This is a genomic window from Leptothrix sp. (in: b-proteobacteria), assembly GCF_965250675.1.
Classification (GTDB): Bacteria; Pseudomonadota; Gammaproteobacteria; order Burkholderiales; family Burkholderiaceae_C; genus Sphaerotilus.
Genome location: NZ_CBDFPH010000001.1, coordinates 1 through 56006 on the forward strand (window position 1 = coordinate 1; position 56006 = coordinate 56006).

At 68.0% G+C, this 56006-nt stretch carries 52 protein-coding genes and 2 tRNA genes (1 of these 54 running past the window's edge); 16 read left to right on the top strand and 38 right to left on the bottom strand.

The window, feature by feature from the left end:
• The coding region (selD, locus tag AC5IG3_RS00005; RefSeq protein ID WP_491896775.1) for a selenide, water dikinase SelD at nucleotides 1-539 on the top strand (539 nt) is incomplete at its 5' end.
• 83 nt (nucleotides 540-622) lie between these two features.
• Nucleotides 623-1717 carry a GGDEF domain-containing protein gene (locus AC5IG3_RS00010; protein ID WP_491896776.1) on the top strand — a complete coding sequence of 365 codons (1095 nt, stop codon included), beginning with the start codon at nucleotides 623-625 and terminating at the stop codon, nucleotides 1715-1717.
• 4 nt (nucleotides 1718-1721) lie between these two features.
• Here AC5IG3_RS00010 and AC5IG3_RS00015 read toward each other — a convergent pair whose 3' ends face one another.
• The 8 genes from AC5IG3_RS00015 to gabT all read right to left on the bottom strand — a co-directional run bounded on the left by AC5IG3_RS00015 (nucleotide 1722) and on the right by gabT (nucleotide 12610).
• Nucleotides 1722-4262, bottom strand: coding sequence for an EAL domain-containing protein (locus tag AC5IG3_RS00015; RefSeq protein ID WP_491896777.1), 2541 nt, complete (start codon nucleotides 4260-4262; stop codon nucleotides 1722-1724).
• 111 nt (nucleotides 4263-4373) lie between these two features.
• On the bottom strand, nucleotides 4374-5852 hold the full coding sequence (locus tag AC5IG3_RS00020; RefSeq protein WP_491896778.1) for an NAD-dependent succinate-semialdehyde dehydrogenase: 1479 nt from the start codon (nucleotides 5850-5852) through the stop codon (nucleotides 4374-4376).
• A gap of 33 nt (nucleotides 5853-5885) precedes the next feature.
• Nucleotides 5886-6854, bottom strand: a complete 969-nt coding sequence (speB, locus tag AC5IG3_RS00025; RefSeq protein WP_491896779.1) for an agmatinase — start codon at nucleotides 6852-6854, stop codon at nucleotides 5886-5888.
• Nucleotides 6855-6873: 19 nt separating this feature from the next.
• Nucleotides 6874-7683 (bottom strand): ABC transporter permease, encoded by an 810-nt coding sequence (locus tag AC5IG3_RS00030; protein WP_491905009.1) that lies wholly within the window; start codon nucleotides 7681-7683, stop codon nucleotides 6874-6876.
• A gap of 24 nt (nucleotides 7684-7707) precedes the next feature.
• Nucleotides 7708-8964 carry an ABC transporter permease gene (locus tag AC5IG3_RS00035; RefSeq protein WP_491896780.1) on the bottom strand — a complete coding sequence of 419 codons (1257 nt, stop codon included), beginning with the start codon at nucleotides 8962-8964 and terminating at the stop codon, nucleotides 7708-7710.
• A gap of 51 nt (nucleotides 8965-9015) precedes the next feature.
• Nucleotides 9016-10041, bottom strand: a complete 1026-nt coding sequence (locus AC5IG3_RS00040) for an ABC transporter substrate-binding protein (protein ID WP_491896781.1) — start codon at nucleotides 10039-10041, stop codon at nucleotides 9016-9018.
• A gap of 62 nt (nucleotides 10042-10103) precedes the next feature.
• Entirely contained in the window at nucleotides 10104-11174 is a 1071-nt protein-coding gene (locus AC5IG3_RS00045; RefSeq protein WP_491905010.1) for an ABC transporter ATP-binding protein, read from the bottom strand.
• Nucleotides 11175-11296: 122 nt separating this feature from the next.
• On the bottom strand, nucleotides 11297-12610 hold the full coding sequence (gene gabT, locus AC5IG3_RS00050; protein ID WP_491896782.1) for a 4-aminobutyrate--2-oxoglutarate transaminase: 1314 nt from the start codon (nucleotides 12608-12610) through the stop codon (nucleotides 11297-11299).
• 171 nt (nucleotides 12611-12781) lie between these two features.
• Here gabT and AC5IG3_RS00055 point away from each other — a divergent pair, with 171 nt between their 5' ends.
• From AC5IG3_RS00055 to AC5IG3_RS00065, 3 genes are all read left to right on the top strand, one after another.
• Nucleotides 12782-14224 carry an aminotransferase-like domain-containing protein gene (locus tag AC5IG3_RS00055; RefSeq protein WP_491896783.1) on the top strand — a complete coding sequence of 481 codons (1443 nt, stop codon included), beginning with the start codon at nucleotides 12782-12784 and terminating at the stop codon, nucleotides 14222-14224.
• 38 nt (nucleotides 14225-14262) lie between these two features.
• Nucleotides 14263-15342: a Stealth CR1 domain-containing protein gene (locus AC5IG3_RS00060; RefSeq protein ID WP_491896784.1), complete on the top strand. Its 1080-nt coding sequence runs from the start codon at nucleotides 14263-14265 to the stop codon at nucleotides 15340-15342.
• A 62-nt stretch (nucleotides 15343-15404) separates the two neighbouring features.
• Entirely contained in the window at nucleotides 15405-16505 is a 1101-nt protein-coding gene (locus tag AC5IG3_RS00065; protein ID WP_491896785.1) for a porin, read from the top strand.
• A gap of 65 nt (nucleotides 16506-16570) precedes the next feature.
• Here AC5IG3_RS00065 and AC5IG3_RS00070 read toward each other — a convergent pair.
• The 12 genes from AC5IG3_RS00070 to galE all read right to left on the bottom strand — a co-directional run bounded on the left by AC5IG3_RS00070 (nucleotide 16571) and on the right by galE (nucleotide 28003).
• Nucleotides 16571-16646: transfer RNA gene (locus tag AC5IG3_RS00070), tRNA-Gly, on the bottom strand.
• Between the two features lie 5 nt (nucleotides 16647-16651).
• Nucleotides 16652-16727: transfer RNA gene (locus AC5IG3_RS00075), tRNA-Phe, on the bottom strand.
• A 54-nt stretch (nucleotides 16728-16781) separates the two neighbouring features.
• Complete coding sequence (locus AC5IG3_RS00080; protein ID WP_491896786.1) at nucleotides 16782-17495, bottom strand: response regulator; 714 nt, start codon at nucleotides 17493-17495, stop codon at nucleotides 16782-16784.
• Between the two features lie 7 nt (nucleotides 17496-17502).
• The gene (locus AC5IG3_RS00085; protein WP_491896787.1) at nucleotides 17503-19827 is read right to left on the bottom strand and encodes a sensor histidine kinase; all 2325 of its coding nucleotides are present in this window, start codon (nucleotides 19825-19827) and stop codon (nucleotides 17503-17505) included.
• A gap of 13 nt (nucleotides 19828-19840) precedes the next feature.
• Nucleotides 19841-20365: a DUF4390 domain-containing protein gene (locus AC5IG3_RS00090; RefSeq protein ID WP_491896788.1), complete on the bottom strand. Its 525-nt coding sequence runs from the start codon at nucleotides 20363-20365 to the stop codon at nucleotides 19841-19843.
• Between the two features lie 108 nt (nucleotides 20366-20473).
• Entirely contained in the window at nucleotides 20474-21859 is a 1386-nt protein-coding gene (gene rsmB, locus AC5IG3_RS00095; protein ID WP_491896789.1) for a 16S rRNA (cytosine(967)-C(5))-methyltransferase RsmB, read from the bottom strand.
• A 10-nt stretch (nucleotides 21860-21869) separates the two neighbouring features.
• Nucleotides 21870-22715 (bottom strand): hypothetical protein, encoded by an 846-nt coding sequence (locus AC5IG3_RS00100; protein WP_491896790.1) that lies wholly within the window; start codon nucleotides 22713-22715, stop codon nucleotides 21870-21872.
• Between the two features lie 61 nt (nucleotides 22716-22776).
• The gene (locus AC5IG3_RS00105; protein ID WP_491896791.1) at nucleotides 22777-23382 is read right to left on the bottom strand and encodes a LemA family protein; all 606 of its coding nucleotides are present in this window, start codon (nucleotides 23380-23382) and stop codon (nucleotides 22777-22779) included.
• A gap of 1 nt (nucleotide 23383) precedes the next feature.
• Nucleotides 23384-24127 carry a 7-cyano-7-deazaguanine synthase QueC gene (gene queC / locus AC5IG3_RS00110; RefSeq protein WP_491896792.1) on the bottom strand — a complete coding sequence of 248 codons (744 nt, stop codon included), beginning with the start codon at nucleotides 24125-24127 and terminating at the stop codon, nucleotides 23384-23386.
• A gap of 59 nt (nucleotides 24128-24186) precedes the next feature.
• Nucleotides 24187-25467 (bottom strand): glutamate-5-semialdehyde dehydrogenase, encoded by a 1281-nt coding sequence (locus AC5IG3_RS00115; RefSeq protein ID WP_491896793.1) that lies wholly within the window; start codon nucleotides 25465-25467, stop codon nucleotides 24187-24189.
• Between the two features lie 110 nt (nucleotides 25468-25577).
• Complete coding sequence (locus AC5IG3_RS00120; RefSeq protein ID WP_491896794.1) at nucleotides 25578-26735, bottom strand: hypothetical protein; 1158 nt, start codon at nucleotides 26733-26735, stop codon at nucleotides 25578-25580.
• Between the two features lie 242 nt (nucleotides 26736-26977).
• On the bottom strand, nucleotides 26978-28003 hold the full coding sequence (gene galE, locus AC5IG3_RS00125; protein WP_491896795.1) for a UDP-glucose 4-epimerase GalE: 1026 nt from the start codon (nucleotides 28001-28003) through the stop codon (nucleotides 26978-26980).
• 126 nt (nucleotides 28004-28129) lie between these two features.
• On the opposite strand from galE, the gene AC5IG3_RS00130 reads away from it, so the two are divergent.
• From AC5IG3_RS00130 to clsB, 8 genes are all read left to right on the top strand, one after another.
• Nucleotides 28130-28648, top strand: coding sequence for a hypothetical protein (locus AC5IG3_RS00130; protein WP_491896796.1), 519 nt, complete (start codon nucleotides 28130-28132; stop codon nucleotides 28646-28648).
• A gap of 31 nt (nucleotides 28649-28679) precedes the next feature.
• Nucleotides 28680-30239 carry a ubiquinone biosynthesis regulatory protein kinase UbiB gene (ubiB, locus tag AC5IG3_RS00135; RefSeq protein WP_491896797.1) on the top strand — a complete coding sequence of 520 codons (1560 nt, stop codon included), beginning with the start codon at nucleotides 28680-28682 and terminating at the stop codon, nucleotides 30237-30239.
• 70 nt (nucleotides 30240-30309) lie between these two features.
• Nucleotides 30310-30642, top strand: a complete 333-nt coding sequence (locus tag AC5IG3_RS00140) for an FmdB family zinc ribbon protein (RefSeq protein WP_491896798.1) — start codon at nucleotides 30310-30312, stop codon at nucleotides 30640-30642.
• 11 nt (nucleotides 30643-30653) lie between these two features.
• Nucleotides 30654-31295 (top strand): DUF502 domain-containing protein, encoded by a 642-nt coding sequence (locus AC5IG3_RS00145; protein ID WP_491896799.1) that lies wholly within the window; start codon nucleotides 30654-30656, stop codon nucleotides 31293-31295.
• 39 nt (nucleotides 31296-31334) lie between these two features.
• Nucleotides 31335-33131 carry an aspartate--tRNA ligase gene (gene aspS, locus AC5IG3_RS00150; protein ID WP_491896800.1) on the top strand — a complete coding sequence of 599 codons (1797 nt, stop codon included), beginning with the start codon at nucleotides 31335-31337 and terminating at the stop codon, nucleotides 33129-33131.
• Nucleotides 33132-33215: 84 nt separating this feature from the next.
• Complete coding sequence (gene nudB, locus AC5IG3_RS00155; RefSeq protein ID WP_491896801.1) at nucleotides 33216-33683, top strand: dihydroneopterin triphosphate diphosphatase; 468 nt, start codon at nucleotides 33216-33218, stop codon at nucleotides 33681-33683.
• A 56-nt stretch (nucleotides 33684-33739) separates the two neighbouring features.
• A complete protein-coding gene (locus AC5IG3_RS00160) occupies nucleotides 33740-34525 on the top strand; it encodes an endonuclease/exonuclease/phosphatase family protein (RefSeq protein ID WP_491905011.1) in 786 nt (261 codons plus the stop codon).
• Complete coding sequence (clsB, locus tag AC5IG3_RS00165) at nucleotides 34525-35832, top strand: cardiolipin synthase ClsB (protein WP_491896802.1); 1308 nt, start codon at nucleotides 34525-34527, stop codon at nucleotides 35830-35832. The genes AC5IG3_RS00160 and clsB overlap by 1 nt, the downstream gene beginning before the upstream one ends.
• A 35-nt stretch (nucleotides 35833-35867) precedes the next feature.
• Here the strand turns inward: clsB and htpX are convergent, their stop codons facing one another.
• The 8 genes from htpX to AC5IG3_RS00205 form a co-directional block, all read right to left on the bottom strand.
• Nucleotides 35868-36743, bottom strand: a complete 876-nt coding sequence (gene htpX / locus AC5IG3_RS00170; protein WP_491896803.1) for a protease HtpX — start codon at nucleotides 36741-36743, stop codon at nucleotides 35868-35870.
• Nucleotides 36744-36810: 67 nt separating this feature from the next.
• Nucleotides 36811-37845 carry a dihydroorotase gene (gene pyrC, locus AC5IG3_RS00175; RefSeq protein ID WP_491896804.1) on the bottom strand — a complete coding sequence of 345 codons (1035 nt, stop codon included), beginning with the start codon at nucleotides 37843-37845 and terminating at the stop codon, nucleotides 36811-36813.
• A gap of 30 nt (nucleotides 37846-37875) precedes the next feature.
• Complete coding sequence (locus AC5IG3_RS00180) at nucleotides 37876-38610, bottom strand: amino acid ABC transporter ATP-binding protein (RefSeq protein WP_491896805.1); 735 nt, start codon at nucleotides 38608-38610, stop codon at nucleotides 37876-37878.
• 12 nt (nucleotides 38611-38622) lie between these two features.
• Complete coding sequence (locus tag AC5IG3_RS00185) at nucleotides 38623-39288, bottom strand: amino acid ABC transporter permease (protein ID WP_491905012.1); 666 nt, start codon at nucleotides 39286-39288, stop codon at nucleotides 38623-38625.
• Nucleotides 39289-39290: 2 nt separating this feature from the next.
• Complete coding sequence (locus AC5IG3_RS00190) at nucleotides 39291-40034, bottom strand: amino acid ABC transporter permease (RefSeq protein WP_491896806.1); 744 nt, start codon at nucleotides 40032-40034, stop codon at nucleotides 39291-39293.
• 15 nt (nucleotides 40035-40049) lie between these two features.
• Nucleotides 40050-40955: an amino acid ABC transporter substrate-binding protein gene (locus tag AC5IG3_RS00195; protein ID WP_491896807.1), complete on the bottom strand. Its 906-nt coding sequence runs from the start codon at nucleotides 40953-40955 to the stop codon at nucleotides 40050-40052.
• Between the two features lie 190 nt (nucleotides 40956-41145).
• Entirely contained in the window at nucleotides 41146-42096 is a 951-nt protein-coding gene (locus tag AC5IG3_RS00200) for a LysR substrate-binding domain-containing protein (RefSeq protein WP_491896808.1), read from the bottom strand.
• A gap of 30 nt (nucleotides 42097-42126) precedes the next feature.
• Nucleotides 42127-43944 (bottom strand): ABCB family ABC transporter ATP-binding protein/permease, encoded by a 1818-nt coding sequence (locus AC5IG3_RS00205; RefSeq protein ID WP_491896809.1) that lies wholly within the window; start codon nucleotides 43942-43944, stop codon nucleotides 42127-42129.
• A 63-nt stretch (nucleotides 43945-44007) separates the two neighbouring features.
• On the opposite strand from AC5IG3_RS00205, the gene AC5IG3_RS00210 reads away from it, so the two are divergent.
• Complete coding sequence (locus AC5IG3_RS00210; RefSeq protein WP_491905013.1) at nucleotides 44008-44457, top strand: acyl-CoA thioesterase; 450 nt, start codon at nucleotides 44008-44010, stop codon at nucleotides 44455-44457.
• A gap of 5 nt (nucleotides 44458-44462) precedes the next feature.
• On the opposite strand, the gene AC5IG3_RS00215 is transcribed toward AC5IG3_RS00210, so the two are convergent.
• The 7 genes from AC5IG3_RS00215 to AC5IG3_RS00245 form a co-directional block, all read right to left on the bottom strand.
• Nucleotides 44463-45362 (bottom strand): SGNH/GDSL hydrolase family protein, encoded by a 900-nt coding sequence (locus AC5IG3_RS00215; protein WP_491896810.1) that lies wholly within the window; start codon nucleotides 45360-45362, stop codon nucleotides 44463-44465.
• Between the two features lie 23 nt (nucleotides 45363-45385).
• The gene (locus tag AC5IG3_RS00220; protein WP_491896811.1) at nucleotides 45386-46150 is read right to left on the bottom strand and encodes an enoyl-CoA hydratase; all 765 of its coding nucleotides are present in this window, start codon (nucleotides 46148-46150) and stop codon (nucleotides 45386-45388) included.
• Between the two features lie 111 nt (nucleotides 46151-46261).
• A complete protein-coding gene (locus AC5IG3_RS00225; RefSeq protein WP_491896812.1) occupies nucleotides 46262-47461 on the bottom strand; it encodes an acetyl-CoA C-acyltransferase in 1200 nt (399 codons plus the stop codon).
• A 14-nt stretch (nucleotides 47462-47475) separates the two neighbouring features.
• Nucleotides 47476-49869, bottom strand: a complete 2394-nt coding sequence (locus AC5IG3_RS00230) for a 3-hydroxyacyl-CoA dehydrogenase/enoyl-CoA hydratase family protein (protein WP_491896813.1) — start codon at nucleotides 49867-49869, stop codon at nucleotides 47476-47478.
• A 29-nt stretch (nucleotides 49870-49898) separates the two neighbouring features.
• On the bottom strand, nucleotides 49899-50339 hold the full coding sequence (locus AC5IG3_RS00235; protein WP_491896814.1) for a DUF2147 domain-containing protein: 441 nt from the start codon (nucleotides 50337-50339) through the stop codon (nucleotides 49899-49901).
• A 22-nt stretch (nucleotides 50340-50361) separates the two neighbouring features.
• Complete coding sequence (locus tag AC5IG3_RS00240) at nucleotides 50362-52164, bottom strand: acyl-CoA dehydrogenase C-terminal domain-containing protein (RefSeq protein WP_491896815.1); 1803 nt, start codon at nucleotides 52162-52164, stop codon at nucleotides 50362-50364.
• A gap of 71 nt (nucleotides 52165-52235) precedes the next feature.
• Complete coding sequence (locus AC5IG3_RS00245; RefSeq protein ID WP_491896816.1) at nucleotides 52236-52892, bottom strand: TetR/AcrR family transcriptional regulator; 657 nt, start codon at nucleotides 52890-52892, stop codon at nucleotides 52236-52238.
• A gap of 198 nt (nucleotides 52893-53090) precedes the next feature.
• On the opposite strand from AC5IG3_RS00245, the gene AC5IG3_RS00250 reads away from it, so the two are divergent.
• Both AC5IG3_RS00250 and AC5IG3_RS00255 read left to right on the top strand, forming a co-directional pair.
• Nucleotides 53091-53648, top strand: a complete 558-nt coding sequence (locus AC5IG3_RS00250) for an HNH endonuclease (protein WP_491896817.1) — start codon at nucleotides 53091-53093, stop codon at nucleotides 53646-53648.
• 33 nt (nucleotides 53649-53681) lie between these two features.
• Nucleotides 53682-54179, top strand: coding sequence for an outer membrane lipoprotein (locus AC5IG3_RS00255; protein WP_491896818.1), 498 nt, complete (start codon nucleotides 53682-53684; stop codon nucleotides 54177-54179).
• A 27-nt stretch (nucleotides 54180-54206) separates the two neighbouring features.
• Here the strand turns inward: AC5IG3_RS00255 and AC5IG3_RS00260 are convergent, their stop codons facing one another.
• The 3 genes in view from AC5IG3_RS00260 to AC5IG3_RS00270 are tightly spaced (at most 49 nt apart) and all read right to left on the bottom strand, a layout consistent with a single transcriptional unit that may run on beyond the window.
• Nucleotides 54207-54446 (bottom strand): hypothetical protein, encoded by a 240-nt coding sequence (locus AC5IG3_RS00260; protein ID WP_491896819.1) that lies wholly within the window; start codon nucleotides 54444-54446, stop codon nucleotides 54207-54209.
• A gap of 49 nt (nucleotides 54447-54495) precedes the next feature.
• A complete protein-coding gene (locus AC5IG3_RS00265; protein WP_491896820.1) occupies nucleotides 54496-54966 on the bottom strand; it encodes a cyanophycin metabolism-associated DUF1854 family protein in 471 nt (156 codons plus the stop codon).
• 21 nt (nucleotides 54967-54987) lie between these two features.
• Nucleotides 54988-56006: the end of a cyanophycin metabolism-associated ABC transporter gene (locus AC5IG3_RS00270; RefSeq protein WP_491896821.1), read on the bottom strand. The gene runs 1282 nt beyond the window's last position; 1019 of the gene's 2301 nt are visible here — the last part of the coding sequence; its start codon lies off the right edge, out of view — the gene reads right to left on this strand; the stop codon is at nucleotides 54988-54990.

Below are 56006 nucleotides of genomic sequence, written 5' to 3' on the forward strand. Positions count from 1 at the left end.
TGCTGGTGCTGGGCAAGCCGGTGGGCGTGGGCGTGATGTCGGCGGCGCTCAAGAAAGAGCAGCTCGGCGAGGCCGGCTACGCGCAGATGATCGCCAACACCACCCAGCTCAACACCCCCGGCCCGGACCTGGCCGCGCTGCCGGGCGTGCATGCCTTGACCGATGTCACCGGCTTCGGCCTGGCCGGCCATGCGCTGGAGCTGGCGCGCGGTGCCGGCTGCCAGGTGCGCATCGACTGGGCCGACGTGCCGCTGCTGACCGGCGTGCGCGAGCTGGCGCTGCAGGGCTACATCACCGGCGCGTCGGGCCGCAACTGGGCGGGCTATGGCGCTGACATCGCGCTGCCGGCCGGCTTTGCCGAGGTCGACCGCGCGCTGCTGACCGATCCGCAGACCAGCGGCGGCCTGCTGGTGTCGTGCACGCCGGACGCGGTCGACGCGGTGCTGGCGGTCTTCCGCGCGCATGGCTTTGCGGCGGCGGCGCCCATCGGTGCCGTCGTGGAAAGCGTGCCGGGCGCAGCGCGGCTGCGCGTGGCGTGACGGCTTGCCGCTGCGGCGGCATTCGGGGCGCCTGAGGCTGCTGCCGGGATCAACCCGGCGCGGTTTCTGCCGATAGGAGCAGGATGAACCGCCTTGTCTCCCGTCGACCCCCCGAGATGCCCCCGGACGCCACCGCTGCCGCCTGGGACCCGCGCCGGGAGATCGCGAACCTGTCCAAGGCGTTGCTGCGCACCACCGCCGAGGTGATCCACACCGAGCTGGAGGCCGGCGCCGTGGTGCGCCGCTATTGCGTGGCGCTGACCGAGGCCTCCGCGCACCTGCCGCTGGCTTGGAGCTGGTTCGGCCCGAGCGATACCGCCGCGATCCACCCGCAGGTCTATGCCGGCCGCGCTTCGGCCTGGGGCGAGCAGCTGGTGATCGAGCGCAACTGGCTCACGGCCAAGGGCCCGTCCTTCGGTGCGCTGGCCGGGCGTCGCAGCGCACCGTTCACCATCTCGCGGCTGGCGCCGTGGGGGCCGTGGCGGGTGGCGGCGCGCGAGCACGGCATCCGCAGCGTGCTGTGCCTGCCGCTGCGCGCGGTGGGCGACCAGCAGAGCGGCGTGTTCGTGGTCTACGCCGACCGCAGCGACTATTTCGACGCGGCGATGGTGGAGTTCTTCGAGTCCATCAGCGACATGTTCGGCGCCATCCTGGCGCGTGCCAGCACCAACCGCGCCCTGCGGCTGGCGGTCATGACCGACGCGCTCACCGGCCTGGGCAACCGCCATGCGCTGGAGGCGCTCACGCGCGAGATCGGCCGCTATCAGCCGCAACACCAGCCGCCCACCGTGGTCGCGCTGATCGACCTGGACCACTTCAAGGCTGTCAACGACACCCACGGCCACGAGGCTGGCGACCGCGTGCTGAAGAACGCCGCTGCCGCGCTGCGCGAGGCCGTGCGCCTGAGCGACGAGGTGCTGCGCTTCGGCGGCGAGGAGTTTCTGCTCTGCCTGCGCGGCACGTCGCTGGAGCGCGGCGTGGCGATCGCCCAGTCGGCCTGCGACGCGATGCGCCGGGTGCCGCACCGGCTCAGCGACGGCCAGATCCTGCAGGTGACGTGCTCGATTGGCGTGGCGCAACTCGCGGTCGATGAATCGCTCACCGAAGCCATCCAGCGCGCCGACGTGGCGCTCTACGCCGCCAAGCAGGCGGGCCGCGACCGGGTCTGCGTGGCCTGAGGCGTCAGGCAGTTGCGCCGACCGGGCGGTGCGCGTCGGTCAGAAACTCGCGCACGGCGTCCCGGCCCATCGGCCGGGCGAGGTGGAAGCCCTGCATGGCGCCGCAGCCCAGCTCGCTCAGGATCTGCAGCTGCCCCGCGGTCTCGATGCCTTCGGCGGTGCACTTCAGGCCCAGCACACCGGCCAGGTCGATCACCGCGCGCACCAGCGCCACCGGCGTGTGGTTGTCGGCGAACTGCAGCGGCAGCACGAAGGCGCGGTCGATCTTGAGCCGGTCGAAGCGGAAGCGCTGCAGATAGGCCAGCGACGAGAAGCCGGTGCCGAAGTCATCCAGCGCCAGCCCCACACCCAGCGCCCGCAGGGCGTCCAGCGCGCCGGCGGCCGAGGCCTCCCGGGCCAGCGCGGATTCGGTCACTTCCAGTTCGAGCCGATGTGCGGGCAGGCCGCTCTGCGCCAGCGCGGCGCTCACCTCGTCGATGAGGGTGTGGCTGTGCAGCTGTCGCACCGACAGGTTGACCGCCACCTTCAGCGGCTGCGGCCAGCGCATGGCGTCGTGGCAGGCCTGGTGCAGCACCCAGGCGCCGATGGGCACGATCAGGCCGGTGTCTTCGGCCACGTCGACAAAGGTCTGCGGCGGCACCCGGCCCAGGCGCGGGTGGTTCCAGCGCAGCAGCGCTTCGACCGAGACCGGCTGCCGGCCATCGGCGCCGAACACCGGCTGGTAGTCCAGGCTCAGTTCGCCGTACTCCAGCGCAGTGGCCAGTTCCTGCGTGATCTGCGCGCGCAGCTGGGCCCGCTGGCCGATTTCCTCGTCATGGAGCTTGAGCGCATCGCGGCCGCCGGCCTTGGCCACATACAGGGCCTGGTCGGCTTCCTTGAGCAGCTGGCCTAGGGGAATGTGGCGGCCTTTCAGCTCGGCCAGCCCCAGCGACACGGTGACGCGCACGCCGTGGCCGTCGGTCGGGTGGTCATCGTGCCGCAGGGGTTCGCAGGGCGTGTCGGCGACGGCGCGGCGCAGCCGGTGCGCCAGCGCCATGGCGCGCTCGGTGTCGGCGTCCACCAGCACGACGGCGAATTCCTCGCCGCCGATGCGGCCCACGATGTCGCCCTCGCGCAGCGTCTGCTGCAGCCGCTGCGACACGCGCTGCAGCACCACGTCGCCGACGCCGTGGCCGAGCGTGTCGTTGAGCGCCTTGAAGTGGTCGAGGTCGATCATCAGCAGCGCCAGCGGCTGCTGCTCGCGCAGGGCACGGGCAATCGCCTGTTCAGCCCGTTCGACGAAGTGGCGCCGGTTGGTCAGCCCGGTCAGGAAGTCGGTGCGCGCCAGGTGCTGGGCCTCTCGCCGGTGCGTGCGCTCCAGATCGAGCGCCTGCTCGGACAGCGCCAGCGCCAGCGAGCTTTGTTCCGCGGTGCGGTGCACCGCCTTCAGGCGCGCATGCACCACGGCCACCAGCAGGCTGCTGTTGGTGATGCTGTAGACGATCAGGAACATGGCCGACACAAAAAGGCTGTCCGGCACCGGCAGCAAGCCGACGTGGCTGACCACGATCAGCGTCGTCAGCAGCATCAGCACCACGTGCGCGTGGCGCATGAAGCGCAGGCTGGGCGTGCCTTCTTGCCGCGCCGAGAACGCCACCGCCGTGAAGTAGACGCGCGACACCACGATCAGCAGCGCGTTCGACTGCAGCGCGAGTTGGGCCTGGCCCAAGGCCAGGCAGAGCAGCTGCAGCGGAAACGCCAGCAGCAGCAGATCGAAGCCGCGCATCAGCCACGGCGCCGGCTCGTAGCGCCCGAGCAGGCTGCGCGTGAACAGTACGCTGGTGAACTGCGAAGCGCAGATCAGGACCGAGCTGAGGGTGTCGGCCCACTGCGGCGCGCTGGCCGGCACCAGCAGCGCGATGTAGCCCATGATCGTGATGCTGTAGAGGATGAAGGCCGCCTGGTTGAGCGCCAGCAGGCCGACCAGCGGCTCGCGCTCCATGGCGTAGTGATGCAGCGCCCACACCAGCGCCCACAGCATCACGCCCAGAAAGACGTCCCACACCAGGCTCAGGTGTAACTCCAGGCGCTGGACCTCGTGCGGCTCCAGTGCCACCACATGCAGCCGCGACAGGCCGCTGGTCTGCAGGCGCAGGTAGTAGGTCGCCTGTGGCGCGTGGATGTCGACCACGAAACTCAGCACGGTGGCGGCACGGTCGCGCTCGGCGTAGGGATAGCGGTCGCCGGTGACCCGGGTCTGCCAGCCGTCCGGGCCGGCTTCATAGAGCTGCACCTCGTCGAGGTTGGTCGGGTAGATGCGCAGCACCACCTCGTTGCCCCTGACGGGCGCCCGCACCTGCAGGCGTAGCCAGTGGGCCGATTCGGTGTAGCCCTTGACCAGCGAGACGCCGATGGGCTGGAACTCGCGCCCGACCACGTCGCTGATGGACAAGTCGTGCGTCGCGTCCTCCAGCACCGCGCGGGAGATGACCAGATCCTCGGCTGCCGCTGACGGCACAAAAAAAAGGCCCCAGAGCAGGGCCACGACGCCGAGGAGGTAGTGCATGAAACAGCGAAGGTCTGACGCGTGAGGATCAGTCATCTTAAGGATTTATCAGCTTCGGCCCTCCTGAGCTGATAAAACTTTGTATGCGCTTCGCCTCAGAACGTCACTTCATCACTTCAAAACGTCCGCAATGCACAGGTACTTGATTTCCAGGTAGTCGCTGATGCCGTGGTGCGAGCCCTCGCGTCCCAGGCCCGACTGCTTGACGCCGCCGAACGGCACCTCGGCGGTCGAGATCAGGCCGGTGTTGATGCCGACCATGCCGTACTCCAGCGCCTCGCCGACGCGGAAGATGCGGCCGATGTCGCGGCTGTAGAAGTAGCTGGCCAGGCCGAACTCGGTGTCGTTGGCCAGCGCGACGGCCTCGGCCTCGGTCTCGAAGCGGAACACCGGCGCCACCGGGCCGAAGGTTTCCTCGCGCGCGCACAGCATGTCGGGCGTGGCGTGGGCCAGCACGGTGGGGGCGTAGAAGCGCTCGCCGACGCGCTCGCCGCCGGTCAGCACGGTGGCGCCCTTGGCGACGGCATCGGCCACATGGCGCTCGACCTTGGCCAGCGCGGCGCCGTCGATCATCGGCCCCTGGCTGACGCCGGCCTCGAAGCCGTTGCCCAGCTGGATCGCACCGGCCTTGGCCGCCAGCTTGGCGACGAAGGCGTCGTACACGCCCGCCTGCACGTAGAAGCGGTTGGCGCAGACGCAGGTCTGGCCGGCGTTGCGGTACTTGCTGGCCAGCGCACCTTCGACGGCGCTGTCCAGATCGGCGTCATCGAACACGATGAAGGGCGCGTTGCCGCCGAGTTCCAGGCTGATTTTCTTGATGGTCGGCGCGCACTGCGCCGCCAGGATGCGGCCCACTTCGGTCGATCCAGTGAAGGACAGGTGCCGCACCACGTCGCTGGCGCACAGCACCTGGCCGACCGCGATCGACTGCTCGGCGTCGGCCGTGAGGATGTTGAGCACGCCCGGCGGCATGCCGGCACGCTGCGCCAGTTCGGCCACGGCCAGGGCCGAGAGCGGCGTCTGCTCGGCCGGCTTGATCACCACCGGGCAGCCGGCGGCCAGCGCGGGGGCGACCTTGCGCGTGATCATCGCGATCGGAAAGTTCCACGGCGTGATGGCCGCACACACGCCGATGGGCTGCTGGATGACGAGGTAGCGCTTGTTGTTGTCGGTGGTCGGAATCGTTTCGCCGTAGACGCGCCGCGCTTCCTCGGCAAACCACTCGATGAAGCTGGCGCCGTAGATGACTTCGCCGCGCGCCTCGGCCAGCGGCTTGCCCTGCTCGGCGGTCATGATGCGGGCGAGGTCGTCGGCGTGCTGGTGCAGCAGGTGGAACCAGCGCATCAGGATGGCGCCGCGCTCGCGGGCGGTCTTGGCGCGCCAGGCCGGCCAGGCGCGGTTCGCGGCGGCCAGCGCAGTGGTGGCCTCGGCCGCGCCCAGGTTGGCAACATCGGCCAGATGCCCGCCGGTGGCCGGATCGTGGACGGCGAATCGGCTTGGGCCGTCGACCCAGGCGCCGTCGATCAGGCTCTGGGTCTTCAGGAGGCTGGGGTCGGCCAGGGCGGCCAGCGGAGAGATCGGGGAGTTCATGGGTGTCTTTCGGTGAATTCGAGGGGCGGGGGCTCAGCGCTGACGCACACCCGGCAGCACGCAGAGCATTTCGTAGAGCAGGTTGGCGCCGAGCAGCGCGGTGTTGCCCGACGGATCGTAAGGCGGCGACACCTCGACCAGATCGCCGCCGATCACGTTCAGCCCGCGGCAGCCGCGGATGATCTCCAGCCCCTGCGGCACGGTCAGCCCGCCGATCTCGGGCGTGCCGGTGCCGGCGGCGAAGGATGGGTCGAGCCCGTCGATGTCGAAGCTGATGTAGGTCGGGTGGTGCGGGCCGATGCGCTCGCGCACCCGCGCCATCAGCGGCGCCAGCGACTGGTACCAGACCTCGTGCGCCGGCACGACGGTGAAGCCCTGCGCGCGCGGCCAGTCGAAGTCGTCGGCCGCGTAGCCGGTGCCGCGCAGGCCGATCTGGAACACCTTGTCGCCGGCGAGCAGGCCTTCCTCGACCGCACGGCGGAACGGCGTGCCGTGGGCGATGGGCTCGCCGAACATGTGCTCGTTGACGTCGGCGTGCGCGTCGACGTGCACCAGCGCCACTGGGCCGTGCTGGCGCGCCAGCGCGCGCAGGATCGGCAGCGCGATGGTGTGGTCGCCGCCCATCGTCAGCGGCTTGCAGCCGGCGGCCAGCACGGCGGCGTAGAAGTCGGTGATCACGCCCATCGACTTGTCGATCGAATAGGTGTTGATCGCCACGTCGCCCAGGTCGGCCACCTGCAGCGTGTCGAAGGGCGCCGCGCCGGTGGCCATGTTGTAGGGCCGCAGCAGCGACGATTCGGCGCGGATCTGGCGCGGCCCGAAGCGCGCGCCGGCGCGGTGGCTGGTGCCGATGTCGAAGGGCACGCCGATGAAGGCCGCGTCCAGCCCGGCCGGTGAGGTGGCCAGCGGCAGCCGCATCATGGTGGCGATGCCGCCGAAGCGCGGCATCGCGTTGCCGGACAGGGGTTGGTTGCGCTCGGTCATGTCGTTCGTGCCGCTCATGTCGTGACTGCGCCGGTTTTCAGCGCCGCCGCCCGCGCAACCACTCCAGCACCAGCAGCAGGCTGGTGGTGAAGGCAATCAGCAGCGTGGCGACGGCAGCGATGGTGGGCGAGATGTTCTCGCGGATGCCGTTGAACATCTGGCGCGGCAGCGTCAGCTGCTCGGGGCCGGCCAGGAAGAGCGCGACCACCACCTCGTCGAACGAGGTGGCAAACGCGAACAGCGCACCCGAGATCACGCCCGGCGCGATCACCGGCAGCGTGATGCGGAAGAAGGTGCGCAGCGGGCTCTCGCCCAGGCTCAGGCTGGCGCGCACCAGGTTGTGGTTGAAGCCCTGCAGCGTGGCCAGCACGGTGGTCAGCACGAAGGGCGCGCCAAGCGCGGCGTGCACGATGATCAGCGCCAGGTAGCTGTCGGCCAGCCCCAGCGGCGCAAAGAACAGGTAGGTGCCGACGCCGACCACCACGATCGGCACCACCATCGGCGCGATCAGCAGGCTCATCAGCAGGCCCTTGCCGGTGAAGTTGGCGCGTGACAGGCCCACCGCCGCCATCGTGCCCAGCGTGGTGGCGATCAGCGTGGCCGCCGGCGCGACGATGAAGCTGTTCTTCGCCGCGCGGCCCCACTCGGCCGACTCGAACAGGTTGGCGTACCACTTGAGCGACCAGCCCGGAATCGGGTAGACCAGGAAGGAGCTGCTGCTGAACGACAGCGGAATGATCACCAGGATCGGCAACAGCAGAAAGCCCAGCACGCCGATGCACAGCAGGCGCAAGGCCCACCAGCCGGCCTTGTCGAGCGGCGTGGCGTAGGCCGGAAACTGCGGCATCAGTTTGGCGATAGAGATCACGGTTCAGCCCAGGCTCAGTTCAGACTTGGTGACACGGCGGTAGACGGCGTACAGCACCAGCGTGGCGGTGAGCAGCAGCGCGCCCAGCGCGCAGGCCATGCCCCAGTTGACGGTGACGTTGGTGTACTGGGCGATGTAGTAGCTCAGCATCTGGTCGTCGGCGCCGCCCAGCAGCGCGGGCGTGACGTAGTAGCCGATGCTCAGGATGAACACCAGCAGCGCGCCCGCACCGATGCCGGCGTAGGTCTGCGGCACATAGACGCGGAAGAACGCCGCCAGCGGCGAACTGCCCAGCGACACCGCCGCGCGCAGGTAGGTCGGCGGCACGCTCTTCATGACGCTGTAGAGCGGCAGGATCATGAAGGGCAACAGGATGTGCACCATCGCGATCACCACGCCGGTGCGGTTGAACAGCAGCGCCAGCGGCTGTTGCAGCACGCCCAGGCCGATCAGCGCGTGGTTGACCAGCCCCTCGGACTGCAGCAGCACGATCCACGCGGCCACGCGCACCAGGATCGAGGTCCAGAACGGCACCAGTACCAGGATCATCAGCACATTGGCCTGGCGGGCGCTCAGGGTGCTGAGCCAGTAGGCCAGCGGGTAGCCCAGCAGCAGCGCAAACAGCGTGACGACCGCGCTGATCTCGAAGGTGCGCAGCAGGATGCGGCCGAACACGCGCTGCTCGGGCTCGATGCGCTCCAGCGCGCCTTGCGGGCTGCGGCGCAGGTCGACGGCGGTCAGCAGGTAGTCGGGTGTCCAGCGCGCGCCGTTCTTGGCGATGGCGTGCCAGTACTTGACGTCGCCCCAGCGCTCATCAATGGCGAGCAGGCGGGCCTGCGCATCAGCGGGCGCGGTGCCGGCCTCCAGCGGCATCGCCTTGTAGGTGGTCATGACCAGCGAGCGTGCGCCGGGTGCCTCGCTGTTGAGGCGGCGGGCCAGCGCGCCGGCGTCGGCGCTCTCGGGCAGCGCGGCCAGGTCCTGGGCGATGGCCGCAAAGGCGGGCGCAGCGGGCAGGCCGTCGCGCGACCAGTCCTGCAGCGCCACGACGGTGCGCGGCAGGGCGTTGGCGACTTCGGGGTTCTCGACCGCGCGTTTGAGCAGCGCGCCGATCGGCAGCAGAAAGGTCAGCAGCAGGAACAGCAGCAGCGGCAGTGTCAGCGCAAAGGCCCGCCACTGGCGCTGGCGCTCCGCGCGGGCGAGTTGCTGGCGCAGGCCGGGCAAGGGCACCGGAACAGGCGAGGGCAGGGTGGCGGAATTCATGGGTGCTCAGGGCTCCCCCGGTGAAGGGGGAGCGGGTTCACATCAGTGCATTCAGTTCGTCGCCCAGGCGGCGAAGCGCTTTTCCAGGTCCTCGCCCTGGTCGGCCCAGAACTTCAGGTTGAACTGCAGCGAATCCTTCGCGTTGGCCGGTGAGGTCGGCAGGTTGTCCAGCACCTTGGCGTCCAACTTGGCCAGCGCCTTGTTGTTGGTCGGGCCGTAGGCGATGTTCTGCGCGTAGACGGCCTGCGCTTCGGGCGTGCTGGCGAAGGCGATGAACTTCATCGCGGCGTCCTTGTTGGGCGTGCCCTTGGGGATGACCCAGTAGTCGAGGTCATAGATGCCACCGGTCCAGCCGATCTTGAGGTTCTTGCCCTCGCGGTTGGCCGCGTCGATGCGGCCGTTGTAGACGGTGGTCATCGCCACGTCGCCCGCGACCAGGAACTGCGGCGGCTGCGCGCCGGCTTCCCACCACTGGATGCTGGGCTTGAGTTCGGTGAGCTTCTTGAAGGCGCGCTCGGCACCTTCCTTGGTGGCGAGCACCTTGTAGACGTCGGCGGTCTTGACGCCGTCGGCCATCAGCGCGAATTCGAGGTTGTAGCGCGCGCCCTTGCGCATGCCGCGCTTGCCGGCGAACTTCCTGGTGTCCCAGAAATCGGCCCAGGTCTTGGGGCCGTCCTTGAGCTTGTCGCCGTTGTAGGCCATCACGGTCGACCAGATGAAGACGCCGACGCCGCACTCGGTGACGGCGGCCGGGTTGAAGTCGGCCTTGTTGCCGATCTTGCTGTAGTCGAGCTTCTCGAACAGGCCTTCGTCGCAGCCGCGTGCCACGTCGGGTGACTCGACCTCGACCACGTCCCAGGTGACCTTCCTGGTCTCGACCATGGCCTTGATCTTGGCCTGCTCGCCGTTGTATTCGACCGCGACGACCTTGGTGCCGGTCTTCTCGAAGGGCTCGTAGTACGCCTTCTTCTGCGCGTTGGCGTTGGCGCCACCGAAGTTGACGACGGTGATCTGTTGTGCGAGCGCCGGCAGCGACAGCGCGGCGGCCAGGGCAGAAACCAGGATGCTCTTGTTCATGGGGTCGACTTCTCCGGAGGGGTTGAAAAACAAGGGGGAACGGGTCGGGTGCCGTGCGGGCGTCAGGCGTAGACCCGCGTCAGCGCGGGAGCCAGTTCCAGCCAGACGCTGTCGCCGGGCCGGGGCACGACCGGCGCCGACAGCGGCAGCTTGACGGTGGCCGCCGGCTGGCCGTCGCCGACCTGGCACAGCAGGCGCAGGTGGTCGCCGAAATAGATCACGTTGTGCACCTGCGCCGGCAGCACGTTGGGCCTGTCAGTGACGGGCTGGCGGTGCACGGCGATGCGCTCGGGCCGGATGCAGGCCTGCACCGCCGCGCCCACGGCAGCGCTGTTGACGTTCAGACCCGTCAGGCGATGGCCGCCAGGCAGTTCGACGTCGCAGCTGGCGCCATCGGTGCCACGCAGCGTGCCGCCCAGCATGGTGCTGTCGCCGATGAAGCTGGCCACGAAGCGGTTGCTCGGCGCCTCGTACAGGCGGTCGACCGCGTCGATCTGCTGGATCGCGCCGTCGTTGAAGACCGCGACGCGGTCGCTCATGGTCAGCGCCTCGCTCTGGTCGTGGGTGACGTAGACGAAGGTCACGCCCAACTGGCGGTGCAACTCCTTGAGCTCGATCTGCATGTGCTCGCGCAGCTGCTTGTCGAGCGCGCCGAGCGGCTCGTCCATCAGCACCAGCTGCGGCTGGAACACCAGCGCGCGGGCCAGCGCCACGCGCTGCTGCTGGCCGCCCGAGAGCTGCGCCGGCAGGCGGCCGTCCATGTTCTTGAGCCGCACCATGTCGAGCGCGCGCGCCACGCGCTGGGCGATCTCGTCGCGCGGCGTCTTGCGCACCGTCAGCGGGTAGGCAACGTTCTGCGCCACCGTCAGGTGCGGGAACAGCGCGTAGTTCTGGAACACCATGCCGAAGTTGCGCTTGTGCGGCGGCGTGCCGGTGATCGGCCGGCCGTCGAGCAGGATGTCGCCGGCGGTGGGCGACTCGAACCCCGCCAGCATCATCAGCGTGGTGGTCTTGCCTGAGCCCGACGGCCCCAGCAGCGTCAGGAACTCGCCGCGGCGGATGTCGAGGTCGAGCTGGCGCACCACCAGCTGCACGCCGTCGTAGGTCTTCTGCACGCCGGCAAAGCGCACCAGCGGGGTGGCGGCGGTCGCCGGGTTGGCGGCAGGGGTGGCCGCAGTTTTGGCTGCTGTTGTGGCGAAGGGCACGCTGAGATCGGTCACGGCAATGGAGGGTGCGTCAGGAAAAAGAGCCGGCCTCAGGCCACGGCGGCAAAGCTGTCGGCCAGGATCTGCAGGCCTTCGTCGATGACGGCGTCGGCGGCCGTCAGCGGCACCAGGATGCGCACCACGTTGCCGCTGGTGCCGCAGGACAGCAGGATCAGGCCGCGCTGGGCGGCTTCGGTCACCACGCGCTTGGTCAGGTCAGCGTCCGGTTGATTCACATCGCCGTTCTTGAACAGCTCGATCGCCACCATCGCGCCCAGGCCGCGCACGTCGCCGATGGCCGGGACCTTGGCGGCGATGGCTTTCAGCCCTTCGATCAGGTGCGCGCCCAGCGCCTGGCTGCGCGCCAGCAGCTGTTCCTGCTCGAACACCTTCAGCACCGCCAGCGCGGCGGCGCAGCCCAGCGGGCTGCCGGCGTAGGTGCCGCCCAGGCCGCCGGGGCCGGGCGCGTCCATCACGTCGGCGCGGCCGATCACGGCCGACAGCGGAAAGCCGCCCGCCAGCGACTTGGCGCTGGTGATCAGGTCGGGCGCCACCGGCCACTGCTCGCTGGCGTACCAGGTGCCGGTGCGGCCGGCGCCGGTCTGCACCTCGTCGGCGATCAGCAGGATGCCGTGCTGGTCGGCCAGCGCTTTCAGGCCGGCGATGAACTCGTTGGGCGCGATGTAGAAACCGCCCTCGCCCTGCACCGGCTCGACGATGAAGGCGGCGACGCGGTCGGCCTCGATGTCGTTCTTGAACAGCAGCTCGACCGAGTGCAGTGCGTCGGCCACGCTGACGCCGTGCAGCTCGTTCGGGAACAGCGCGTGGAAGACCTCGCCGGGGAAGGGGCCGAAGCCGGTCTTGTAGGGCGCGACCTTGCCGGTCATGCCGAGCGTCATCAGCGTGCGGCCGTGGTAGCCGCCGTTGAAGGCGATGATGCCGGGACGCCTGGTGTAGGCGCGGGCGATCTTGACGGCGTTCTCGACCGCTTCAGCGCCGCTGGTCAGCAGCAGCGTCTTCTTGGCGAACTGGCCCGGTGCCAGCGCGTTGAGGCGCTCGCACAGTTCGACGTAGGGCTCGTAGGCCACGACCTGGAAGCAGGTGTGGGTGTAGGCGTCGAGCTGGGCCTTGACCGCCGCGATGATCTCGGGGTGGCAGTGGCCGGTGTTGAGCACGGCGATGCCGCCGGCGAAGTCGACGTAGCGCCGGCCCTCGACGTCCCAGATCTCGGCGTTCTCGCCCCGGGCGATGAAGATCTCGTGCGCCTGGCCGACGCCGCGCGCCACGGCCTCGCGGCGGCGGGCCATCAGGCTGGCGTTGCTGGTGGGCGTGGCGTGGGTCATCATTTGCGGCTCGCGGTGCATGTCGTTTCCCGGCAGTGGTTGGCAGCAGTCATTGCCGGCCACTGTAGGCACGATGCGGCGCGAATACCATGTACAGCTTTCGCCCTTGCCGGGTGTACTGTGCAGGCATCACCGCCTGTACATGCTTGCCCTGATGCGGTGCATCCGGGCCCCTTCGGCCCTCTCCTGCGCATGATCACCCTCCATCCCGAATCGACCACGCCGCTGGTCAGTCAGATCGTCGACGGCTTCCGGCGCCTGATTGCCGAGCAGGCGCTGCGGCCCGGCACCAAGCTGCCGTCGATCCGCGCGCTAGCCGCCTCGCATGCGGTGAGCGTGTTCACGGTGGTCGAGGCCTACGACCGGCTGGTGGCGCAGGGCTGGGTGGTGTCGCGCTCGAATGCCGGCTTCTTCGTCAAGCAGCGGGCGGGTGCAGGCATGGGCGTGGGGGCGGGCATGGCTGCCCAGCCCGGCGAAGCGCTGCCCAGCACCGACCTGCGCTTCGACGCGCGCTGGTACCTGCGCCAGATCTTCGAGAACCGCAACCTCGAGCTCAAGCCCGGCTGCGGCTGGCTGCCCAACGACTGGCTGTTCGAGGACGGCGTGCGCCGCAGCCTGCGCCATCTGGCCAGCGACGGCGCCGAGCTGGGCGGCTACGGCCTGCCCTACGGCCACATGGCGCTGCGCGTGCTGATCGCCGAATCGCTGGCCGAGCGCCAGATCGCGGTCGACGCCGAGCAGGTGCTGCTGACTCAAGGGTCGAGCCAGGCGCTCGACCTGGTGGCGCGGCGGCTGGTCAAACCCGGCGACACGGTGCTGGTCGACGAGCCCGGCTACCCCAACCTGATGTTCATGCTGCGCTTCCTGGGTGCGCGGCTGGTGGGCGTGCCGCGCACGCCCGGCGGCTACGACCTGGCCGCGCTGGAGGCGCTGCTGGTCGAGCACCGGCCGGTGGCCTTCTTCACCCAGCCGCGCCTGCAGAGTCCGACCAACTCGGTCGCGCCGGTGGCGCAGCTCTACCGCCTGCTGCAGCTGGCCGAGCGGCACGCGCTGGCGGTGATCGAGAACGACATCTACGCCGACCTCGACCCCGAGCCACGCCCCACGCTGGCCAGCCTCGACCAGCTGCGCCGCGTGGTCTATGTGGGCAGCTATTCCAAGACCATCTCGCCCAACATCCGGGTCGGTTATCTGGTGGCGCGGCCGGATCTGCTCGATGAGGTGGCGCAGCTCAAGATGGTGTCGGGCCTGACCTCGTCGGACCTGACCGAGCGGCTGGCCTTCGGCGCGCTGTCGGAAGGGCGCTGGCGCAAGCACCTCAAGTCGCTGCGCGACCGGCTGGCGCAGGCACACGGCGCGGTGGCGCAACGGCTGATCGGGCTGGGCTTCGAGCTGTTCAGCGAGCCCAAGGCCGGCATGTACCTGTGGGCGCGCCACCCGGACCTGACCGACTGCATCGATCTGTCGCAGCAGGCGGTCGGCGCCGGCGTGCTGCTCGGCCCCGGCCACCTGTTCCTGACCGAGCCGCGCCCCACGGGCTGGTTGCGCTTCAACGTCGCCTTCAGCGACGACGAGCGGCTCTACCGCTTCCTGGCCGAGCAGATCCGCACCCACGTGCAGAGCGCGTCGGCCTGAGCCGTCTGGCCTGTTCCGTTTCCTTTGCTGTTCCCTGCATGAATCACGACACGCCCATCGACATCGTCTACCTCTGGGTCGATGGCAATGACCCGGCCTGGCGCATCAAGCGCCACCAGGCCGCCGAGGCGCTGTCCGCCCGCCGGCGCGACGCCATCGGCCTGTACGGCAACGTCGAGGGCCGCTTCCGCGACAACGACGAGCTGCGCTACAGCCTGCGTGCGCTCGACCGCTTCTTTCCAGCCCATGGCCACGTCTACCTCGTCACCGATGACCAGCGGCCGGCCTGGCTGCAGTCGAGCGACCGGCTGACGGTGATCGACCACCGTGAGCTGATTCCTGGGGCGTCGCTGCCGACCTTCGACTCCGGCAACATCGAGTCGTACATCCACCGCATCCCGAACCTGTCGGAGCGGTTCTTCTACCTCAACGACGATGTCTTCTTCGGCGCGCCGGTTCAGGTGGATGACTGGTTCTGGGACGGCGGCATCTACGCCGCCTGGTCCAACGACCCACCCGTGTCCGACGAGCCACTGCGCCAGGACGCCAACTCGATGGACAACGCCTGCCGGCTGTCGCACCAGTGGTTGAGCGTGCCGCGCGCCGAGTCGTCGGCGCAGGCACAGGCACAGGCACAGGCACAGGCACAGGCATTCGTGCGCGTGCCCGGCTACACGCACACCTTCTGCACCTTCGCGCACTCGCCCCGGCCGATGCTCAAGTCGGTGCTGTTCGAGCTGGAACGTCTCGCCCCCGACCTGTTCGCCCGGGTGCGCTCCACGGTGTTTCGCACCTGGGACAAGCCGACCATCGTGTCGGACTTCGTCATCCGCTGGGCGCTGGCGCACGGCCTGGCCCGCATGCGCGACCACACCCACCTGTACGTGTCGACGGGCGACGCCGACATCGGCTATCAGCTCGACCTGCTGGCGTCGCTGTTCGGCGCGGTGGACTTCTTCTGCATCAACGACACCACCGACAACGCCCATCCCCACGACCCGCGCCTGTCCCAGGTGCGCGAGTCGCTGCAGCGCCTGTTTCCGCAGCCGTCGAGCTTCGAGCGGCACGCTGTGGCGCGCACGCGTCAATGTCACGGCCAGGACATGCCATCTTTTTAACGTCTGTGTTGTCGCAATGCGCCTGGCCGCATTCGTTCATTCCCAACACACCGACGTTGATCATGTCCCTTCAAATCCGCAAGAACGCTCTATCCCTCGCCGCGCTGCTGGCCATCGCCGCTGTGCCGGCGACCGTGTCCGCCCAGGCGGTCGATTTCACGTGGTACGGCCGCGTGGACCTGGCCCTGGAAAACAACAGCAACGGCTCGGTCAACCGCAACGCGGTCCAGAACATGGCATCGCGCCTGGGCATCCGTGGTGAGCGCAAGTTCGGCGCTGACCTGAGCGGCGTCTTCCAGGTCGAAACCGGCGTCGCACCGGACGACACCGCCCAGAGCAAGACCTTCGCCAGCCGCAACAGCTTTGTCGGCGTGAAGAGCGTGGCTGCTGGCGCGCTGCTGGTCGGCACGCACGACATGCCTCTCAAGTCGCTCGAAGGCACGGCCTATGGCCTGTGGGGCGAAGGCGATCTGGCCGAAATCCTGGTGCATGGCAAGGGCTCGCGCGTGGCGCTCGGTAACGCAGTGTTCAACAACGTCCACACCCGTCAGACCAACGTGCTGCTCTACACCAGCCCGAAGTTCATGAACGTGGTGGGCAAGCTGGCGTACTCGCCGGACGAAGCCAAGGTGGCCGCCACGGCCACGGTGCCCGCCATCTCCAGGCCCACCATGGGCGCGTCGGTCGAGTACAACGACGGCATGTTCAACGCCGGCGCGGCGTACCAGAGCCAGAAGAACTTCATCGCCCCGACGGCCACCGCTGCCGGCGCCGAGATGAAGGCCGCCAAGATGACCCTGGGTGCCAAGGTGGACGCCTGGACCGCCGGCATGGCCTACAGCGTGCTGAGCAACAGCGCCGGCAAGAAGACCACCAACTGGATCGCCACCGGCACCTACGCCCTCGACAGCGCCATCACGCTCAAGGCCAGCTTCGGCAAGTCGGGTGAATCGTCGTCGAACGCCAACGACGGCATCAGCGGCATGGCCCTCGAAGCCGACTACGCACTGGACAAGCAGTTCACGGTGTATTCGTACTTCGCCCGCCTGAACAACAGCGCCAAGGCCAAGGCCTCGTTCGCCGGCGCGGACAACTTCCCCGCCGTCGTGAACGCCGGTGACGACCCGCGCGCGTTGGGCGTGGGCATTCGCTACAACTTCTAAGCCGGGTTTCAAGCGCACAAAGCAAAACGCCAGCCCGTGAGGGCTGGCGTTTTGCTTGAAACGTCTGGAGCGGGATAAGAGACTCGAACTCTCGACCTATACCTTGGCAAGGTATCGCTCTACCAACTGAGCTAATCCCGCATTTTTGGTGGCCTGGGGCGGAATCGAACCACCGACACGCGGATTTTCAATCCGCTGCTCTACCAACTGAGCTACCAGGCCACGCAAGCCCGCAAGTATATCAACTAATCGGGGCTTGTCCAGTGTCGGGAGAATTTAATTGCCGCTGCGCTTGTTGCGGCTGAGGTCGACGCCGAGTTGCTTGAGCTTGCGGTAGAGGTGGGTGCGCTCCAGGCCGGTGCGTTCGGCGACGCGAGTCATGCTGCCGTTCTCGCGCGCCAGGTGAAATTCGAAGTAGGCCTTCTCGAAGGCATCGCGCGCCTCGCGCAGTGGGCGGTCGAGCGCGAAGCTCTGCTCGGCGTGGGTGGCGTGATGGGCCGGGGCCGCGTTGATGGTGTGACAGACCCCGGCGCTTGGGGCTTCCACGATGATGTTGTCGCGGTCATAGGGCTGTACGGGCAGGGCGCCCAGGGCCGGAGGGCTTGATGCTGCCGGTTTGGGTGCCGCCGGCTTGACCAGCCCGAGTTCGACCGCGCGCAGCAGTTTCTGCAGCGTGATCGGTTTTTCCAGGAAGGCCATGGCGCCGTACTTGGTCGCTTCCACGGCGGTGTCGATGGTGCCGTGGCCCGACATCATGATGACGGGCATGCCCAGCATGGCGCTGTGGCCCCATTCCTTGAGCAGGGTGATGCCATCGACGTCGGGCATCCAGATGTCGAGCAGGATCAGATCAGGGCGCTGGCGCTCTCTCGCAGCGCGCGCCTGGGCGGCGTTTTCGGCCAGATCGACGTGGTGGCCTTCGTCGGTCAGGATTTCTTGCAGCAGGGCACGGATGCCCATTTCGTCATCGACGACTAGGATGTTGGCCATTTCGGGATCAGGACACGCTCACGGTGGGGGACTGGGGGTGAAGGGGACCGACAACGCTGTCTGGGGGCGTCCCCGCACCCAAGGCCCAGCGTGAAAATGATATCGAAACTTGCGCGCCACCCGGACGCGCCTCGGTGCCGGTGCTGCCAGCGTCATCGGCGAGGTTACCCAAGCGGATGCGCGCGCCGTGCTCTTCTGCGATTTTCTTGACCACGGCCAAGCCCAGGCCGGTGCCGCGCACCTTGGTGGTCACGTAGGGTTCGAAGGCGCGCTTGAGGAGTTTGTCAGAGAAGCCCGGGCCGTTGTCGATGACCTTCAGGCGCACGCGCTGCAGGCGGCCTTCGCTGTCATGCGCGGCCTCGGTGCGGATGATGACGTGGCCTTCCGGCCGCTCGGCCACCGCGTCCAGCGCGTTCTGCACCAGGTTGTGGATGACCTGGCGCAGCTGGGTCGTGTCGCCCAGCAGCAGCGGCAGGCCGCCGGACAGCTGGGCTTCGAGCCGGCCGCTTTCCTGCTGTGCCGCGTACAGCCCCAGCACGTCGCCGACCAGGTGGTTGAGGTCCAGCGGCACCAGTTGCGCCGAGGGCAGGCGGGCATAGTCGCGGAACTCATTGACCAGCGTCTTCATGGCCTCGACCTGCGCGACGATGGTGCCCACCGATCGCACCAGCAGCTGCTGGTCGGTGCCGGTGAGCTTGGCTTCGAGCTTGTGCTGCAGCCGCTCGGCCGAGAGCTGGATGGGCGTGAGAGGGTTCTTGATCTCGTGCGCCACGCGCTGCGCCACCTCGGCCCAGGCGACGCTGCGCTGCGCCGAGACCACGTCGGTGATGTCGTCGAAGACGATCAGCCGCGCGCCTTCGGGCATCAGCGCGCCGCGCACCAGCAACGTCAGCGCGGCGCTGCCGTCGGGGCTGCGCAGCTCGAAGGCTTCCTGCCAGTGGCCACGTTCGGCGCCGTCAGGCTCGTGCGCCTGGGTGGCGAAGTGCTTTTCCACGGCCAGTGCAAAGTCGGCCAGGCCTGGAATCTCGCCCAGCGGGTGACCGCGCCAGTCGGCCATCGGGATGCGCAGGATGCGCGTGGCGCCGGGGTTGACGGTGTCGATCAGCCCGGCCAGATCGAACAGGATCACGCCGGCGCTGAGGTGGTCGAGCAGCGTCTGCAGGTGGGTCTTGGCGCTCTCGACCTCGACCAGGCTGTGCTGCACCAGCCCGCGTGCGTCGGCCAGCTGCTGGGTCATGTCGGCAAAGGCGCGGGTGAGGCTGCCGAGTTCGTCGCGCGACGAGAACACCTCGGTGGGGCTCAGGTCGCCGCGCGCCACCTGGCGCACGCCCTCGGCCAGCACCACCAGCGGCCGGCCGAGCTGGTGGCCCAGCGCGGCGGCCATCAGCAGTGCGCTGAACACGCCCAGGATCAGCGCCAGCGTCAGCGTGCCGATGTACATCTTGCGCAGGCCCTCGCGGCCCAGCGAGCGCTGCTGGTACTCGCTGTAGGCGCTCTGCACGCGCAGCGCGTTGGCCGCCAGCTCGGGCGGCACCACCTGCGTGACCTGCAGGTAGCGCTCGTCGCGGCTGAGGGTGATGTCGTTCGAGGGCAACCAGGCGAGCGCGCGGATGCGGGCACGCGTGTTGGGCGCGGTGTTGGCCGAGCTGGCCGACACCTCGTCGTCCAGGCCTTCGAGCTGCGAGATGACGCGGGTGGTGCGCGCCTGGCGCAGCACCACGCTGCTGGGCCGGTCCGGCAGCAGCGCTGCGCCCAGCGAGCCGCCGGCCAGCGCCAGCACCTGGCCGTTGCCCGACAGCAGCGCCACGCTCTGCGCCGAGAGCTGCTCGCGCAGGCGCTCCAGCGCCAGCACCTGCTGGCGCTCGGGGGAATCGCTGGCGCGTTCGGCGGCGATGCGGGTCTTGGTGGCCAGGTCGTTGACCAGGATCTGCAGCGTGCTGCGGCCCAGGTTGAGGCCGGCCTCCAGCGCGCCTTCGACCTCGATGTCAAACCAGCTCTCGATGCTGCGCGAGACAAACTGGTACGACACGCCGTAGATCAGCGCGCCCGGCACCACGCCCACCAGCGCAAAGATCGCGGCCAGCTTGAACAGCAGCTTGCTGCCGAACTTGCCACGCCGCACCCGCCAGGCCAGGTGCCACAGCGCTGTCAGGATCACCAGCCCGAGCGCCACCGCGATGCCGATGTTGACCCACAGCAGCCAGCCGAAGTGGCGCTCGTACGCCGCCCGGTTGCTGGTGGCCACCGACAGCAGGAAGGCCAGCACCAGCGCCGCAGCGCCGGCGGCCAGCAGGGCGACCAGCAAGGTCCAGCGCAGGGAACGACGGCTCATGGTGGAGGCCGCTTCAGCGGCTTTCGCCCGCGAGATGAACCGTGCGCTCCAGGCGCAGGTTCCACTCGGGTTGCGAGGCGATGCCGATCTGCAGCGGCCGCGGCAGCTGGTCGGTGTCGAGCCGGTAGCTGAACTCGACGTAGTAGCGCGCATCGTCGTCCGCCGGCTGCGGCTCGGCAATGCGCCACTGGCTCACGCGCTGCATGGCGCGCAGCGCGTCATTCAGTGAGCGGAAACCCTGGGACAGCCCGCCCAGGCTGAGCCGGTAGCTGAACGTGAGCGGCTGGTACGTCAGCCGCCAGGTGCGGCTGGCCTGGGCTACCTGCCTGTCGCGCCAGTACCAGCGCTGGCGCATCAGCTCGGCCTCGGCCACGAAGTGCAGTGCCACGCCTTTCTGCAGCGCGTCCTCGACGCCGGGCGGCAGGTCAAAGCGGGCCTCGAAGCTCAGCAGCACGCCTTGCTCGGCGCGCACCGCGTCCAGCCGCGCCAGCTCTGCTGCCGGTGCGCGGCCCGGCCACAGCAGCGCCAGCGTGAGCATCACGGCAAGCCAACAGCAGCGGAGGAACCAGGCAGATCGCGGCACGGCAAGGGCAAAGGGCAAGAGAGGCAGACGTGCGGAGCGGGCATCTGCAGGGCGTCGGGCGTGTCAGAGCGGCTTGTCGAAGCGGGCGTAGTAGAAACCGTCGCCCGACTTGTCCGCCGCCTGCACAGGCCCGGTCCCTGCCGATGAGGCATTTTCAGCCCCAGGCAGGATATGACCGGGGGCCGACGGGGAGATGACGCCGCTGTGGCGTTGTAGAAACGCCGCAGTCTGGCCGGCACCCTCGGCCCGGAAGACCGAGCACGTGGCGTAAACCAGACGGCCACCCGGCCTGAGCAGCGGCCAGAGTGCGTCCAGCAACTCGGTCTGGGTGCGCGCGAGCGTCGGAATGTCGTTGGCGCGACGCAGCCAGCGCACGTCCGGGTGACGCCGCACGATGCCCGAGGCGCTGCACGGCGCGTCCAGCAGGATGGCGTCGAACGGCCGGCCGTCCCACCATGCGGCGGTGTCGCGGGCGTCACCGGCGCGCAGCTCGGCCTTCAGCTGCAGGCGCTGCAGGGTCTGGGCGACGCGCTCCAGCCGGCTCGCGTCGCTGTCGAGCGCCAGCAGATCCAGGTCGGCCAGCTCCAGCAGGTGCGCGGTCTTGCCGCCCGGCGCAGCGCAGGCGTCCAGCACCCGCGCGCCGGCGGGCAGGCGGTCGGCGCCCTGGCCCAGCAGCAGTGGCGCGGCCTGCTGGGCCGACAGGTCCTGCACCGACACGCGGCCCTGCTCGAAGCCCGGCAGCGCCGTCACCGGCACGCCGCGCGCCAGCACCAGCGCGTGGCTGCCCACCTGGGTCGACGGCACGCCGATGTCGGCCAGCGCCTGCTGGTAGGCCGCCGCGTTGGACTGGCGGGCGTTGACGCGCAGCACCATCGGCCCGGCGTGCTGGCTGGCGGCCAGGATCTGCTGCCACTGCTGCGGCCAGTCGCGCCTGACCTGCTCGACCCACCAGCGCGGGTGCTGGTAGCGCGCCACCACGTCGCGCTGGGTCCATTGCGGCACCAGCGTCGCAGCCTCGCGCAGGAAGCGGCGCAGCACGGCGTTGATGAAGCCGGCGCTGGCCGGGTGGCGCAGGCGCGCGCAGGCCACGGCCTGATCGACCAGCGTGTGCGGGGCGTACGGCAGCTCGCCCTCGGGCCACAGCAGCGCCAGCGCCGACAGCAGCAGCGCCTCGACCGGCGGGGCGGGCTTGCGCGTGGCCAGCACGGCGCGCGCGGCCTGGGCGCCACCGAGCCAGCGCATGACGTGAAAGCTCAGCGCCTGCGTGCCGGGCCGCGCGGCCGACGGGCAGGCGGCGAGCGCCTCGGTCAGGCTGTGGCCGGCCAGCACCTCGGCGACGGCGGCGGACGTGTGGTCGAGCAGCGTGGCCAGCGGCAGTTGCAACTGCGGCGACAGCGGCGCCGATGACGACGCGGAGGACGGTTTGGAAGGGGAGGTAGGGGTACGCACGGCCGGCAGTCTAAGCGCCAGCGGGCGGTGTCCTGAAGTGACGCTCCAGCGCGGGCGGCAAGGGCGTGTCGAGCAGGCTGCAGGCGATGCGCAGCGCCTCGGCGCCGGTCAGGTCGAGCGCCACGCCGCCGGTGCAGCGCGTGTCATGCGCCAGATCCACCCAGGTGCGCGCCAGCACGGGCCGGTGCATCCAGCTCAGCGCCTGCAGGGCCTGCAGGCTGAGCACCAGGTCGTTGCCGTCCGGTACCTGGCAGGCGGGTGGGTTGGGCGCGTGGCCCCAGACGGCCTGCAGCACCGCTGCGTACCACTGCGCACCGGCGGCGCTGACGCGGGCCGGCTCGTCGGCCGCCGGCACCAGCCGGGCCAGATAGGCGCTCAGCTGCGCAATCGCCTGCCGCAGCGCCAGCGGCAGCTGGTGCAGTTCCAGCGATTCACGCGTGCCGCCGCGATGCGGGGGCGTCTCGCCCGCCAGCCGGTGCCGCACCAGCAGCAGCAGCAGCAGGCGGTCGATCGGGCGCACGCGGCCGTCGGCGCACATCATGCGGCGCGTGGCCGCCAGCAGCCGCTGGCGTTCGGTCAGCGGCAGGGTGGCGCAGCTGTCGAGCAGCATCTCGACCGCCGGCAGCCGGGCGCCGGGCGGCAGTTGCTGGATCAGGCGCCGGGCTTGGTCGGCGCTGGCCAGTGCGCGTGTTTCTTCGGCCCAGGCCTGCTGCTCGCGCGCGCTGCCGGGCGTCATCACCAGCGCCATCAGCAGCGCGGTGCGCTCGCCCGGCCCCTGCATGCGGCGCAGGCGCGCCCAGGCTTGCAAGGCCTCATCGGCCAGGGGTGGGGCGGCGGGGGGGAGTGCCGAGGACATACCGCGATGCTGCGCCGTTCAGGCGGGAGTTGTCCAGCGCGGCGTCTGTCGCGCGCCGGCCTCAGCCCGGGCCGTTCGGGGGCAGACTGGCGGCCCCGTTCGGGCCGACCGGAAACAGCGGCGCGGCGTGAAAGCGGAAGATCGCCGCCGCCACCGTGGTCGGGAACAGCGCCAGCGCGGCGTTGTAGTCGTCGGCAGCGGCCTGGTAGACCTGCAGGGAGAACTTGATCTGCTCCTGCAGCGCGTCGCGCTGGCGCAGCAGTTCGCTCACGGCCGGGTCGGGACCGTCGCCGGAGGTCAGGTCCTGCAGCGCCAGCGTCAATTCATCGAGCGCGCTGACCAGCTCGGCCTCGGCCACCACCGCCTGCTGCAGCACGCTGCCTTGCAGCGGCTTGCTCTGCACCGCGTCGCTGGCGGTGCTGGCCCGGCGGGCGGCGGCGGTGGTCAGAACGGCGCGGGCCAGGCTGTCCGGGTCGCCGTGGGCGCCCATCAAGGCGCGCGAGGCCTCGGCCAGCGTCAGCGCCACCGCATGCCGCTGGCGCAACTGGCTGGCCAGCGGCGCGAAGGCATTGCGTGTGACCGTGCGCAGCCGCACCAGCCGGTTGTAGGCGCCCAGCATCCAGAAGCCCAGCACGGCCAGCAGCGCCAGGGTCAGGATGCGCGCCATTTCAGGCCCCAATGCCTGCCGCACTGCCCGCCACCCAGGCCGCGTGCCCGGTGCGGCGCAACTCGCACGCCGGGCAGTGACCGCAGCCGTGGCCCCAGGTGTGGCGGGCGCCGCGTTCGCCCAGGTAGCAGGTGTGGGTGTGCTCGGCGATCAGCTCGACCAGCGCGGCGCCGCCCAGGTCGTCGGCCAGCGCCCAGGTCTGGGCCTTGGTCAGGAACATCAGCGGCGTCTCGACCGTCATCGGCGCATCGAGCCCCAGCGACAGCGCCACCTGCAGGGCCTTGAGGGTGTTGTCGCGGCAGTCGGGGTAGCCGGAATAGTCGGTCTCGCACATGCCGCCGACCAGCACGCTGGCGCTGCGCCGGTAGGCCAGCGTGGCGGCAAAGCCCAGGAACAGCAGGTTGCGTCCGGGCACGAAGGTGTTGGGCAGGCCGTTGGCCTGCAGCTCGATCTCGCGCTCGCTGGTCAGCGCCGTGTCGCTGATCTGGCCGATCAGGCTCAGGTCGAGCACATGGTCATCGCCCAGCCGGCCAGCCCAGTGCGGAAACTGCGCGCGCAACTCGGCCAGCACCGTCAGCCGGCAGTCCAGTTCGATGCGATGGCGCTGGCCGTAGTCGAAGCCCAGCGTCTCGACCCGGGCGTAGCGCGCCAGCGCCCACGCCAGGCAGGTGGTGGAATCTTGTCCGCCTGAGAACAGGACCAGCGCGGTCCTGTCAGCCCCTCGCCCGGCGGGTACGCCAGTCAATCCCCCGAGGGGATGCGGGCCGGCTTGGGAGCGGCCCGGCGCTGGGCCCTGCGCTTCGGTCATGACCTGATCTCGCCCTGGCCCAGCACGATGTACTTCAGCGACGTCAGCCCCTCCAGCCCGACCGGGCCGCGGGCGTGGAACTTGTCGGTGCTGATGCCGATCTCGGCGCCCAGGCCGTACTCGAAGCCGTCGGCAAAACGGGTGCTGGCGTTGACCATCACGCTGGCCGAGTCGACCTCGCGCAGGAAGCGCATGGCGTTCGGGTGGTTGGTGGTCAGGATGGCGTCGGTGTGGTGCGAGCCGTACTTGTTGATGTGCGCCATCGCCTCGTCCAGCGAGTCGACCAGCTTGACGCTGATGACCGGCGCCAGGTACTCCTCGGCCCAGTCGGCTTCGGTGGCGTCCACCACCTTCGCGCCCGGCACGTCGGCCAGGATGGCTTTGGCGCGCGGGCCGCAGCGCATTTCCACGCCCTTGGCGGCAAAGATCGCGCCGATGCGCGGCAGGAAGGCCGCCGCCTGCGCCACGTGAACCAGCAGCGACTCGGTCGCGTTGCAGGGGCTGTACTTCTGCGTCTTGGCGTTCTCGGTCACGACCAGCGCCTGCTCGATGTCGACTTCGGCATCGATGTAGGTGTGGCAGTTGCCGTCCAGGTGCTTGATGACCGGCACCTTGGCCTCGGCGCTGATGCGCTCGATCAGGCCCTTGCCACCGCGCGGAATGATGACGTCGACGAACTCGGGCATCGCGATGAGGCGGCCGACGGCAGCGCGGTCGGTGGTCTCGATCAGTTGCACCGCGTCGGCGGGCAGGCCGGCGTCCACCAGCGCGGCCTGCACCAGCTTCCACAGCGCCAGGTTGCTGTGGATGGCCTCCGACCCGCCGCGCAGGATGGCGGCGTTGCCGCTCTTGATAGCGAGCGACGCCGCCTCGATGGTCACGTTCGGCCGGCTCTCGTAGATCATGCCGAACACACCCAGCGGCACGCGCATCTGGCCGACGCTGATGCCTGTGGGCCGGCGGCGCACGTTCAGGATCTCGCCGATCGGGTCGGGCATGGCGGCGAGCTGCTCGCAGCCTTCTGCGACCGTGGCGATGACCTTGGCGCCGAGCTGGAGGCGGTCCAGCATTGGGCCGTCCAGGCCGGCGGCAGCGGCTGCAGCCAAGTCCTGCGCGTTGGCGGCGTCCAGTGCGGGCCCCGCTTCACGCAGGCGCCGGGCCAGCGCCTGCAGCGCGTTGTTCTTGGCCGCAGTGGATGCGGCGGCCATGTGGGTCGAGGCAGCGCGGGCGGCAGCGCCGACCTGGGCCATGTAGGCGGGGATGTCGAGCGTGTTCATGGCCCGAATTGTGGCAGCGGTGGATGGTGCTGCGTCACGACTGTCATTCCCGCGAGAGCGGGCCTGGCGGCATGGATTGCCAGAGTCGGGGGCGTGTCGGGACCTGGCACTTAGCAATGACTTGCACCACACTTGTCCCGGTTTCTTTCTTTCATGCGTTCGTAATTTTGATCAATTTGGCGATCAATCTCTTTTTTCCGTTGTATATAAGTGTCAGACCCATCGTTGGAATTAATGGATTGGCTCTTTTTAGTTTTTACGACTTCATTATAAATTGTGGTGCCCTTAAAATTCGGCGCCTTCAGTCCATCGTCCGTCCAAATAAAATCGGCTTTTTGCTTTACAGGGCTGACGTCATATCTATCGCGTTCAAAGCCAAGTTGAAATTCAACAAATGATCCTTTGAACATCCAACTGCAACTATGGATTAGACCCTTTGATCTGCATAAAAAATTTTCTATGCTGTGAGTCACTACTGTTGAAGCAAGGTCGTAAGCGTCGTGATTTAATTTTATTACACCAAAACCGTAAGTCTCTACGCGGGCGTAATTCTTTCTGCTATTTTCTACGGCCTTGTCAATCAAAACAGGCATCGCCTCGTCTGCGGTCGGTGCGATCAGCCTCCTCGCTGCCTCACGCCTGAAGGGTATCTCATTGGCCACAGTATTTCTGTAATCCACACGAACGGGGTGAACGTGCTCATTGCTTGTTGTAGTCCAATCCAATGAAACCAGATTGGAAAAATACTCTCCCAGTTGCTTTTTATTGAATTTGCTGACATTGCAATCCTGTGAGCCAGTTTTCTCAGGGGCTCCATGCTTCGCCAGTATGGCCGATATAGATGCTGACTGAGGACAGGCTATCGGATACAGCATAAGCTTGCCATGCTCAACCTCAGAAAGAATTGCGTAGCTATAAGGCCATGCCCTGTACTTAAAACTTTCGGCGCTCATTTCAATGAGCGCGGTCTTCTTTGCTATATCCATGGCAAAGAAGATTTTAGGATCAGAGAAATCGGTGCTTTCGGAGAGATAAAATTTTGCTCCTTCTGTTTTTTTAATCATTGCAGATCGGCACCCTGATACTGCCTCGGTAGATCCATAGCCTTTGATATTGCAAACCTCGACATAACCTTCTCTCACTATTGACGAACTCTCGCCTGTCAGTTTACTTTCTTCGCTGTAATAACAGCCACATATCTGAGAGAAAATTAAAGCAGAAGCCGACAGCCTGATGCTGGGCCTCAATTTCGAGGTGATGAACTTCAATTTCAGCTCCTTATATGTCAGGTTCCAAGCATCCTTCGGATGTCTCTAGAATAACTCGAGGGCTTGATGCATCACCTGATTTGGCTGTCAGAGGTGACTTTGAGTGACGCTCTTCGGATAGCGATCCCTGCAACGAATCTGATCAGGTTCACAAACCTCACAGCCCGGTTTTTCTCGGTGTATAAACCGGGCTGTGATTTTACTAGGGATTACGCGATGTAGCTACGGTTTGAGCTTCCAGGTCAGCTCGCAAACCCGTTCGGATTCCCCGACTGCCAGCGCCAGCTGTCCGCGCACATCGCGTCCAAGTCGCGGCTGGCCTGCCAGCCCAGCGTGGCGCGGGCCAGCGCCGGGTCGGCGTAGCAGGACGCCACGTCGCCCGGGCGGCGCGGCACCAGGGCGTAGGGCACGGGGCGGCCGCTGGCGCGTTCGTAGGCCTTGACGACGTCCAGCACGCTGTAGCCGGTGCCGGTGCCGAGGTTGACGGTGAGCGACTGCTGCTTGCCCAGCAGATGGCGCACCGCCGCGACGTGGCCGTCGGCCAGGTCCATGACGTGGATGTAGTCGCGCACGCCGGTGCCGTCCGGGGTGTCGTAGTCGTTGCCGTAGACGGCCAGGCGCTCGCGCTTGCCCACGGCCACCTGGGCGACGTAGGGCATCAGGTTGTTGGGCACGCCGCGCGGGTCTTCGCCGATCAGGCCGCTGGGGTGGGCGCCGACCGGGTTGAAGTAGCGCAGGTAGGCGATGGCCCAGCGCGGGTCGCAGCGTTCGGTCTCGCGCAGCAGCTGTTCGCCCATCAGCTTGGTCAGGCCGTAGGGGTTGGTAGCCGACAGGGCGCAGTCTTCGGTGATGGGCAGGCGCTCGGGGCTGCCGTAGACGGTGGCCGAGGAGCTGAATACCAGCGCCCGCACACCGGCGTCGCTCATGGCCTGGCTGATGCTGATCAGGCCGCCGAGGTTGTTGCGGAAGTACTCCAGCGGCTTCTCGGCCGACTCGCCCACCGCCTTGTGCGCGGCAAAGTGCACCACCGCCTGAACGCCGTGGCGCGTGATGATGTCCTGCATGGCGGCGGTGTCGTTGACGTCGGCCTGCTCGAACACCGGCTTGACGCCGAGCAGCGTCTCCAGCCGCTCCAGCACCGCGGGCGAGCTGTTGGCGAAGTTGTCCACCCCCAGCACGCGGTAGCCCGCCTCGTGCAGCGCAATCCAGGTGTGGGAGCCGATGTAGCCGGTGGCGCCGGTCAGCAGAACGGTGGGCGCTTGGGTCATGAGGGGGGTACTCCGGTCAGTGCAGGGCAGCCCGGGTCGGGCCGAAGCCGGTGATTCTGTCAAAGCCGCATGTCGCGTCAGTCCGCTTCGGTCAAAGGATTTGAGGCCGCCTCCTACAATCTCACGATGTTTCAAGCACTGCTAGAACCCCTGGGCCGGGAGGCCCTCGCCAAGCTCACGCTGTTGATCAACCACGTGCTGGCGGCCGAGCCGGTGGCCACCGAGCGCCTGCGCGGCCAGACCGGCGGCACGCTGGAGCTGGCCTGGCGCAGCTGGCTGCCGCTGCTGCCCCCGCCGCCGCGCGCGGCCTGGCGCATCACGCCGGCCGGCCTGCTGGAGTTGCTGGAAGACCATGAAGACGCGGGCGACCAGTCGCTGCTGGTCAGCCTGGACGCCGGTGAGCTGGGCCGCTGGGCGCTGGCCGGTGCGGCCGGCAGCCCGCCGATGAACGTGCAGGGCGACGCGCCGCTGGCCGCGCAGGTCAGCTGGCTGGCCGACAACCTGCGCTGGGACATCGAGGACGACCTGGCCCGCGTGCTGGGCGACGGCCCCGCCCGCATGGTGACGCGCCTGGCGCAGGCGGGGGTCACCGCGCTGCGTGCGCTGGCGCAACGCCTGCCGCGCCGCACGGCGGACGCGGTTTGAGCGTCGCCCTTACTTTTCCTGCGCGCATTCCATGAAGAACTGGCCTCGGCTGGCGTTGATCGTCTGGGTGATGCTGCGCCACGGCATCGATCAGCTGGTGCTGCCCTTCACCGGTCGGCCGTCGCTGCGCTTGCTGGCCCGCGTGCTGGTGCTGGGCCGGCGGCTCGACCAGCCGCGCGGCGTGCGCCTGCGGCTGGCGCTGGAGCAGCTCGGGCCGATCTTCGTCAAGTTCGGCCAGGTGCTGTCGACCCGGCGTGACCTGATCCCGCCCGACATTGCCGACGAACTGGCGCGCCTGCAGGACCGCGTGCCGCCGTTCCCGAGCCAGCAGTCGCGGGCGCTGATCGAGCGCTCGCTGGGCCGGCCGATTGCCGAGGTGTTCGCACAGTTCGACGCCGACCCGGTCGCCAGCGCGTCGATTGCGCAGGTGCACTTCGGCGTGCTGCACGATGGCCGCGAGGTCGCCGTCAAGGTGCTGCGCCCGGGCGTGCTGGGCATCATCGACGCCGACCTGGGCCTGCTGCGCACGGCGGCCACCTGGCTGGAGCGCCTGTCGGCCGACGGCCGCCGCCTGCGCCCGCGCGACGTGGTGGCCGAGTTCGACAAGTACCTGCACGATGAGCTTGACCTGACGCGCGAGGCCGCCAACGCCACCCAGCTGCGCCGCAACATGAGCGGGCTGGACCTGCTGCTGATTCCCGAGATGATCTGGGACCTGTCCACCGCCGAGGTGCTGGTGATGCAGCGCATGCACGGCGCGCCGATCAGCCAGGTCGAGGTGCTGCGCGAGGCCGGCGTCGACATCGGCAAGCTGGCGGTCGACGGTGTCACCATCTTCTTCACCCAGGTCTTTCGCGACGGCTTCTTCCACGCCGACATGCACCCCGGCAACATCATGGTGTCGACCGCACCGGCCACGTTCGGGCGCTACATCGCGCTGGACTTCGGCATCGTCGGCACGCTGGACGCGCGCGACAAGGAGTACCTGGCGCAGAACTTCCTGGCCTTCTTCCGGCGCGACTATCGCCGCGTGGCCGAGTTGCACGTCGAATCGGGCTGGGTGCCGGCCAACACCCGGGTCGATGAACTCGAAGGCGCGGTGCGCGCGGTGTGCGAGCCGCACTTCGACCGCCCGCTCAAGGACATCTCGCTCGGCCAGGTGCTGATGCGGCTGTTCCAGACCTCGCGCCGCTTCAACGTCGAGATCCAGCCGCAGCTGGTGCTGCTGCAGAAGACGCTGCTGAACGTCGAAGGCCTGGGCCGCCAGCTCGACCCGAACCTGGACCTCTGGCAGACGGCCAAGCCGTTTCTGGAGCGCTGGATGAACGAGCAGATCGGCTGGCGCGCGCTGGTCAACTCGATCAAGGACGAGGCGCCGCGCTACGCCCACTACCTGCCACAGCTGCCGCGCCTGCTGCACGACGCGCTGGCCGCGCAGGCCAAGCCCTACGCGCCGGCGCACGACCATCTGCTGCAGGCGCTGCTGCATGAGCAGCGCCGCACCAACCGCCTGCTGTCGACCGTGATCTGTCTGGCCGTCGGGTTTCTGGCGGGGGCTGTGGCGGTGCGCTTCGTGCTGCACTGGCTCTGACGCTGCGGGCTGTGCCGCAGCCGGCCGCCTCTTTATAATTTCGTGTTTTTAATCAGGGATTTAGCCGACCATGCCGATTTATGCATACCGCTGCACCACCTGCGGCCATGCCAAGGACGTGCTGCGCAAGATCTCTGATCCGCCGCTCAGCACCTGCCCTGCCTGCGGCGCAGAGACGTTTTCCAAGCAGGTGACTGCCGCCGGCTTCCAGCTCAAGGGCTCGGGCTGGTACGCGACCGACTTCCGCGGCGGCAACGCCCCCGCGCCGGCCACCGCCGTGGCTCCGGCCACGCCTGACGTTGCCGCCCCCGCGCCGTCCGGTGGCGGTGAAGCGGCGGCTTCGGGTTCATCTTCGGCCTCCAGCGGCGGCACCGCCTGCGGTGGCTCCTGCGCCTGTCACTGAGCACCCCTCCCGTGAAGAAATACATCATTGCCGGCCTGCTGGTCTGGTTGCCGCTGGCCGTCACCGTCTGGGTCCTGACCTGGGTGGTCGACCTGCTGGGCGGCGTGTTCACCGCGCTGCTCCACGCCGCCGGCGCCGTGCTGCCGGCCAATGCGCAGGCCAGCCTTGAAAAGCTGGATGCCATCCCCGGCGTGGGCGTGCTGGTGCTGCTGGCGCTGCTGATGCTGACGGGCATGTTCGTCGCCAACTTCGTCGGCCAGTGGTGGTTGCGGCAGTGGGACGCGCTGATGTCGCGCATTCCCATCGTCAAGTCGATCTACAACTCGGTCAAGCAGGTCTCCGACACGCTGTTCTCCAGCAGCGGCCAGGCCTTCCGCGAGGCGGTGCTGGTCGAGTACCCGCGCCGCGACTGCTGGACCATCGCCTTCGTCACCGGCAAGCCCAGCGGCGAAGTGGCCGCTCACCTGCCCGATGATTGCGTCAGCCTCTACGTGCCGACCACGCCCAACCCGACCTCGGGCTTCTTCCTGATCGCTCCGCGCACCGATGTCCGGCCGCTGGCGATGAGCGTGGACGAGGCGCTGAAATACATCATCTCGATGGGTGTGGTGACGCCGCCGGCTTCGCTGGCTTCTGCTGCTGCCCGCCACTGAATACCGCTGCACACCGATTTTCGAAAGAGACAACAAAACATGCGCACCACCTACGCCGGCCTCGTCAGCGAAGCCCTGCTCGGCCAGACCGTCACCCTGATGGGCTGGGCCCACCGTCGTCGTGACCACGGCGGCGTGATCTTCATCGACCTGCGCGATCGCGAAGGCCTGGTGCAGATCGTCTGCGACCCCGACCGCGCCGAGATGTTCCAGACCGCCGAAGTCGTGCGCAACGAGTTCTGCCTCAAGATCACCGGCCTGGTGCGTGCGCGCCCCGCCGGCACCGAGAACGGCAACCTCATCAGCGGCAAGATCGAGGTGCTGTGCCACACGCTCGAAGTGCTCAATGCCAGCGTGACGCCGCCGTTCCAGATCGACGACGACAACCTGTCCGAGACCACCCGCCTGACGCACCGCGTGCTGGACCTGCGCCGCCCGCAGATGCAGAAGAACCTGATGTTGCGCTACCGCGTGGCGATGGAGGTGCGCAAGTTCCTCGACGAGAACGGCTTCGTCGACATCGAAACCCCCATGCTCACCAAGAGCACCCCTGAAGGCGCGCGCGACTACCTCGTGCCCAGCCGCGTGCACGACGGCGCCTTCTTCGCGCTGCCGCAGTCGCCCCAGCTGTTCAAGCAGCTGCTGATGGTGGCCGGCTTCGACCGCTACTACCAGATCACCAAGTGCTTCCGTGACGAGGACCTGCGCGCCGATCGCCAGCCCGAATTCACGCAGATCGATATCGAAACCTCCTTCCTGGGCGAAGAAGAGATCCGTTCGATGTTCGAGGGCATGATCCGCCACGTCTTCCGCAAGGCGCTCAACGTCGAGCTGGGCGACTACCCGGTCATGCCGTATTCGGAAGCCATGCACCGCTTCGGCTCCGACAAGCCCGACCTGCGCGTCAACCTCGAATTCACCGAGCTGACCGACGTCATGGGCACGGTCGACTTCAAGGTCTTCTCGACCCCCGCCACCACCAAGGGCGGCCGCGTCGTCGCCCTGCGCGTGCCGGGCGGCGCGGCCATCAGCCGTGGCGAGATCGACGGCTACACCGAGTTCGTCAAGATCTACGGCGCCAAGGGCCTGGCCTGGATCAAGGTGAACGACGTCACCAAGGGCCGCGAGGGCTTGCAGAGCCCGATCGTCAAGAACCTGCACGACCAGGCGCTGGCCGACATCCTGGCCCGCACTGGCGCACAGAACGGCGACCTGCTGTTCTTCGGCGCCGACAAGGCCAAGATCGTCAACGACGCCATCGGCGCGCTGCGCCTGAAGGTCGGCCACAGCGACTTCGGCAAGAAGAACGGCCTGTTCGAGGACAAGTGGGCACCGCTCTGGGTGGTCGACTTCCCGATGTTCGAGCACGACGAAGAAAACGACCGCTGGGCCGCCGTGCACCACCCGTTCACCGCGCCGAAGGACGGCCACGAAGACCTCATGGACACCGATCCGGGCGCCTGCATCGCCAAGGCCTACGACATGGTCCTCAACGGCTGGGAACTCGGCGGCGGCTCGGTGCGCATCCACCGCGCCGAAGTGCAGAGCAAGGTCTTCAGCGCGCTCAAGATCAGCAAGGAAGACGCACAGACCAAGTTCGGCTTCCTGCTCGACGCGCTGCAATACGGCGCCCCGCCGCACGGCGGCCTGGCCTTCGGCCTGGACCGCATCGTCACCATGATGACCAAGGCCGAGTCGATCCGCGACGTCATCGCCTTCCCCAAGACCCAGCGCGCCCAATGCCTGCTGACCGGCGCGCCGAGCATGGTCGACGAGAAGCAACTGCGCGAGTTGCACATCCGCCTGCGCAGCGCGCCGGCGGCGGCGCAGGGCTGATCTCGTGCGGCCCCCAGGGCCGAAAAAATCAAGAGGCGCGGCAGAGTCCGCGCCTTTTTTTATGCGCTCGACTAAGCTGACGGTATGCGCCCTCCCAAAATCCCCGTCTCCGTCCTCGTCGTCATCCACACCGCCGCGCTCGACGTGCTGCTGATCGAGCGGGCCGACAAGCCCGGTTTCTGGCAGAGCGTGACGGGCTCGCTGGACGCCATCGACGAGCCGCTGCGGCTGACGGCGGCGCGTGAGGTGGCCGAGGAAACCGGCATCGTCGTCGGCTCGGCCGGCGTGCCCGAGGCAGCCCTGAGCGACTGGCAGCTGCAGAACATCTATGAGATCTACCCGGTCTGGCGCCACCGCTACGCGCCAGGCGTGACGCAGAACACCGAGCATGTGTTTGGCCTGACGGTGCCGCGCGATGTGCCGGTGGTGCTGGCGCCGCGCGAGCATGTGCAGCATGTGTGGCTGCCGTGGCGCGAGGCGGCGGACCTGTGCTTTTCGCCCAGCAATGCCGAGGCGATTCTGCAGTTGCCGCAGCGTCGGCCCGGAGCGTGACGATGTCGGTCTTTCGATCCTCGCGCTGGGGTGGTTTCGGTGTGGCGTCGAGCCGCATGCCGTTGACCGAGACGGGCGATCTGAACGGCCCCCGGCTGCGCGTGGCGACCTACAACATCCACAAGGGCGTGCGCGGGCTGGGGCACGGCAAGCGGCTGGAAATCCACAACCTGGGGCTGGGCGTGGCGTCGCTGGACGCGGACCTGGTGTTCCTGCAGGAGGTGCGGCTGTTTCACCATGGCGACGCGCGCCGTTTTGATCGCACCAGCTTCGGCTGGCCGGCGCAGGGGCAGGCGGATTTTCTGGCACCCGAGGGCTACGAGGCGGTCTACCGCACCAATGCGGTCACGCGCGATGGCGAGCACGGCAATGCGCTGCTGTCGCGCTGGCCGCTGGGCGAGGTGGCGCATCACGATGTGTCGGACCACCGCTTCGAGCAGCGCGGCCTGCTGCACACCGCCGTGCACTGGCAGGGGCTGACGGTGCACAGCATCGTCGTCCACTTCGGCCTGATCCATGCCAGCCGGGTGCGCCAGGCCGAGCGCCTGGGCGCTTATCTGGCGGCCGAGATTGCGCCGCATGAACTGGTGGTGGTGGCCGGTGACTTCAACGACTGGGGCGAGCGGCTGGACCCGATCTTTGCCACCGTCGGCCTGCAGCGCGCCACGCCGCCCGACGGCCGGCGCGCACCGCTGACGTTTCCCTCGCGCATGCCGCTGTTCGCGCTCGACCGGGTCTACACCCGTGGCCTGCGCTGCGCCGGCAGCATGGCACCGCGCGGGTCGGCCTGGGCGCGCATGTCCGACCACCTGCCGCTGGTGGTGGAGCTGGAGCTGGCCTGATGGCGCCGGCACCCGACGCCGCCGCACCGCCGACCGTGCGGCCCTGGGCGGCCTATCTGGTGCCGCAGCCGGTGTTTCTGGGCGGCCATCGGCTGCGGCTGCTGCGGGGGGGGGATCAACTGTTTCCGGCCATGCTGGAGGCGATCGGCGCAGCGCGCGAGGAGATCTGGCTGGCCTCCTACATCTTCAGCAACGACGCCAGCGCCACGGCCATTGCCACTGCGCTGGCTCATGCCGCACAGCGAGGTGTGCAGGTGCGGGTGGTGGTGGACGGCTTCGGCTGTCATCACAGCCATGACACGCTGGTGGCGACCATGGCGGAGGCCGGCGTGGCATTGGCGGTGTTCCGGCCGCTGGAGCGCTGGACGCACTGGCTGCAGCCGGGCCAGCTGCGGCGCCTGCACATGAAGCTGTGCGTCGTCGATGGCCGCATGGGCTTTGTGGGTGGCATCAACCTGATCGACGATCGCATCGACCTCAACCACGGCCGCACCGAGATGCCCCGGCTCGACTTCGCCGTGCGGGCCGAAGGCCCGGTGGTGGGTGCCATGGCGCAGGCGGTGCGGGCGATGTGGTCGCGCGCCTGGCTGGGCCGCGACTGGCGCCAGGAAGCGCACACGCTGCTGGCCGCGCGCCGGCCGCTGCGCGAATTGCGCCGGCTGTGGCGCCAGTTGCGGCTGCTGAGGCGATCACGTGGCACGTACGGCACGCGGCGCCGCCCGCCCGCGCCGATGGTGGCGGCGCTGGTGGTGCGCGACAACTTCCGGCAGCGCCGCACCATCGAGCGCGCGCACATCGAGGCCATCCGCAGTGCGCGCCGCCGCATCTGGCTGGTGACGCCGTACTTCTATCCCGGCAACGATTTCCGCCGCGCCCTGCGCGATGCCGCCGCCCGCGGCGTGGAGGTGCGCCTGCTGCTGCAAGGCAAGGTCGACTACCGGCTGGCCGCGCTGGCCGCCCGCGTGCTGTATGCCGAATTGCTGCACCACGGCGTGCAGATCCACGAATACACGCCGGCCTACCTGCACGCCAAGGTCATGCTGGTGGACGATCAGTGGGCCACGGTGGGCAGCAGCAACATCGATCCGCTGTCGCTGCTGCTCAACCTGGAGGCCAACCTGATCGTGCGCGATGCGGGCTTTGCCCGCGAACTGGCTGCCGAGATCGAGACCGCGCTGGCCGCCTCACGCCAGGTGCAGCATGAGGAGCTGCGCGAGCTCGGCTGGATCAGCCTGGCACGCCGCGCCGTGGTGGCCTGGGTGGCGTATGTCTACCTGCGCATGGCGGGCGTGACCGGGCGGTATTGAGCGCCACTGGCGCGCGCCACGGGACGAAGGACGGCTCAGCGCGCGTTCTGCAGCGCGGCGATGCGCTCTTCGATGGGCGGGTGGCTGGAGAACAGCGCCATGAGGCTGCTGGGCCGGCTGCTGATGCCCATCGCCGCCATGCTCTTGGGCAACTCACCGGGGTCGATGCCGCCCAGCCGCGCCAGCGCGCGCTGCATCGGCACGCGGCTGCCCATCAGTTGCGCGGCTCCGGCGTCGGCGCGGAACTCACGCTGTCGGCTGAACCAGGCCACGATCATGGCCGCCACCAGGCCCAGCAGCAGGTCGAGCACCACCGTGGTGATCATGTAGCCGATGCCGGGGCCTTCCTTGTCGTTCTTGAGAATGACGCGGTCGACGAAGTAGCCCACCGCTCGCGAGATGAAGACCACGAAGGTGTTCATCACGCCCTGGATCAGCGTCATGGTCACCATGTCGCCGTTGGCGACGTGGGCGACTTCATGGCCGATGACGGCCTCGACCTCGTCGCGGCTCATGTTCTGCAGCAGGCCGGTGGACACCGCCACCAGCGCCGAGTTCTTGAACGCGCCGGTGGCGAAGGCGTTGGGCGCGCCCTCGAAGATCGCGACCTCGGGCATGGTGATGTTCGAGGCCTGCGCAAAGCGCTGCACCGTGCTCACCAGCCAGCGGTGCATCGGTTCGGTCGAGTCGTTGATGACGACCGCGCCGGTGCTCCACTTGGCCATCGGCTTGCTCATCAGCAGCGAGATGAACGCGCCGCCAAAGCCCATCACCATCGCAAAGCCCAGCAACGCGCCCATGTCCAGCCCCGCCGCGCTGATGTAGCGGTTGAAGCCCAGCAGGTTGGCGGTGACGCTCAACACCAGCATCACGGCCAGGTTGGTGATCAGGAAGAGTGCAATGCGTTTCATGATGGCGACGGCTCAGGTCACAGGTTGATTCACGGACAGGCTGATGATGGGGCCTGTGCGCGTCATTTCAATCCACCAGGCGCCAGTTCAGTGTCTCGCCGGCGCACAGTGGTTTGAGTTGCGCATCGCCAAAGGCGAGCGTTTCGGGCAGCGTCCACGGCTCGCGCGCCAGCGTCACGCGGCCGGTGTTGCGCGGCAGGCCGTAGAAGTCCGGGCCGTGGAAGCTGGCGAAGCCTTCGAGCTGGTCGAGCGCGCCAGCGTCCTCGAACGCCTGCGCGTACAGCTCCAGCGCGCTCAAGGCGGTGTAGCAGCCGGCGCAGGCCGCGGCGTGTTCCTTCAGGTGGGCCGGGTGCGGTGCGCTGTCGGTGCCGAGGAAGAAGCGCGAGTTGCCCGAGGTGGCCGCAGCCACCAGCGCCAGGCGGTGCACCTCGCGCTTCAGGACCGGCAGGCAGTAGTAGTGCGGGCGCAGGCCGCCGGTGAAGATGGCGTTGCGGTTGTAGAGCAGGTGGTGGGCGGTGAGGGTGGCGGCGGTGTGGGCGTCGGCGCTGTTGACGTAGTCGGCCGCTTCTTTCGTCGTGATGTGCTCGAAGACGATCTTCAGCTCGGGGAAATCGCGCCGCAGCGGGATCAGCACCTGGTCGATGAAGACGGCCTCGCGGTCGAACACGTCCACCGCTTGGTCGGTCACTTCACCATGCACCAGCAGCAGCAGGCCCGCGCGCTGCATGGCTTCGAGCGCGGCGTAGGTCTTGCGCACGTCGGTCACGCCGGCGTCGCTGTTGGTGGTGGCGCCGGCCGGATAGAGCTTGAGCGCGACCACGCCTGCGGCCTTGGCACGGGCGATTTCCTCAGCCGGCGTGTTGTCGGTCAGGTAGAGCGTCATCAGCGGCGTGAAATCGACGCCGGCCGGCACCGCCGCGGCGATGCGCTCGCGGTAGGCCACCGCCTGCGCCGCGGTGGTCACCGGCGGCCGCAGATTGGGCATGATGATGGCGCGACCGAACTGGCGCGCGGTGTGCGGCACGACCGTGTGCAGCGCAGCGCCATCGCGCACGTGCAGGTGCCAGTCGTCGGGGCGGGTGAGGGTCAGTGTGGTGCTCATGGAGCCATTTTCACCCGCCGGGCGCTCACATCAATGTTGCAGGATCTTCGACAGGAATTCCTTGGCGCGCGGCGAGCGGGCTTCGGGGTCGCCGAAGAACTCGGTGCTGCTGCAGTCCTCGACCACCTTGCCGGCGTCCATGAAGATCACGCGGTTGCTGACCTTCTTGGCAAAACCCATCTCGTGCGTGACGACCATCATCGTCATGCCTTCCTGGGCGAGCTTGACCATCACGTCAAGCACCTCGCCGACCATTTCAGGGTCGAGCGCGCTGGTGGGCTCGTCGAACAGCATCACGATCGGATCCATGCTCAGCGCACGTGCAATCGCCACGCGCTGCTGCTGGCCGCCCGAGAGCTGGCCGGGAAACTTGTCCTTGTGGGCCGAGAGGCCGACGCGGTCAAGCATCTTCAGGCCGCGCACCAGCGCGTCGTCCTTGCTGCGGCCCAGCACCTTGATCTGCGCCATCGTCAGGTTCTCGGTCACCGACAGGTGTGGAAACAGCTCGAAGTGCTGGAACACCATGCCGACGCGGCTGCGCAGCTTGGGCAGGTCGGTCTTGGGGTCGCTGATGCTGATGCCGTCGACGACGATGTCACCCTTCTGGATCGGCTCCAGCGCGTTGACGGTCTTGATCAGCGTGCTCTTGCCCGAGCCTGACGGCCCGCACACCACCACCACCTCACCCTTCTTGATGGTCGTGGTGCAGTCGGTCAGGACCTGGAAGCTGCCGTACCACTTGGAAATGTTCTTGATGTCGATCATGAGGAGGGAATCTCAGCGGATGATTTGAATGCGCGCCTGCAGCCGCTTGACCAGCATGGACAGGCTGAAGCAGATGGCGAAATACAGCACGGCAGCGACCAGGTAGGTCTCGATCGGACGGTTGAAGTTCTTGCCCGCCACTTCGAAGCCCTTGAGCAGGTCATAGGCACCGATCGCGTAGACCAGGCTGGTGTCCTGGAACAGGATGATGGTCTGCGTCAGCAGCACCGGCAGCATGTTGCGGAAGGCCTGCGGCAGCACCACCAGCTGCATGGTCTGGCGGTAGGTCATGCCCACGGCGTAGCCAGCGTACACCTGACCGCGCGGCACGCTCTGGATGCCCGCCCGCATGATCTCCGAGTAGTAGGCCGCCTCGAACAGCGTGAAGGTCACCAGCGCCGACAACTCCGCGCCGAGCGGCCGGCCGGTGGCCAGCGGGATCAGCAGGAAGAACCACAGGATCACCATCACCAGCGGAATGCTGCGCATGGTGTTGACGTAGAAGGCGGCGGGCGCCTCCAGCAGCTTGTTGCCCGAGAGCCGCATCAGCGCCAGCAGCGTGCCCAGCACGATGCCGCCCAGCATGGCCACCAGCGTGAGCTGGATCGAGAAGACAAAGCCCTTGGCGATGTAGCTGCTCACCACCTGGGCGGTGAGGAAGGAGAAATCGAGTTGCAGCATTACCGGCCCCCACCGATGGTGCCCGGTAGGCGCAGCCGCGCTTCAAGCGCGATGGCCAGCCGGTTGATCACGATGGCCGACAGGAAATACAGCCCCGTCACCGACAGGTAGATCTCGAAGTTGCGCGAGGTTTCCTCGGTCGCCTGCATCGCGAACATCGTCAGCTCGGCCACGCTCACGGCGAAGGCCACGGCCGAGTTCTTGATGATGCCCATGCTCTCGCTGGTCAGCGGTGGAATGACGACGCGCAGCGCCATCGGCAGCAGCACGTGGCGGTAGGTCTGCGGCAGCGTCAGGCCGAGGGCCAGCCCGGCGTAGCGCTGGCCCTTGGGCAGGCTCTGGATGCCGGCCTTGATCTGCTCGGACACCCGTGCCGACGTGAAGAAGCCCAGCGCCAGCACCACCAGCAGGAAGCTGGGCACCGACTTGAGCGCCGGGATCAGCGCCGGCACGACGTGATACCAGAGGAATAACTGCACCAGCAGCGGGATGTTGCGGAACAGCTCCGTCCAGGCGTCGCCGAACAGCCTCAGGCCGCGGTGAGGCACGGTGCGCAGAATGCCCACCAGCGCCCCCACGGCCAGCGCCAGCAGCAGCGCCAGCAGCGCCACCGAAAGCGTCCAGCCCCAAGCCGAGATCAGCCAGTCGAGGTAGGTGATATCGCCGTCACGGCCCAGACAGCCCGCGACCACTTCACCTTCGATGGTGCTTTTGCAAAAGACTTGCCAATCCCAGCTTGCCAAGGTGTGCTCCTGTTCTTACTTCTTGGCGTAGTCTTCAGCCGGCTTGTCGTTGGGGTTGGCCCAGGCGGTCTTGGTGGCATCGCTCAGCGGCAGACCGACACGGGTGTTGGTCGGTGCGATCGGCTGCATGAACCACTTGTCGTACATCTTGGCGAGGTCGCCGCTCTTGATCATGGCCTTGATGCTGTCGTCGACCGACTTCTTGAAGGCCGGGTCGTCCTTGCGCAGCATGCAGGCGATCGGCTCGACGTTGAGCACCTCGCCGACGATCTTGTAATCGGCCGGAGCCTTGGACTTGGCGATGTTGCCGGCCAGGATCTGGCCGTCCATCACGAAGGCATCGGCACGACCGGATTCGAGCAGCAGGAAGCTGTCGGCGTGGTCCTTGCCGAAGACCTCCTTGAAGTCCACGCCGGCGGCTTTCTCATGCTTGCGCAGCAATTGCACCGAGGTGGTGCCCGTGGTGGTCGCCACGTTCTTGCCCGTGAGCTGGGCGATGCCCGTGATGCCCGAGTTGGCCTTGACGGCGATGCGCACTTCCTCGACATAGGTCGTCACCGCGAAGGCGACTTCCTTCTGGCGCGCGGCGTTGTTGGTGGTCGAGCCGCACTCCAGGTCCACCGTGCCGTTGAGCACCAGCGGCATGCGGTTCTGCGAGGTCACCGGCTGGTACTTGACGTCGAGCTTGGCCAGGCCGAGCTGCTTCTTCAGGTCGGCGGCCACGCGCTCGGCCACTTCGGTGTGGAAGCCCACGTACTTGCCGTCGCCCAGCGTGTAGGCCAGCGCGCCCGACGATTCACGCACGCCCAGCGAGATGCTGCCGCTGTCCTTGATCTTCTTGAGCGTGTCCGATTGCGCCTGCGCGGTACCCAGCGTCAGCAGCGCGGCCGTGGTGGCCAGAACCAAAATCGACTTCTTCATAACAACTCCATGAGTCTCGGTGAATACGTTTTAGTGAGGAGCTTGCGCTTCATCACTCGCTTGAATCATTCTAGGCACTGCCCTGGTGCAATCCGACCAAGGCAAACCCGCGACACAGCGGCGGGGCGGGCCGTTTGACGGGGTCAATGCATGAGTCGTGCCGACCGGTGGTCTGCCTTGCGCGCCGTGCTCAGCGCCCCGCTAGCGTGCCTTGCTGCCTGAGAAACTCCCATAGCGCCTGGGCTGCCGGCTTGGCGGGTTTGCCGCTGCGGGCGGCGTCGGGCCGCTCGCGGTAGAGGCGCACCTCGATCGTCACCTCGAACGCGGTTTCGCCCTGGCGCGGCCCGGCCGGCACCAGGCGGCGCGCGCTCAGCTCCTTCTTGACCGAACTGCCGGGCAGAAACGCCAGGCCGTGGCCTTCGAGCGCCATCGCCTTCAGGCCCTCGGCCATGTCGGTCTCGTAGATCGGGTCCAGGTAGAGTGCCTCGCCGGCCTGCTTGAGCAGCAGGTCGACCATGCGCCCCAGGTAAGCGCCTGACGCGTAGGCCAGGTAAGGCACCGGATCGTGCCGGTGGCCGGGCAGGCGGAACAGCGGCTCGCCGTCGGCATTGGCGCGCGCGTAGGGCGCCAGCGTTTCGGTGCCGAGGCTCAGCATCTCGTAGCGCTCGGGGTTCAACTGCAGCGGCTGCGAGGCGTGGTGATAGACCAGCAGCAGGTCGCAGCTGCCCTCGGTCAGCTGCATCACCGCGTCATGCACGTTCAGGCCGATCAGCCGGCTCTTGAAGGCGCCGAAGCGCTGGCGCAGCTCCATCACCCAGTGCGGGAAGAAGGTGAAGGCCAGCGAGTGCGGCACCGCGAACTCGATCATGTCGGCGTGCGTGGCCTGGTGGCTGAGCATCAGGTTGCGCGCGGCCTGCAGCCCGCCCAGCACTTCGAGCGCCTGCGGCAGCAGCGTCTGCCCGGCGGGCGTGAGGCGGGTCGGATAGGACGAGCGATCGACCAGATCGATGCCCGCCCACGCCTCCAGCGCCTGGATGCGGCGCGAGAACGCCGGCTGCGTCACATGCCGCAACTGCGCCGAGCGCGAGAAGCTGCGCGTCTCGGCCAGGCTGACGAAGTCTTCAAGCCACTTGGTTTCCATGAGGCGGCAATGTAGCCAAGGTTGCGGGACTCAAGCTGTCACGGCCAGCTCGGCGGGCACCGCGCTCTGCTGCAGCCGCCACATGCGCGCGTAGACGCCCTCGCGCGCCAGCAGCTCGGCGTGCGTGCCCTGTTCGGCGATGCGGCCATGTTCCAGCACGACGATCTGGTGCGCGTCGACGATGGTGCTCAGCCGGTGCGCGATCACCAGCGCGGTCTTGCCGCGTGCGGCGCTGGCGAGCTCGGCCTGGATGGCGCGCTCGTTGGCCGAATCCAGCGCCGAGGTCGCCTCGTCGAAGATCAGCACCGGCGGGTTCTTCAGCAGCGTGCGGGCGATGGCCACGCGCTGCTTTTCGCCACCCGACAACTTCAGCCCGCGCTCGCCCACCACCGTGCCGTAGCCCTGCGGCTGGGCGCTGATGAAGTCGTGGATGTGGGCGGCGCGGGCGGCCTCGTCGACCTCGGCTTGCGTGGCGCCGGGGCGGCCATAGGCGATGTTGTAGCCCACGGTGTCGTTGAACAGCACGGTGTCCTGCGGCACGATGCCGATCGCCCGGCGCAGGCTGTCCTGCGTCACGGCGCGCAGGTCCTGGCCGTCAATCGTGATGTGGCCTGCGCCGACGTCGTAGAAGCGGTAGAGCAGCCGCGCCAGCGTGCTCTTGCCCGAGCCGGACGGGCCGACCACCGCGACCGTCTTGCCGCCGGGGATCTCGAAGCTGACGTCGTGCAGGATCTCGCGCCGGGCGTCGTAGGCGAAGCGCACGTGCTCGAAGCGTACGGTGGCCTGCGCCACCTGCAGCGGCTTCGCATCGGGCGCATCGGCCACCTCGCGTTCACGCTCCAGCAGGCCGAACATCTTGTCCAGGTCGGTCAGGCTCTGCTTGACCTCGCGGTAGAGCACGCCCAGGAAGTTCAGCGGGATGTAGAGCTGGATCAGCAGCGCGTTGATCATCACCAGGTCGCCCAGGGTCAGCTTGTGAGCCACCACGCCGGCCGTGGCGCGCCACAGCATGGCCACCAGGCTGGTGGCGATGATGAGCTGCTGGCCAGCGTTGAGCAGCGACAGCGTGCCCTGCGACTTGATCTGCGCGCGGCGGTAGGCGTCCAGGCCTTCGTCATAGCGGCGGGCCTCGAAGTCCTCGTTGTTGAAGTACTTGACGGTCTCGAAGTTCAGCAGCGCGTCCACCGCCCGCGTGTGGGCCTTGGAGTCGAGCTCGTTCATCTGGCGCCGGTACTGGGTGCGCCATTCGGTCACGGTGATGGTGAAGACGCCGTAGGCCAGCAGCGCTGCCAGCGTGATCCAGACGAAGCCCATGTCGAACTGCGTGCCCAGCAGCGTCAGCACCAGCGTCAGCTCGACCAGCGTCGGCACGATGGTGAACAGCGAGTAGCTCACCAGCGACTGCAGCGCGCGGGTGCCGCGCTCGATGTCGCGTGTCATGCCGCCGGTCTGGCGCTCCAGGTGGAAGCGCAGGCTCAGGGCGTGCAGATGGCGGAAGGTCTCCAGCGCAATCTGCCGCGCCGCGCCGTGGGTGGCCTTGGCGAAGACCAGCTCGCGCAGCTCGGTGAAGGCGGTGGTCAGGAAGCGCAGGCCGGCGTAGGCCAGCAGCAGCGCGGCGGGCACGACCACCAGCGCACGCGGGTCGCCGATGGGGATGGCCAGCTCGTCGACCAGCTTCTTCAGCAGCACCGGCACGCCGACGTTGGACACCTTGGCCGCGACCAGGAAGACCAGCGCCAGCGCGATGCGCACGCGGTAGGTCCACAGATAAGGCCCCAGGCGCTTGAGGGTGTGCCAGTCGCTGCGCTCGGGGGTGGGCGCGCCTGCGGCGGCAGGTTCAGGGGGCATGTGGTGGGCTGGACGCATCGGGGACAATCGTTTTCGGAGGTAATGATGATGACTGCAGTTTCAATGCCGGTGACGCCCGAGGCATTTCCGCCCCAGCAGGGCGGCCTGCCCGGTTCGCACCAGCGTGAGCTGGTGATGCGCGTGATCCCCATGCCGGCCGACTCCAACCACAGCGGCGACATTTTCGGCGGCTGGATCATGGCGCAGGTCGACCTGGCCGGCGCCGTGCTGCCCATGCGCATCTCGCGCGGCCGGGTGGCCACCGTGGCGGTCAACCAGTTCATCTTCAAGCAGGCCGTGTCGGTGGGCGACCTGCTGAGCTTCTACGCCAGCGTGGTGCGCATCGGCAATACGTCGGTGACGGTGCACGTGGAGGTCTACGCCGAGCGCAATCCGGCCGATCCGCAGATCGTCAAGGTGACCGAGGCCAACCTGACCTACGTGGCGCTCGACCCGCAGGGCCGGCCGCGCCCGGTGCCGCAACCGGGCCTGTCGCCCGCCACGGCGACCTGAGGCGGTCAGCGCAGCGTGCCCCAGCCGCTGAAGCTGCTGTCGGGCACGCCGGCGTAGTGGCTCGGCAGCACCGCCCGCGTCAGCGCGCCCTGCGCCAGATCGAGGTCGATGTGATCGGCCAGCGCCTGCGCCCAGCGGCGGTAGAGCGCCGCATTCGGGTGGAAGCCGTCGCTGGCAAGCCAGTCCTCGGCGGATTCACGGGTGGGATCGAAAGGCAGCGCGAACCGGCTGCGGCGGTGTGCCTGGCGCACATGGCGGCGCAGCGCGGTATCGAGCCGGGCGGCGTGGCTGCCCAGCAACCAGCGCAGCGGCTGCGGCAGCCACTGCAGCAAGTCCATGCGCGGCGGTGAGCAGTGCACCGTGTGCAGCACCTTGGCGCGGTGGCGCGCATGGCCGCGAATGGCGTCCAGCGCCCGCAGCCATTGGTCGGGCGGAGTCTGGTTCAGCACGTCGTTGACGCCCAGCACGGTGATCAGCAGGTCGGCCGGCTGCAGCTTGGTCGCTGCCATCATGGCCAGCGCGCCTTCCGCTGTCAGACCCGTGCGCGCCACCACCTGCCACGACACGGCACCTGCACCGAGCGGGCTGCTGGCCAGCACCGGCACCAGCGCCTGCGCCAGCTGGGCGGCCAGCGCCTGGCTTTGCTCGGCCACGCCCACGCCGGCGGCTGACGAATCACCCACGATCAGCAGCCGCAGCCGTGTCACGCCGTAGCCGGCCTTGCCGAACGGCAGGCCTTCGGCTTCGGGCAGGCGGGGTGTCTTGCGTTTGAGCACCGCGCCTTGCCAGTACAGCAGCGGCGCCAGCGCCACACGGGCCAGCCGCATCAGCGCCGGTTGCGGCGCCCGGGCGGGGGCCGGGGCGTAGCTGGCCTCGGCGGCGGGACGGGGGAGCCGGGTCGACACGGTGCGCGGGTCTTCGGATCAGGTCAGGAGAACTGCGAGAAGTCGGGCTTGCGCTTCTCGAAGAAGGACTGAAACGCTTCACGCGCCTCGGGGCTGCGCAGCCGGTCCGAGAACACGCCGGACTCGCGCTCGAGCGCGGCCTGCACCTGTTGCTGCACGCCCTCGCGCATCAGGCGCTTGCTGGCGCGCAGCGCAGCGGGCGGCAGTTGCACCAGGCGCTGCGTGATGCGGCGCGCGTGCGGCAGCACCTCGCTGGCCGGCAGCACCGCGTTGGCGATGCCGCATTCCACCGCTTCCGAGCCGGTGAACGGGTCGCCCAGCAGCAGCTTCTCGGCCGCGCGGGCGTGGCCCATCAGGCGCGGCACGATCAGGCTGGAGGCAAATTCCGGCACCAGCCCCAGGTTGACGAAGGGCATCGCCAGCCGGGCCTCGTCGCTGACGTAGACGAAGTCGCAGTGCAGCAGCATGGTCGTGCCGATGCCGATGGCCGCGCCCGTGACCGCCGCCACCACCGGCTTGTCGCAGCCCAGCAGCGCCTGCATGAACTGGAACACCGGCGACTCCGGCCCGCGCGGCGGGCTTTGCATGAAGTCTTCCAGGTCGTTGCCGGAGGTGAAGATGCCCGGCTGGCCGCTGATCAGCACCACTCGCACGGCCGGGTCGGCCTGGGCGGCGCGCAGGGCGTCGGCCATGGCCTGGTACATGACCATGGTCAGGGCGTTCTTCTTTTCGGGGCGCGCAATTTCAATGCTCGCCACGCCATCGATCACAGCGGTCTTGATGCTCATGGACTCTCCATTCAGGCCGGTAGTTTGTCACGTCAATCTGACAGAAATGGGAAAAGCCGCCACTTCATGCGAAATGGCGGCTTCGGATTGCAGCTTTTGTGCCGCAGAAAATCAGACGCGTTCGAAGATGCCCGCCGCGCCCTGACCGGTGCCGACGCACATCGTCAACATGCCGTATTTCAGGTTGTGACGGCGCAGCGCGTGCACCACGGTGGCGGCGCGAATGGCGCCGGTTGCGCCCAGCGGGTGGCCCAGCGCGATGGCGCCGCCCAGGCGGTTGACCTTGGCCGGATCGAGGCCGACGGTGTTGATGACCGCCAGCGCCTGGGCGGCAAAGGCCTCGTTGAGCTCGATCCAGTCGATGTCGCTCAACTGCAGGCCGGCGTGGCGCAGCGCGACCGGAATCGCCTCGATCGGGCCGATGCCCATCACCTCGGGCGGCACGCCGCGGCTGGCGTAGCTCACGAAGCGAGCCAGCGGCGTCAGGCCGAACTGCTTGATGGCGCGCTCGCTGGCCACGATCAGCGCGCCCGCGCCGTCGCTGGTCTGCGAGCTGTTGCCTGCCGTGACGCTGCCCTTGGCGGCGAACACGGTCTTGAGCTTGCCGAGGCCTTCGAGGCTGGTGTCAGGCCGCGCGCCTTCATCCAGGCGGACGATGCGGCTCTTGGTGCGAACCTCACCCGTGGCCAGGTCCGGCGTGCGCTCGGTCACTTCCACCGGCGTGATCTCGTCGGTGAACTCACCGGCGGCCTGCGCGGCCAGCGCCTTCTGGTGCGAGGCCAGTGCAAACGCGTCCTGGTCCGCACGGCTCACACCCCACTGGTTGGCGACCTTCTCAGCCGTCAGTCCCATGCCGTAGGCGATGCCGATGTTCTCGTCGCGCTCGAAGATGGCCGGGTTGAAGCTGGGCGTGTTGCCGCTCATGGGCACCATGCTCATGCTCTCGCAGCCGCCGGCGATCATCACGTCGGCCTCGCCAACGCGGATGCGGTCGGCCGCCATCTGCAGCGCCGACAGGCCCGAGGCGCAGAAGCGGTTGACGGTGATGCCGCCCACCGTGTTGGGCAGGCCGGCCAGCAGCGCTGCCACGCGCGCCACGTTCAGGCCCTGCGGGCCTTCGGGCATGGCGCAGCCGATGATGGCGTCTTCGATCGCCTTGGGGTCCAGCGTCGGCACCTGGGCCAGCGCGCCCTGCAGCGCGGCGATCAGCAGGTCGTCCGGGCGGGTGTGGCGGAAGAAACCGCGGTGCGACTTGCCGATCGGCGTGCGGCTGGCGGCGACGATGTAGGCGTCTTGAATCTGTTTGCTCATGTTCATCGCTCCGTTCAGTTCCGAACCGGCTTGCCGGTCGACAGCATGCCCATGATGCGTTCCTGGGTCTTGGGGTGCGACAGCAGGCCGCAGAAGTGCTTGCGCTCCAGCGCCATCAGGTAGTCCTCGTTGACGAGGGTGCCGGCGTCGACATCGCCACCGCACACCACGTCGGCAATGCCGCTGGCGATGTGGAAGTCGTGGGCGCTGATGAAGCCGCCGTCGCGCATGCCCGCCAGGCTGGCCTTGATGGTGGCAATGCCCGAGCGGCCCGCCACCGCAAACATCGCCTTGGGCGGCGCGCGGTAGCCGGCGTCGGCCAGGGCCTTGGCCTGGCTGAGGGCGACGTGCAGCAGTTCGTCCTTGTGCGGCACGACCACGTCACCGTCGATCAGGTAGCCCAGCTTGCGGTTCTCCAGCGCGCTGGTGCCCACCTTGGCCATGGCGGCGGCGGTGAAGCCTTCCTTGACGAAGCTCAGCAGGTCGCTGCCCGGCACGTTGGCGGCGGCTTCGGCCGCGCGGCGGGCGATGTAGGTCAGGCCGCCGCCGCCCGGAATCAGGCCGACGCCCACTTCCACCAGGCCGGCGTAGCTCTCCATCGCCGACACGCGCCGGCTGCAGTGCACCGCCAGCTCGCAGCCACCGCCCAGCGCCAGGCCACGCATCGCGGCGACGGTGGGCACGGCGGCGTAGCGCAGGCGCAGCATCATGTCCTGCAGCTTCTTCTCTTCGGGCGCGATGCCCTTGGCGCCGTGTTTCATGAACACCGGCATCAGCGCTTCGAGGTTGGCGCCGGCCGAGAACACGTCGTCGGGCGACCAGATCACCAGGCCCTGGTACTTGGCCTCGGCGATCTCGATGGCCCGGAGCAGGCCCTCGGTCACCGTCGGGCTGATGAGGTGCAGCTTGGCGGTGATGCTGGCGATCAGCACCTCGCCGTCCAGGCTCCAGACGCGGATCTCGTCGTTCTTGAACTCTTCGGTGCCGCTCTGGAGCGGGTTGACCGCGCCGCTGCCCAGCACGGCCTCAGGGAAGTGCTGGCGCTGGTAGACGGGCAGGCTGGAGGTCGGCACATAGGCCTGGCGCGATGGCGACCATGAGCCTTCCGGCGTGTGCACGCCGGTGCGGCCATCCGTCACCCAGGCCGGCAGCGGCGCGGGGCACAGGGCCTTGCCGGCGGCGATGTCCTCGGCCACCCAGCCGGCGACTTGTTGCCAGCCGGCGTCTTGCCACAGCTCGAACGGGCCCTGCTTCATGCCAAAGCCCCAGCGCATGGCGAAGTCGACGTCGCGAGCGCAGTCGGCAATGCCCTCCAGGTGCACGGCGGCATAGTGGAAGCCGTCGCGCAGGATGGCCCACAGGAATTGCGCCTGCGGGTGGCTCGACTCACGCAGCAGCTTCAGGCGCTCGGCGGCCGGCTTCTTCAGGATGCGGTCGATGATCGGGTCGGCCTTGCCACCGCCCGGCACGTAGGTGCCCTGCGCCGGGTCGAGACGCAGGATGTCCTTGCCGACTTTCTTGTAGAAACCGGCGCCCACCTTCTGGCCCAGCGCGCCCTTCTCGATCAGCGCCGACAGCACGGCCGGCGTACCGTAGCTGCCGTAGAACGGGTCGTTGGCTTGGTCGGGGCCGAGGTTGTCTTGCAGCGTGCGGATGACGTGGGCCATGGTGTCCAGGCCCACCACATCGGCGGTGCGGAAGGTGCCGGAGCTGGCGCGGCCGAGCTTCTTGCCGGTCAGGTCGTCCACCACATCGACGCTCAGGCCGAAGGCCTGCGCCTCGTGCATCGTCGCCAGCATGCCGGCGATGCCGACGCGGTTGGCGATGAAGTTGGGCGTGTCCTTGGCCCGCACCACGCCCTTGCCGAGCGTGCTGGTGACGAAGGTTTCCAGCTGGTCGAGCGCGCTGGCCTCGGTGGTGGGCGTAGCGATCAGCTCCACCAGCGCCATGTAGCGCGGCGGGTTGAAGAAATGGATGCCGCAGAAGCGCGGCTTGAGCGACTCGGGCAGCACCGCCGACAGCTGGGTGATCGACAGGCCCGAGGTGTTGGACGCGACGATGGTGTGCGCGGCCACGTGCGGCGCTATCTTCTGGTACAGGTCGAGCTTCCAGTCCATGCGCTCGGCGATGGCCTCGATGATCAGGTCGCACTCACCCAGCAGCGCCAGATGCTCTTCGTAGTTGGCCGGCGTGATGCGCGCGGCGTCTTCGGCCAGGCCCAGCGGCGCCGGCTTGATCTTGGCCAGGTTGGCGATCGCCTTGAGGGCGATGGCCGACTTGGGGCCTTCCTTGGCAGGCAGGTCGAACAGCACGACCGGCACCTTGACGTTGGTCAGGTGCGCAGCGATCTGCGCGCCCATCACGCCAGCGCCGAGCACGGCGACCTTGCGGACATTGAATCGATTCATGGGTTCTTTCCTTGTGGACTCAGCGCGCGTCATTCCGCACGCAACCAGGTCTGGGTGCGGCCGAGCATCGGCATGCCGACGTAGGCGCGCAGTTCCAGCTTCTTGCCGCCGTCGATCGGCTTCATGCGGACCTTGTAGGTCTTGCCGTTGTTGGGGTCGAGGATCTCGCCACCGTCCCACAGCGTGGCGTCGCCCGCGTTCTGCTTGACGCTCTTCATGATGGTCATGCCGATCACGGGCTGGCCCTTGCGCTCGTCGCTGCAGTCGTCGCAGCGGTTGTCTTGCTTTTTGGGGTCGAAGATCTTTTCGACCTTGCCGCTGAACACGCCGCCGGTTTCGGTGATGCGCACCAGCGATTTCTCGGTCTTGCCATCGTCGTCGATGGTTTTCCACAGGCCGGCCGGCGTGGCCTGGGCCAGCGCGCCGAACGACGCTGCGGCCAGTGTCAGGGCGATCAGGGCGGTTTTCATCGGGAGTCTCCTCAAAAGGGCCTCAAAACAGGGCTTCGTCCATCGCCATCAGCGAGCCGGAGCCGGCGCGGGCCGTGCGGATCAGCGTGGCGGTTTCGGGCAGCAGCTTGGCGAAGTAGAAGCGCGCGGTGTGCAGCTTGGCGACGTAGAACGGGTCCGGGTTGGCGCCCTGGGCCTTGAGCTGGTCGAGCGCGACCTTGGCCATGCGGACCCAGAAGTAGGCGAACACCAGGTGGCCGACCACGCGCAGGTAATCGACGGCTGCGGCGCCCACCTCGTCGGCGTTGCCCATGGCCTTCATGCCGAGCTCCATCGTCAGCTTGGTGACCTTGTCGCCCAGGTCGGCTAGCGGGTTGATGAACTCCTGCATGTCCTCGCGGATGCCTTCTTCCTCGACGAACTCGGCCACCTTCTTGCCGAAGGCCTTGAGTTTCTTGCCGTTGTCGGCCAGCACCTTGCGGCCGAGCAGGTCGAGCGACTGGATGGTGTTGGTGCCCTCGTAGATCATGTTGATGCGGGCGTCGCGCACGTACTGCTCCATGCCCCATTCATGGATGTAGCCGTGGCCACCGAAGACCTGCATGCAGTGGCTGGTGGCGATCCAGCCGTTGTCGGTCAGGAAGGCCTTGACGATGGGGGTCAGCAGGGCGACCTCGTCGGCGGCCTCACGGCGCACGTCTTCGTCGGGGTGGCTCAGTTCCTGATCCAGCATCAGCGCGGTGTGCACGCACAGGGCGCGGCCGCCTTCGGCGTAGGCGCGCGCGGTGAGCAGCATCTTGCGCACGTCGGGGTGGACGATGATGCTGTCGGCGGCCTTGTCGGGGTTCTTGACGCCGGAGAGCGAGCGCATCTGGATGCGGTCCTTGGCGTAGGCCACGGCGTTCTGGTAGGCCACTTCGGTCAGGCCGAGTGACTGCATGCCCACGCCCAGGCGGGCGGCGTTCATCATCACGAACATCGCCGCCAGGCCCTTGTGCGGCTGGCCGACGAGGGTGCCCACGGCGCCGTCGAGCACCATCTGCGCGGTGGCGTTGCCGTGGATGCCCATCTTGTGTTCCAGGCCGCCGCAGTGGATGGCGTTGCGCGTGCCCAGGCTGCCGTCGGCGTTGACGTTGAACTTCGGCACGACGAACAGGCTGATGCCCTTGCTGCCCTCGGGCGCGTCCGGCAGGCGGGCCAGCACCAGGTGGACGATGTTGGCGGCCAGGTCGTGCTCGCCGGCGGAGATGAAGATCTTGGCGCCGGTGAGCCTGTAGGTGCCGTCGGCCTGCGGTTCGGCCTTGGTGCGCAGCAGGCCCAGGTCGGTGCCGCAGTGCGGCTCGGTCAGGCACATGGTGCCGGTCCACTCGCCGCTGGTGAGCTTGGGCAGGTAGGTGGCTTTCTGCTCGGGCGTGCCGTGGGCGTGCAGGGCCTCGTAGGCGCCGTGGCTCAGGCCGGGGTACATGGTCCAGGCCTGGTTGGCGCTGTTGAGCATCTCGTAGAAGCACTGGTTGACCACGTGCGGCAGGCCCTGGCCGCCGTATTCGGGGTCGCAACTCAGCGCGGCCCAGCCGCCTTCGACGTACTGCTGGTAGGCCGTCTTGAAGCCCTGCGGCGCGGTGACTTCGTGCGTGCCGCGGTCGAGCGTGCAGCCCTCGGCATCGCCGCTCAGGTTGAGCGGGAAGATCACCTGCGAGGCGAACTTGCCGCCTTCCTCAAGGATGGCGTTGACGGTGTCGACGTCGACCTCCGCGTGCGCCGGCATCTGCTTGAAGGTGTCGGTGACGCCGATCACTTCGTGCAGCACGAATTGCATGTCGCGCAGGGGCGGGTTGTACTGGGGCATGGGTTTGTCTCCTCTGGGGCGCCGGTGCGCCGGGGTTGATGTGAAGTCGGGAAAGTTGGGGCGCGGCGTGCTCAGGCCGGCGTCGCCGCGGGCGTGATGCGGTAGTGCGCCAGCACGTGCTCGAAGCCGCGCCGGGCGCGTTCGATCGAGCCGGGCAGGCGCAGGAAGCGGGCGTCGTGGTGCAGCGCGAGGATCAGGCCGTGGATTTCGAAGGCCATCTGCTCGGCATCGGTGTCGGGGCGCAGGTGGCCGACTTCACGCGCCATGTCGACGGCGCGTTGCAGCGCGGTGTGCCAGGCGCGCACCATGTCGGCGAGCGCGTCGCGCACCGGGCCGGGCCGGTCGTCGAATTCGACCGCGCCGCTGATGTAGATGCAGCCCGAGTCGATCTCGACGCTGACGCGGTGGATCCAGCGGTCGAACATCGCCAGCAGGCGGGGCAGGCCGCGCGCCTCGCGGATGGCAGGGTGGAAAATCTCTTCCTCGAAGCGGTTGTGATACTCGCGAATGACCGAGATCTGCAACTCTTCGCGCGAGCCGAAGTGGGCAAACACGCCCGACTTGCTCATGTGCATTGCCTCGGCCAGCGTGCCGATGGACAGGCCTTCCAGCCCCTTCTGCGACGACAGCGCCAGGGCGGCATCCAGAATGGAGGCACGGGTCTGCTGACCTTTGTGGGCCGCTCTGGCTTTGGTGCGCAGCGTCCGGTCGGGAGTGTCAACAAGCATGGCGGATTGGATTAAAACGAACGATCGTTCTATTTTGTCCGATGCGGGTGATTCGGCAAGCCCCTGCGGTGATTAATTGTCTAGAGTTCAGACTCTAAAATTGGCTTGGGCAGGCTATTCCGGGTCGTTGCGCTGCCATTGCGTCCGGCGTTGAATCTTGTCATCTGCATGGACTATGCTTGATGACAGGTATTTGCCATGGATGTGCTGCAACTCGATGTATCGGGTCGCCCTCAGGCTTGGATCACGCCCAAGGAAGCGGCCACTTTGTATGCCAGCGACGCTGTCGCATGGACATTGGGAGAGCCGTTTCTGGTGTTGCGCGGGGGTGTGCAGCGCGTCAGCGGCCGGCAGTCGCGCATCGAATTGCACCCGATCATTGCGGTGCGCGGCGCGGTCCCCAGCCGGGCCTGGCGCCAGGTACCGGCCTTGTCCAACACCAAGCTCTTTGCGCGCGACCGCTACCTGTGCGCCTACTGCGGCAGCCGCATTGCCGGCGAGCAGCTCACACGTGAACACATCGTGCCCAGCTCACGCGGGGGTCAGGACACCTGGATGAACTGCATCACCGCCTGCCGGTCGTGCAATGGCCGCAAGGGCGCGCGCCTGCTGTCGGAAACTTCGCTGGAGTTGATCTACCTGCCTTACGTGCCCAACCTGCATGAGGACATGATCCTGCGTGGGCGACGTATCCTGTCCGACCAGATGGACTTCCTGCTGGCCTGCGTGCCGCGCCACAGTCGGCTGCATGGCTGACGTGGCGGATCTTTTCACTCGACTCTCACGATCATGAAACTCTCGACGCTTCTCGCCTGTGCTTGTGCGGCCTTGTTGACCGCCTGCAGCACCACCAATCCGGACGTGATCAACGTGCGCGACGCGCAGCGCCTGTCCAGCGTGCAGGACGCGGTGGTGCTGAGCGTGCGTTCCGTGGTCGTGGAAGGTCAGCAATCCGGCGCGGGCGCCGCTGCGGGCGGCGTCGTGGGCGGTATTTCGGGGGGCTCGGTGGGCGGACGGCGCGAGAGTGCGGCCGTGGGCGTCATCGGTGCGGTGGCGGGCGCCATGATCGGCAATGCGATCGAGCGCTTCGGCACGCGCGAAGAGGCGGTCGAGATCGTCGTGCAGTTGCCCAACGGTGACCGGCGCGCGCTGGTTCAGGCCAAGGGCCTGGAGGCGCTTGTGCCGGGAGATCCGATCCTGCTGGTGTCCAGCGGCGGGCGTACTCGGGTCATGAAGGCGCCGGCGGTGATGGTGCCGACGCCGGCAGCAACCTCGCCGGCGCGCTGAGCACGGGCGAGGCGGGTGCGGGCTGTATCAGCCCGCGCTGCGCAGTTGCTCTTCCAGTTCGGTGCAGGTCGGGGCGCACACCAGTTGCGACTTGCCCAGCAGCTTGCGGGTCTTGAGTTGCGAGCGGGCGCGGTGCTTGCCGCACAGGAAGCAAGACATCGTGGCGGCCGAGTGGGTACCGGCGGAACCGAAAGGCGAACCAGGCGTTTTGCTCAGATAACGCAGGCCATCGGAATCAATCGCAGTTTTGACAGTGTCTTTACTCATGGGAATCTTCTAGCGCAGGTTGACGTATTTTAGTTGCTTGACGAAGGGCTCAGAGAAACCGCTCCAACAGCCGGCGCGAGTGACGGTCCAGTGCATGCATATCGTGGACCATGAACTGCAAGCCATGGGCGCTGGCAATCAGCAGGGCATTGCCGCTCAGCCGCCGGATGTCTTCCTCCCCTTTGAGCACCAAGGTGGTGGCGCCCCGGTCCGTTTCAAGCGCCCAGGTGCTGGGCGTTGAAAAAGTCGAGACGCTGTTGATGCGTTCGATCACTGGCACGAACTCGCGCCGCGCCAGTTCCTGCGCCAGCACGGTGCGCAGTTCAGCCGGCAGCGCGGCCAGATGGGGAATCCAGGCCAGTTCGTGGCCGTCGCTGCTCACCAGCGAGACGCCCTCGTCGGGCGCAGCCAGCGGGAAGGCCAGCACCGGCACCACGCCTTCGTGGCGTGTGCCGGTGGCGTCGATGTGGACCAGGCGCCCGTGGGCGTCGTGTTCGAGCGTGAAATCGTGCAGTGACATGGTCATGTGCTCCTGGGCCGGTCAGTCCTGGCCGGCCGGGTGGGCGGCGTGCATGCTCGGCCGGCTGATGACCAGGTCTTCGGTGTCGACGTTGCGGGCCTGCGCCTCGTACAGGCGCCAGTAGGCGCCCTGCTTGGCCATCAATTCGTCGTGCGGGCCGACTTCCACCACCTGGCCGCGGTCCATCACCACCAGCCGGTCGGCCTTGCGCAGCGTCGACAGGCGGTGGGCGATGGCAATGGTCGTGCGGCCCTGCACCAGGTTGTCGAGCGCTTTCTGGATTTCCTTCTCGGTCTCGGTGTCGACGCTGGAGGTGGCCTCGTCGAGGATCAGGATGCGCGGGTCGATCAGCAGCGCGCGGGCGATGCTGATGCGCTGGCGTTCACCGCCGCTCAGGCCCTGGCCGCGCTCGCCCACCAGCGAGTCATAGCCCTGCGGCAGGCGCAGGATGAACTCGTGCGCGTGCGCCGCGCGGGCTGCGGCGATGATTTCGGTGCGCGAGGCATTCGGCCGGCCATAGGCGATGTTCTCGGCGATGGTGCCGAAGAACAGGAACGGCTCCTGCAGCACCAGGCCGATGTGGCGGCGGTAGTCGGCCACGCGGTAGCGGCGGATGTCCTGGCCGTCGATGCGGATCGAGCCGTCGCTCACGTCATAGAACCGGCAGATCAGGTTGACCAGCGTGCTCTTGCCCGAGCCGCTGTGGCCGACCAGGCCGATCATCTCGCCCGGCTTGATGTCGAGGTTCAGCCCGCGGATCACCGAGCGGCTGCCGTAGCGGAAGCCCAGCCCGCTCATCTCGATGCGGCCCTGCACCTTGTCGAGTGCCAGCGGCTGCGCCGGCTCCGGCACGTTGGAGACGTGGTCGAGGATGTCGAAGATGCGCTTGGCGCCCGCGGCCGCCTTCTGCGTGACCGAGACGATGCGGCTCATCGAATCGAGCCGGCCGTAGAAGCGGCCGATGTAGGCGATGAAGGCCGTCAGCACGCCGACCGTGATCTGGCTCTGGCTCACCAGCCAGATGCCGAAGGCCCAGACCA

Excerpts from the sequence above, each read along its gene's own strand:
- gabT (WP_491896782.1), bottom strand. The coding sequence starts at position 12,610 with ATGCACCGCGAGCCGCAAATGATGACCCACGCCACGCCCACCAGCAAC.
- AC5IG3_RS00245 (WP_491896816.1), bottom strand. The coding sequence starts at position 52,892 with ATGCTTGTTGACACTCCCGACCGGACGCTGCGCACCAAAGCCAGAGCG.
- AC5IG3_RS00235 (WP_491896814.1), bottom strand. The coding sequence starts at position 50,339 with ATGAAAACCGCCCTGATCGCCCTGACACTGGCCGCAGCGTCGTTCGGC.
- AC5IG3_RS00220 (WP_491896811.1), bottom strand. The coding sequence starts at position 46,150 with ATGAGCATCAAGACCGCTGTGATCGATGGCGTGGCGAGCATTGAAATT.
- AC5IG3_RS00160 (WP_491905011.1), top strand. The coding sequence starts at position 33,740 with ATGCCGTTGACCGAGACGGGCGATCTGAACGGCCCCCGGCTGCGCGTG.
- AC5IG3_RS00080 (WP_491896786.1), bottom strand. The coding sequence starts at position 17,495 with ATGGCCAACATCCTAGTCGTCGATGACGAAATGGGCATCCGTGCCCTG.
- AC5IG3_RS00140 (WP_491896798.1), top strand. The coding sequence starts at position 30,310 with ATGCCGATTTATGCATACCGCTGCACCACCTGCGGCCATGCCAAGGAC.
- AC5IG3_RS00100 (WP_491896790.1), bottom strand. The coding sequence starts at position 22,715 with ATGTCCTCGGCACTCCCCCCCGCCGCCCCACCCCTGGCCGATGAGGCC.
- AC5IG3_RS00260 (WP_491896819.1), bottom strand. The coding sequence starts at position 54,446 with ATGAGTAAAGACACTGTCAAAACTGCGATTGATTCCGATGGCCTGCGT.
- AC5IG3_RS00055 (WP_491896783.1), top strand. The coding sequence starts at position 12,782 with ATGATCACCCTCCATCCCGAATCGACCACGCCGCTGGTCAGTCAGATC.
- AC5IG3_RS00015 (WP_491896777.1), bottom strand. The coding sequence starts at position 4,262 with ATGCACTACCTCCTCGGCGTCGTGGCCCTGCTCTGGGGCCTTTTTTTT.
- AC5IG3_RS00060 (WP_491896784.1), top strand. The coding sequence starts at position 14,263 with ATGAATCACGACACGCCCATCGACATCGTCTACCTCTGGGTCGATGGC.
- pyrC (WP_491896804.1), bottom strand. The coding sequence starts at position 37,845 with ATGAGCACCACACTGACCCTCACCCGCCCCGACGACTGGCACCTGCAC.
- AC5IG3_RS00255 (WP_491896818.1), top strand. The coding sequence starts at position 53,682 with ATGAAACTCTCGACGCTTCTCGCCTGTGCTTGTGCGGCCTTGTTGACC.
- AC5IG3_RS00130 (WP_491896796.1), top strand. The coding sequence starts at position 28,130 with ATGTTTCAAGCACTGCTAGAACCCCTGGGCCGGGAGGCCCTCGCCAAG.
- AC5IG3_RS00020 (WP_491896778.1), bottom strand. The coding sequence starts at position 5,852 with ATGAACTCCCCGATCTCTCCGCTGGCCGCCCTGGCCGACCCCAGCCTC.
- speB (WP_491896779.1), bottom strand. The coding sequence starts at position 6,854 with ATGAGCGGCACGAACGACATGACCGAGCGCAACCAACCCCTGTCCGGC.
- AC5IG3_RS00230 (WP_491896813.1), bottom strand. The coding sequence starts at position 49,869 with ATGAATCGATTCAATGTCCGCAAGGTCGCCGTGCTCGGCGCTGGCGTG.
- clsB (WP_491896802.1), top strand. The coding sequence starts at position 34,525 with ATGGCGCCGGCACCCGACGCCGCCGCACCGCCGACCGTGCGGCCCTGG.
- AC5IG3_RS00085 (WP_491896787.1), bottom strand. The coding sequence starts at position 19,827 with ATGAGCCGTCGTTCCCTGCGCTGGACCTTGCTGGTCGCCCTGCTGGCC.
- AC5IG3_RS00040 (WP_491896781.1), bottom strand. The coding sequence starts at position 10,041 with ATGAACAAGAGCATCCTGGTTTCTGCCCTGGCCGCCGCGCTGTCGCTG.
- AC5IG3_RS00195 (WP_491896807.1), bottom strand. The coding sequence starts at position 40,955 with ATGAAGAAGTCGATTTTGGTTCTGGCCACCACGGCCGCGCTGCTGACG.
- AC5IG3_RS00225 (WP_491896812.1), bottom strand. The coding sequence starts at position 47,461 with ATGAGCAAACAGATTCAAGACGCCTACATCGTCGCCGCCAGCCGCACG.
- AC5IG3_RS00105 (WP_491896791.1), bottom strand. The coding sequence starts at position 23,382 with ATGGCGCGCATCCTGACCCTGGCGCTGCTGGCCGTGCTGGGCTTCTGG.
- galE (WP_491896795.1), bottom strand. The coding sequence starts at position 28,003 with ATGACCCAAGCGCCCACCGTTCTGCTGACCGGCGCCACCGGCTACATC.
- AC5IG3_RS00030 (WP_491905009.1), bottom strand. The coding sequence starts at position 7,683 with ATGCCGCAGTTTCCGGCCTACGCCACGCCGCTCGACAAGGCCGGCTGG.
- AC5IG3_RS00010 (WP_491896776.1), top strand. The coding sequence starts at position 623 with ATGAACCGCCTTGTCTCCCGTCGACCCCCCGAGATGCCCCCGGACGCC.
- AC5IG3_RS00205 (WP_491896809.1), bottom strand. The coding sequence starts at position 43,944 with ATGCCCCCTGAACCTGCCGCCGCAGGCGCGCCCACCCCCGAGCGCAGC.
- AC5IG3_RS00180 (WP_491896805.1), bottom strand. The coding sequence starts at position 38,610 with ATGATCGACATCAAGAACATTTCCAAGTGGTACGGCAGCTTCCAGGTC.
- AC5IG3_RS00035 (WP_491896780.1), bottom strand. The coding sequence starts at position 8,964 with ATGAATTCCGCCACCCTGCCCTCGCCTGTTCCGGTGCCCTTGCCCGGC.
- AC5IG3_RS00065 (WP_491896785.1), top strand. The coding sequence starts at position 15,405 with ATGTCCCTTCAAATCCGCAAGAACGCTCTATCCCTCGCCGCGCTGCTG.
- AC5IG3_RS00250 (WP_491896817.1), top strand. The coding sequence starts at position 53,091 with ATGGATGTGCTGCAACTCGATGTATCGGGTCGCCCTCAGGCTTGGATC.
- ubiB (WP_491896797.1), top strand. The coding sequence starts at position 28,680 with ATGAAGAACTGGCCTCGGCTGGCGTTGATCGTCTGGGTGATGCTGCGC.
- AC5IG3_RS00200 (WP_491896808.1), bottom strand. The coding sequence starts at position 42,096 with ATGGAAACCAAGTGGCTTGAAGACTTCGTCAGCCTGGCCGAGACGCGC.
- AC5IG3_RS00115 (WP_491896793.1), bottom strand. The coding sequence starts at position 25,467 with ATGAACACGCTCGACATCCCCGCCTACATGGCCCAGGTCGGCGCTGCC.
- aspS (WP_491896800.1), top strand. The coding sequence starts at position 31,335 with ATGCGCACCACCTACGCCGGCCTCGTCAGCGAAGCCCTGCTCGGCCAG.
- AC5IG3_RS00265 (WP_491896820.1), bottom strand. The coding sequence starts at position 54,966 with ATGTCACTGCACGATTTCACGCTCGAACACGACGCCCACGGGCGCCTG.
- AC5IG3_RS00090 (WP_491896788.1), bottom strand. The coding sequence starts at position 20,365 with ATGCTCACGCTGGCGCTGCTGTGGCCGGGCCGCGCACCGGCAGCAGAG.
- htpX (WP_491896803.1), bottom strand. The coding sequence starts at position 36,743 with ATGAAACGCATTGCACTCTTCCTGATCACCAACCTGGCCGTGATGCTG.
- AC5IG3_RS00240 (WP_491896815.1), bottom strand. The coding sequence starts at position 52,164 with ATGCCCCAGTACAACCCGCCCCTGCGCGACATGCAATTCGTGCTGCAC.
- AC5IG3_RS00210 (WP_491905013.1), top strand. The coding sequence starts at position 44,008 with ATGCCGGTGACGCCCGAGGCATTTCCGCCCCAGCAGGGCGGCCTGCCC.
- nudB (WP_491896801.1), top strand. The coding sequence starts at position 33,216 with ATGCGCCCTCCCAAAATCCCCGTCTCCGTCCTCGTCGTCATCCACACC.